Source organism: Nocardia tengchongensis (assembly GCF_054781395.1).
Genome location: NZ_BAAGUM010000006.1, coordinates 2,502,587 through 2,558,001, shown reverse-complemented (window position 1 = coordinate 2,558,001; position 55,415 = coordinate 2,502,587). Strand labels below are relative to the sequence as shown.

Sequence of the window (55,415 nt, the reverse complement as noted above, 5' to 3'; positions counted from 1 at the left end):
CCGTCGAGGGATGCCGGCGCATCTCCCGCGCCAATACCTTGATCGCCTGCCCGGACCGCCAGCGCCGCCACACCTCCTCGACCTGGGCTTCGGTCAACGGGGTTCTCTTCTCCGCCAGCGGTCTGCTCGAGGCCATCGCGCATCACATCCCATGCTCACCAGGACAATCCCAGTATTGCGCTAACCCATTGAGACCACAGGCATTACAGGGCGTTCCAGACCACCTCCAGCCCTCGGTCATTGTTCGCCGTAGAGCAGCCACATCCCGTGGCAGCGCAGCAGATCGCTGATCCTCTGCTGCGCTGCCTGAACGGCCGGGTCGTCAGGGTCGGCGCGCCCTCGGCGATCAGCGCGGCCCGCTCGTACTCGTCGAACTCCATGACCTGTTCGACGGACGCGCGCGCGAGGCGGTTCCCCACGGCCATGCGACTCGCCGCTACTGCGCCGGCGGCGCGAGGCGGTAGGGGAGGCGGGAGCGGCCGCGGTTGGACTGGTGAGTCCTGCGCAGAGGTTTTTCGGTTCCGGAACGTCAGCTGAGGGGTTAACAGGGCGTTTGACCTGCAGATATTCGACGCGATCATGGTGGAGTTCCGAAGCGGAGTACCGTCACCGTCGAAGAACAAGTAGCCCGCGGTCGAACCGCAACGCGCGCAGACTCATTGAGCCCCGCCTGGTGTTCCAGGCGGGGCTCAGTCGTGTCGCTGGCTGTCCGTGGTGCGCCTCGTGGTGCGGCGGCCACGCCACCGTCTACAACCAGACCGCCAAACCCGGCGCACACTGGCCGAATGGGGTCGCGCCGCCCATCACCTGCGAGCCTCCCCAGGCACGTAGTTAGCGAAGGTGTGGCAGCATGCGACGGTGGTCCGGAGCACACGAGGAAACCTGCCGATCGAATCTACGCTCCTGGTGGGTCGTGTGAGCCAGTTGGGGCGGGCCCGCGAGTTGCTCGGCAGCGCTCGGCTCGTGACGTTGGTGGGGCCCGGTGGGGTGGGTAAAACACGGTTGTCGAGAGAGCTGGGTAGCCGGGTGTTGCGTGCGTTCCCCGACGGAGTGTGGCTGGTGGAGTTCGCGGACCTGCGCGACGGACGGCTGGTGGCTCTCAGCGTGGTCGAAGCGCTGCATCTGCGTGATGACGCGGCGTCGCCACGCGATCAGCTTCTGACATTCCTGGCAGACAAGACGGCTCTGCTCATTGTTGACAACTGCGAGCATCTGATTCACGATGTCGCGCACTTGGTCGCCGACATCCTCGCCGCGGCGCCGCGAGTGAAGGTGCTGGCGACCAGCCGCGAGATGCTGGGGGTACCAGGCGAACAGGTGATGGTGGTGCCGCCGCTGGCCGTGGCCTCCAGCGGCGGTGGTGACAGCGAAGCGGTGCAGCTGCTGCTCGACCGAGCCGGCGCCGCCAGCGCCGCGTTCGACCCCGATCTGGCCGAGCGGGAGACGCTCGATGCGATCTGCCGCCGCGTCGACGGGATCCCACTGGCACTGGAACTCATCGCCTTGCGCACGACCCTGTTCACCCCACGCCAGATCCTGGCCCGCCTCGACGACGCCCTGGGCCTGTTAACCGCCGGAGCGCGCACCGCCGCGGTGCGCCAGCAGACCCTCGACAACGCCATCCGCTGGAGTTACGAGTTGTGCACCGCCGAGGAGGTCCGGCTGTGGGAGGTACTGTCGGTCTTCGCCGGTGGACTCGACCTCGACGCCGCAGAGGCCGTGGCCGGAGCCGCCGCCGGTGACACCGCCCGCGCCCTGGCCGGGCTGGTGAACAAATCGGTGCTCACCATGACCAACGTGGACGGGATCGCCCGGTACTCGATGCTCGAACCGTTGCGCCAGTTCGGGCGACATCAGCTGCAGGCCCGCGGCGACGCCGACGCGGTGCTGGCCGCTCACCGCCGGTACTTCGCCGATCTGGCGCGGGCCGGAATCCACGCCTACGGGACCGGCGAGGATTGGCAGTGGCTGACCGCGGTGGCCCGAGATCACGCCAATATTCGTGCCGCACTGCAGGATTCGCTGCGACACGATCGGGTGCTCGCGTTGGAGGTCGCTGCGGTGCTGCGGCCGTTCTGGGAGCACTACCGGTTCATCTCCGAAGGATTCCAGTGGCTGTCGCAGGCGCTGGCAGCCAACCCGGAACCCACGCATCTGCGTGCTCGGGGGCTGGTGGCTGCCGCGTCACTAGCGGCGCTGCTGTCCGAACACGCCGAAGCGGGCCGGCTGACGCACGAAGCTGCGCAGCTGGCCGCTGACCTCGGCGACGAGATGCCGGCGGATGTACATCTGTGTCGGGCGTTGGTCGCGGTGCTCGACCGGAACTTTCCAGCGGCGCTGCAGCTTTCGGAGCTCACCGCCGACACCGCAGCACGCGCTGGCGATTCCACACTCGAGATGGAGGGTCTGGCGCTGGGGTATGTCGCGGCGCTGGTGATCGAGGACCTGGGCGCCTCGGCGCTGGCGCGACGGCTCACCACCCTCACGATCCAGCATGGGCCCCACATGCTGGGCGGGCTGGCGTGGTGGATCGCGGGCCTGGATCACTGGCGTGGCGGTGATCCTGACGCCGCCGACGCCGATTTCGCCCGGGCGGCGCGGTTGTTTTCCAGCTTTGGCCGCTGTGTGTGGCTGGCGTCGGTGTTCGAGGGCATGTCGTGGACTGCGGCGACCCGCGGCGACCATGCTCGTGCAGCGACCCTCATCGGCGCCTCGGAATCGCTCGAGCGCAGTTCCATCCGTCTGGTCGAGGTCCTGACCGGACCCATCGGGGCCGCCACCCGCGAGCAGGTGCGGGCCGCACTCGGTGATGCGGGATTCGATGACTCTTTCGCCGCCGGGGCCGAGCTCGGTGTCGAGGCCGCGATCGAGTTCGCGCTCACCGGCTCCTCACACACCTCCCCCGCTCCCGGCGACCATCAGCGCGACAGCGTCGCGGCCGACCCCTCCTCCCATCGGAACCCCCGGTTGGCTGTGGCGGGCGATCCCGGGGTGAACCCGCTCACTCGTCGCCAGAGCGAGGTAGCGCAGCTGGTGGCGCGCGGTTACAGCAACAAGGAGATCGCCAGCGCACTGGTGCTGTCCCAGCGCACGGTGGAAACCCATGTCGAGCACATCCTGGTGCGGCTGGGCTTCACTCGGCGCACCGAGATCGCGCGATGGGTGCACACCCAACCGCAGTGAGCGCAGGCCCCACCGGCCGGCCGGACCGGTGTGCTGCCCGGATACGGCGGTAGGCCGGGGCGTGCGCTGCTGCGCTCGCCCCGGCCTACCGGATCGGCGTTTCGGACCACCACGGCGTCGTCGGCCACCTGCCGCCGGTGACCCGATGGTCAGCGGCGGCCGCCGCGGTCACGTCGGCGGCGGGTCGTCGGGGTCGTGGGGGTCCGCGACGACGAGCCTGCCGTGCGTGGCGGCGTCGTCGATACTGGCCTTCAACTGCGCGCAGGTCGCCAGTTCGGGGCGGTTGTCGGCGACCGAGCGGCACGTTCGGCGGGCGTCGCGGTTCCACTGGATGCTGGTCTGGGACCAGCTGCTCTTGCGGACCAGCACCCCTGCCCCGCATGCGGAGCACCGCATCGGAGTCATCGGTACGCTCATCAGCCGGTTGTCCGGGTAGACACCTTGGGCGTTCATGCCTGCACCTGCGCGGCGGCGCGGCGCGCGAGGTTATCCTCGACTTCCTTGCGCCAGATCTCGTTGGGTTTGGTGGTGTCGAGCTCGAATTCGAACCGGTCGGTCATCTCGGCGGTGACGTCGGTGACGTCGACGTAGAACTGCTCGTACCAGCGGCGCAACTGATAGACCGGGCCGTCCTCCTCACACAGCAGCGGGTTGTCGATGCGGGTCTTGTGCCGCCAGATCTCGATGTCCTGTTCGAATCCCAACCGCACGGTGTCGACCATCTTTTGCGCCAGCGTCGCCGCCGCCGCCGGATCGTCGCCCATACCGTCGGGGCGCTGCATGCTGATCCCGTACTGCAACACGAAACTATTGGCGTCGATCGGGTAGTGGCAATTGATCAGCACCGTCTTCGCGTCACCGTGCTCGTAGTGGTACAGAAGGTCGTCGATCATGAACGACGGCCCGTGGTAGGTGGCCACGGAAGTGTTGCCCAGCCGTCGTGGCGCGTCGATCGCCTGCTCCTGCGGGCGCAGGTCGTCGCGTCCGACCCCCTCCTGCAGCTGAACCGCGGTGTGGCCTTCGAAGATGTTCTTGAAATAGGTGGGGAAGCCGTAGTGGATGTAGAAGAAATGCGCCATGTCGACCATGTTGTCGATGACCTCACGGCAGTTGGTGTCCACGACCTGCTCATACCAGGCCCACTCGGTCCACGACGGTGTCCCGGGGCCCTCGATGTGCGGAATCGCCTGCTCGGGGATGGGCGGGTTGCTTTCGGGGTCGTTCCACACGAACAGCATCCCGTTCTGCTGCATCGTCGGCCACGCCCGCGTGCGCGCCAGCGGCGGCACCCGGCGGGCGTAGGGGATCTGTGTGCAGCGGCCATTACCGCCCCAGCGCCAGTCATGGAACGGGCAAGCGACCTGGTCACCTTTGACGGTGCCGCGTGAGAGGTCTCCGCCCATGTGTCGGCAGTAGGCGTCGAGGACGTGCACAGCACCGGCTTCGTCGGCGAAGACCACCAACTTGGTGCCGAACGCGTGTACCGAATGTGGTTGCCTGTCGGTGTATTTGGCGACCAGCCCGAGGCAATGCCAGCCACGCGCGAAACGCGTTGGTGCTGCAGCTGCTTCGATCTGGCGGATATCGGAGGACGGGGCCTGCGGCGCAGTCATGTGAACTGTTACTCCCTCGCGGTTGGGATTGCCGTCGCGGTTCCCGCGGCGGCTCGGATGCGCCGGCCTGAACCCGACCCGCCACCCACCCACGAAGGCGTGCCGGGTCCGGGCCGGGCGGGACCGGTTAGATCAGGTGGGCCTCGTGGACGGCCCGGTTGTAGGCGGGCAGCGTGGCGCGGCGCCGCAGGGTGGCGGCCAGGTCGGGAGCGGCCAGGTGCAGTCGCCCGATCGCGATGAGATCGAACTCTCCCGCGGCCACGCGGCGCTCGAGCTCGGCGATGTTGTCACAGCGCGGTGCATCGCCGTCGATACGGCTCTCCCGCAACGACTTTCCCAGCCCCACACTGCCCACGGCCATACTGGCCGCGCCGGTCAGCCGTTTGGCCCAACCCGCCAGCGACAGGTCACTGCCCGCGAACGCGGGCAGGTCGAACCGGCGCGCGCTCGCGTCGAGGACATCGACACCGGCATCGACCAGCGCCCGCAGGATCACCCCGAGCTGCTCGTGGTCCTCGGCGATGCGCGCGGTGTAGTCCTGTTGTTTGTGCTGGGAAAACCGGAACACGATCGGGAAGCGCGGCCCGACCCGCGCGCGGATCGCCGCCACGACCGCTGCCGGGAACCGCACCCGCCGCTGGAGGTCACCACCCCAGGCGTCGTCGCGGGTATTGGTCGAGTCCCACAGGAACGAGTCGAGCAGATATCCGTGCCCGCCGTGAATGGCGACCCCGTCGAAGCCCACCGCCTGGGCATTGGCCGCCGCTGTGGCGTAGGCCTCGATGACTGCGGCGATATCGTCATCGGTCATCGGTTCGGTCGGACGCCGGGCACGCTCGACGTAGTCCCGCGAATACGACGTCGTACCCGGTGCGCCCCAGGTACCGGAGGGCCGCATCGGCTTCAACGCCGGATCCACCGCGCTCATCGCCCCCCACAGCGGACCCACGTGCCACAGTTGCGGCACGATCTTGCCGCCCTCACCGTGGACGGCCTCGACAACCCGCGACCAGCCCTCCAACGCCGCGCCGCCGTGCATGCGCGGCACATCCGGGTTGTCCACAGCGGTCTCATGCTCGATCGCCACTCCCTCGGTGACCAGCAGACCGGTCCCGCCCGCAGCGCGGCGCCGATAGTAGGCGGCGATGTCGGGGCCGGGAACACCAGCAGGTGAATGCGCGCGAGTCATCGGCGCCATCACGATGCGGTTGCCGACATGCAGAGACCCGATGTCCAATGGCCGGAACAGCGGCGAGGTTTCGCCAGTCATATCTCACATCACTTCCAGATAAGCCACCCGCACGGTCCCAACCCGAGGGCAACCACGCGTTTACGCCCCCGCATCCACCGACACGAGTAGACGTCTAGATGTCGTCTGGATGCAAGCGTCGCTCCACCGCGGCCATGAGGTCAACGACGATCCCGGTCAACGGGCCCGGATACGCAGAACCCACCGGCGCCGGGCTAGGACCCCTGCAGCCGCGCCGCGGCTACCGGCGTTCGGGGTTATCGGGGTTCGGGTGAGTCCGGGCGGGGGAACTCCAGCACGAAACTTGCGCTCTCACCCCGGATCCGGCGACGGGTGTACAGGGTGGGCCGGGCATCGGGCCCACTAGAGATCCCCTCCCGCACCAGCAGCGCGCTGCCGGTGGCCACACCCAGCTGCTCGGCGTCGGCGAGGTCGGCTCCGATCGCGCTGAACTCCCGCCAATCTGCCCACAGCGGCGCGCCCAGCAGTTCCGACACCGACACCACGACATTGCCGGTTGAACCGATCGGCCGAAACTCTGGCGACGCCACCGCCTTGGGTAGCCAGTAGCTGTTGACCGACCATCCCTGGCCCTCCAGGGACGTCAGGCTGTCGATGCGCATGACATCGCCGACGCGACAGTGCAGGTGATCGCACGCGCGGCGATCGACAACGCCGCCGGGAGCATCGAGCACGGCGAACACCTCCTCGACGGCGCCGGGCCACCCCGATACCGGCAGCACCATCGCGCGCGCACCTACCGTCGACTGCTGGGTGGCGGCATCGACGCGAATCGTCGTGCGCACCACCGGGGTCCGCACGAAGGTACCCACACCACGGCGGATCTCCACCGAGCCGGCGCGATCGAGCTCGGCCATCGCCTGACGCACCGTCAGCCGATTGACACCGAACTCGGCAGCCAGCTCCGATTCGCTGGGCAACCGCACACCCGGCTCGAGCTGGCCGGAATCCATGCGGGCCTGCAACTCGCGCGCCAACTCGAAGTACATCGGCGAGCCGCCTCGTCGTCTCGACACACGCGCATCCTACGGATCCATCCGATGACCGGCGCGCATCGCATCACCTGCACCACACCCCCTGGGCGGGAAACCCCCAACGTGGAACCGACCATTACGCCACGACCCGTGCCCGGATCGATCCGGGGGTCCCGCTGTGTGAGAGACTTCCCCAAACATCTAGACATCTATCTCTCTCGCTGCGACGCTCGTCACGTTCTCGGCAGTTCATGCCGCATCACCATGACGGACCCGACCAGCACGGCTCGCCGGTTCGGCCGTCGAATCACCACGAAGGATCCACCATGGGACGCCCTCCGCAGTCGAGCATCACTACACCACACCACCACCACTGCGGGGTGCCCCTGCGCACACACCTCGTCGCTGCCGGGCTGGTCGCCGCCCTTTCGGCGTCGGCGCTGGGCTTCGGGGTCGCCAATGCCGACGACCAGCCCAGCTCCCCGCAGTCGGCCACCACACAGGCCGCCCCCGCACCCCTGGGCGCCGACGGCCGCACCGCCATCGTCACCGACGGCCAGGCCCGTGTCGAAAAGCTCGGACGCCAGATCCTGGCCACGGACATGATGCGTCAGCAGCTCGACCAGACCAAGGCCCTCTACGCGGCGAGCGCTGTCGGGCAAACCCCCACCGGCAAGGCCAGCACCGACACCGCCGCCAACGCGATCGCCGCCGCCGCAGTGCTGTACGCGCTGAGCCTCGACACCGACCGCCCCTTCCTGACCTGGGACGTGAACGCCGAACACCACTTCGCGGGATTGAACTTCCCCAACTCCGGCTTCGGCATCGAAAACCCCGACAACGTCTACCGCAACACGATGCTCGCCGGGAACTCCGCCTACCGGATCCACGGCCGCTGGCCCGCCAACCGCCCCACCCAGCTGCACTTCGAACTCCGCGACGCCCTCCCCGGCACAACCGACCTGACCTTCGAAGCCGGCAACACCATCGGCGCACTGCCCGGCGACGAGATCGTCACCAACCCCGACGGCACCTTCGACATCACCATCGACTCCACCCCCGCCGACGGCCGCCCCAACCACCTCCAGATCCCGGCCGACACCACCTCCTTCCTGGTCGTGCGCGACCTACTCAACAACTGGGCCACCGAGGACCCGGTGTATCTCGACATCAAACGCGTGTCCGGACCGCCGGTCGCACCGGAGAAGACCCTCGACCAGCAGGCCGCGGACTCCGCGCAGATCCTGGGCAAGATCGCGCCGTTCTGGCTGAAGTACTTCGACACCTTCGTCTACCACGGCACCGCCAAGAACACGGTCTTCCCGCTGAAGCAGCGCCCCGGCGGGCATGGCGTGGCCACGATCGGATGGTTCGACCTCGCCGACGACGAGGCAATGGTGATAACCCTCGACCCGGCCGGCGCGAAGTCGCTGGGCATCCAGATCACCAACCCCTTCGGCACCGCCTACGAATACCGCAACCGCACCAGCAGCTTCAACACCACACAGGCAGCCCAGAACCCCGACGGCACCTATACCTACGTCATCGCCAAGAACGACCCCGGTATCGCCAACTGGCTCGACCCGAGCGGCAACAGTTCCGGAATGGTCTCGCTGCGCTGGCAGCAGCTCGGCGCCAACCCCTCCGCCGACGGCGCCATCCGCACCACACAGGTCGTCAAACTCGGCGATCTCAAGTCCACGCTGCCTCCCACCACTTCCACGATGTCGCACAGTGAACGCGCCCAGCAGCGCGCCCACCGCGCCCAAGACTGGGACCACCGACTCAAGGGCTGAACCCCACCGCCAGCGACAAGGGACCCGAGCACGACACCCAACGTCTGCGCCGACCATCCCCCGTGTCGGCGCAGGCGCCGCCGTGTCCGCCATCCCCGACCTGCGACACCATCGGCCATCCGGACCAGCTTCGATCATCCAGGCATTTTCGAAAAATGACCGCGCGCAAGTGGACCAGTACCTCGTCGAAGCAGGCGGCATGCGGCGATTCATGGACGAGCTATCGCTCATCGGCATGAGTGCACACTCGAGTTCACTAGAGCCAGCCAGGCGATGCGGCCAGAGGGGCGGTCTAAGGGCGGTGCCGGCGGCGGTTGGATCGGGAGTTCGCGTGCAGAGGTTATTCGGCTTCGGAACGTGAGTTGAGCTCTGAACAGGGGCATTTGACGTGCAGATATTGGATGTCAAGGTGGTCGAGTTCCGCTTCGGAATAACCTCTGGTGGGAAGCAGAGCCACTGACCCTGTTCCGCTGGTCGGCATAGCCTGACCATGCATTTCGTGAACTTGGTTGAGCTCATCCGGTGATCCGGGTGGGGCTCAGTCGTTGTACTGGGTTGTGTGTTTGGCCGCTTCGCTCAGCGCGGTATGCGGCATTATCGGATGTCCCGAGCTGCGGCACGTCCGTATTGTTCAGGCGCGTGCCCAGCGGCTATCGCAGGACGTGTCCCACGGGGTTTCACTCGTCGTCGGGAGGTCATGGTTGCGCGTCGCGTGAAAGCTGTTCGCCAGCGGGAAGGTAGATCGGCTCCGGGCGGATTCCGGTCACGTAGTCGCGGAAGGCTCGCAGATACTCGCCTAGTTCCCGCTCGTCGGCGAACCTGATTCCGGTCGGGTCGAACCATTCCTGCGGTGTCGGGCGTCGCACGATCATGTAGTCCAGGGCTTCGCGCACCAGCACCCCGTAGGTCGGATCCCTGACGCACATATCACGCACCTGCGGGGCGTAATATCGCATTCTGCCGTCGCGGTGAACGTCCATCAGCGGCCACCACAGGGCATCGAAATGCGGGATTTCGTCCCACCACATGGAGCGCAGGGGCTCTTCGGTCCGCGTTCGGCGGCGTGATTGCGGAACTGATGTCGGGTAGTCGCCGGATACGCCTCTGCTGTCGATGGCGCGGATCGGTCCGGTTCTGAGGTTCACCGGCGGGTACCACACGCCGCGCCACACCGGGACTCCGAGATGGCGAGGATTCAGCGGCAGCGGCGCGGCCAGTGAGATGTCGACCGTGATTCGACGCACGGGTGGCAACGGTCTGTCGGTCACCAGATCTGCCGCCATCGACAAACAGTCCCGCACGTCGAATCCGGTCACACCGATAGCTCTTCCAAACCATGGGGCAGGGCAGTCCCGCACGTCGAATTCGATCCAGAACCGTCGCACCATCGACATATGCGCGCGCTCCTCCTCGATCTACCGCCGAGTGCGCAGCCGAGGGTGGACGGCGTCGTGCCCGTGTCTCGGTCCACCTCGACGATCGCCGGGATATCACCCGCACGATACCAACGTTCGTTCGGCAACCACCACTTGATAATCGGCATGAGCGGTCACCGCGACGGCCCCGAGATGCCCCGGGGCCGTTGATCTTCAGCTAGGCCGCGTCGGCCGCCGCGAAGCGACCCGTAAGCGGCATGACCGTGCGTTGCAGAAGGAAGGCGCACCACGCGTCAATAGCTATCCGCCCCAGAAGCCGATGATGTCCTTGCCTGCTGTCTTCGATTCACGTAGCCAGTCGATGAGGTAACCATCAAGGTCGTCAGGACCATCGGGAACGTGGCCGGCCCACTCCTCCAATTCCTCAGCGCAGGATTCCTTGCTCATGTAGCCCCACCCGTTCCGCTCAGCGGCGTTGAAGCTCGCCGCCAAGCCCGGGACGCTCGGAAAAGGGTCCTCACCCATCATGCTTGTGGCCAGATCTTCGAGGGCTTCGGGCAGATACCGGTCTCCGAACCGGAACTGCACGTCGCCGCCGTCCGCGGCCAGTGCGTCACAAATCAATTCCAGTGCCTCGATGTAGTTCTCGGCGAGCCCCTCCTCGAACGGCCCGCCCGCGAAGATCGCCCGCAGGGCGGTCTTGTTCCGCTCGACATGATTGTCCTGACCCGTGGACCTGAAGGTCACCGACAGGCGCGACCGTTTCAGGATCCTGTCCAGGAGCTTCTCGTCCTTGGATCCAACGACGGCCTCGAGTTCGGCCAAGTCGAGAAAGTAGACATGCAAGATCTGTGACACGACGCGAATCCTAGCCAGCAACAACGACAGTCAGGCCCGGTGCATGCCATCGTCAATCGTCCTCAACTCGGCAGTTGCGGACGTTTCAGACACACGAACGCTCCGAGATGATCTCGGGGCGTTCGATCTTCAGCTGGACCGTGCCGGCCGCCCCGGACCGACCCGTAAGCGGCAGGAGAGTGCGTTGGCTACAGCCCAGGTCGCACGCCCGTCCGCCAGGCTGGCACGTTATCGGAGTATGTCCATCGCGACCTCGCAGAAGGCACGATCGACCGCATCCTGGCAGAGGAACCGATCGGCTTCGGTGACCAACGCGATTGCCCGGTCCCAGACGTTGTCACCGACATACCAATCCAACTCGTGCACCGCCATGCCCTCCCACAGCAGTTCCTCGGCCCGAGTACTGGGATTATTACTGCGCACGTTCATCCACAAGCTATCCAGGCGCGACGCCGCGATCATCTCGTCGTTGAGAACACCCAGTCGGCACGACCGTGCGACCAAACCCACCACGACCCTCCAGAACTCGGGCGGCGATTGCGCCGCCAACTCCCGACCGGTTTGCTCTCTCAGTCGCCCGATCATCTCGTTCAGCGCGGGATAGTCCACAGCAGTCGATTCCCACTTCGCCAACTCGAACACCGCCGGCCACCGACCACCGAGTGCGACAACCGCTTTCGCCAGCTCCACCCAGTCAGCGGCGTCGGGCAGGAAATCGAATGGTGAACTCGCCAACGCATGCATCACCTCGACCAACCCATACCCAGCGATCCCAGCACCCTCGCGCACCACCAGCGGTGGAGTCGGCACGGGATCGGGTACCTCGGTCTTTGAGGCAGGTACGAGGTGCAGGGTAAGGAAGTCGCGGCCCCGGACCGTGGCCAGGGCCTTCAGAAACCGTTTCGGACTGTTCACCAGTAGACGCCGCTGTCCCGGCGACACCGTGAACTCGCGGGTTGGGCTGGCCACGAGCAGATCTATCGTCAGCTCGACCCGGTGCGTACCGGGCAGCACCGAAACCTCCACCGACGTGCCGCTACGCAGACGAGCCACCTCATGCCCATCCACCACCACCCCGTAAGCGCGGAAGCGGGTAGGCCAGCCCCCGGGAGTGCGGTGCACCACGATCGTCGCCCGCTCCGCCGCCAGCAACTCCGGATCAGCTGCGGAATAGATCAAAGACCGCTTGATCACTCGTGTTGCGCCGAACCTCGACAACGCATCCTTCGCCACAACAACAACCACACTTCCACACCACAACCACACCAAACCGCCACGTTCGTAGCGACTCGGCTCATTCGCCCGGCATTAGAACACGAACGCTGTCACAACGGCTACGGATATCGTCGTGACTACCTTGCAGTCTGCGAACCGCGTGCGGTCGGTCCGATCCGATAAAGCGCAATCACACGAAATTCGGCATGAGGGTGCGTTCTGCCGACGGCGGGCTCGGCCGGTCCGAGCCGCCCCGTAAGCGGCAGATGCGGACGTCCGGATCGGGGGCTTTGTATCCGCGAATTCTACTGAAGTGCGAGTGTTCGTGCAGGTGCAGTGAATTGGTGAAAGCTGTCGACGAATTCTTTCAGGGCGTGGCGATCTTCGTCATGGGGTGGGCGGTGGCCACGTTCGGCGGCCACTACGACCAGGTCCCCTGCTCGTAACCGTAGAACGTCCCAGCACGCCGGCAAGATGAGAGCGTGGACCGTGCGTCCGTGGCAGCTGATTGTGAGATAGGAACTGTATCGGCTCGCTACGGCTGCCAGTTCCTCGGCGATGTCCTCGGTGAGCGCTCCGGCCGCCCGGAATTCCTCGAAGTGCATATCGTTTCCCCATGCCTTCCTGCTCACGTCACCCTCAGCCTATGCATCGTCAGCCACTCAACGCGCCAAACTCGGCAATAGCAGATGTGCCAGAGCTAGCCGCTGCGCGGAATCTCCCGCGTCAGACGTCTGCGCGAGCGAGGGCCTCGGCTTCCATCGCGGAAATGAAATCGGCAACGTTCGAGCCATAGATGCCCCAGCTGTTCACGCCACCGAGCTCGACGAGGCGGAGTGCGCCGTCGGGGCTTTCGCCGACATCGACGGTGATCATGGTGGCGCCGTGGGTGAGTAGGCGCGCCGCCGCAGTTTCGGCGAAGGCACGTACATGGTCGGGGACGGGGAGGTACGGCTCGGTTGGGTAGGAGCTTCCGCAGGCGAAGCGGCCGTTGCGGCAGAAGCATCGGTACTCGCGGTCGAAGTTCACTACCTCGGATATGACGACGAGCTCGTCTCGGTACTGGTTGTAAGTCTGGAGCCAGTGGTTCAGGTCCTCGATTGCGTGAACGCCTGCGGGGAACAGTTTGTAGTTCGAATCGCTGCGGATGAAGACCTGGTCGCTGTCGAACATGCGGCGCAGGGGTAGGGCGGGGACCGCCGAGAATGGCGCGAGAACTGCAGTGCGGCCGAGGAGGTCGTACACGTGGCGGTAGTAGGACGAGCAGCGCAGCATCGTGTAGTTGTCGAATACCGCTTCTCTGAGCTGCCGCACGCGGCGGAGGCTGCGCATCGTTGGCATCGTCCCGTACGCGACGACCGTGCGGCCCTCTTGGATGGCGGGCCAATGCCCCGTCATCACATCACGCGGCTCGACAATCAGGGCATCGTCGAGCGCGGCCGCGACGACCGCGGAGCCGGGGAATTCCTCGTGGAGATCGATGAGCCATTGCGGTCGCATGACGCGATGCTATTCGCGGCGAGCGATACATCTCTGGCCTATCCGGCAACTTGGCAGCCGAATCCCACTGCTACTCAACAACACCGGCAGCAGCCGATAGTCAAGGGAGCAGAGCGAAGGCGGGGGTGTGGCGGGGGCGGACGACTGAGAAGTGCCGGCGGTCGGTGGTTGCTATCTGGTCGAGGTTGCGGCGTTCCGCGGTGGCGATCACCGACGCATCGGCGGTGCCGAGTGGGAGGTCTCGATATTTCGCGACAAGTTCGGCTATGCGAAGCCAGTCGGCCGGGTGTACGGGCTCGATCGTGAACAAGCCTTCGGCCAGATCGCCGAGGAAGCGGACTTCGGCTTCTGCGCCGAGGCGGGTCGCGATGAGGTAGGCGGCTTCGGTGATCACCAGGGTCGGTATCACGAGGGGGCCTCGGTGGGTCTGGAGCAATTCCAGACAGGCTTCGTGGTGCGCGTCGTCAGCGTCGACGTAGGCGTACAGCGGCCCGGCGTCGACGACCAGGGCGGTTATCGGCCCCACTCTCGGTTGAGGATCTCATCGATCCGGCCGGACACGTCGGAACGCCCGCTGCGACCCGCGGCCGCTGCCCCGAACCTTCGGCGCTCGCCGGTCGGCGCGCACAGATACTGGGCGATCGCCTCGCGAGTGAGCTCGGAGACCGTGACGCCTCGCCGTTCGGCTTCATGCCGTAGGCGCTCGTCGAGTTCGTCAGGCAGTTTCACCGTGGTCCGCTTCATGGTATGCCAGCATACCCTCAGTGTAGCGGCGCAGGCGCCGAGCGACTTCCGCTTCGCCGGAAGTCCTTGCCGGAAACCATTTTTGGCCGAATCTGGTAGCCCGCGAGTCAGAGTGGCTGATGTAGTGCGATGTGGAGGGTGGCGGCCCACTGTTGGACGATTTCCTTGCGGCGTAGGGAGTCGTCGGTGAGGACGTCGGCTAGGCCTAGGCCTCGGGCCAGGTCGAGGGTGGCTTGGACCAGGTGGTGGGTTACCGGGTCGGTGTCGTCTACGCCCAGGGCTTCGATGGCCATGCGGTGGGAGATGCGGCCGAAGCGGGCCTCCATGGGGACTATGCGTTCGCGGAGGACGGGGTCGGCGGCGGCGTGGGTCCAGACTTGGAGGGCTGCCTTGAAGATGGGGGCGGTGTAGGACTCGACGAGGCCCGCTACTACTGCTTCGGTGCGGGCTACGCCCTCGGCTACCTCGGCTACCGCCAGGGCGTCGGCTTTGACCTGGTCCATGCGGGTTTCGAACATGAACTCGAGGGCGGCGGTGATCAGGTCCTCGCGGGTGGGGAAATGGTGTTGGGCCGCGCCACGGGACACCCCGGCGCGTTCGGCGACCACGGCGACCGTGGCCGCCGCCCAGCCCATTTCGGCCAGGCATTCGATGGTCGCCTCCAGCAGCCGCTGCCGGGTGGCCCGGCTGCGGTCCTGCTTGGGTTCGTGGGGTGTCGCCATGATGGCTATTCTGCCCAGCTCGGCGGGCGACGCTGCAGGAAGGCCGTCATGCCCTCGATCACCTGGGGGGTGCCGAAGAAGCTTGCCGAACGTTTGGCCAGTTCCTCGGCCCGCAGGTCGAAGACGGCCAGCAGGTCGGCGTTGACCAGACGCTTGGCCTCGGCCAGGCCCTGCGGGGAACCCTTGCGGAGCTCGGCGCGCAGGCGGGCCACCTCGGCGGCCGGATCGTCGGCAGCCACGGTGATGAGGCCGTTGCGTTCGGCCTCGGCCGCGTCGAAGGTCTCACCGGTGGAGAAGTAGCGGGCGGCCGCGCGGCCGGACATGCGCGGCAACAGGGTCAGCGAGATCATGAACGGGGCCAGGCCGATCCGCACCTCGGTGAGGCCGAAACTGCTGTCGCGGCCCGCCACAGCCAGGTCACAGGCGCCGACGATGCCCATGCCGCCCGCACGCACATTGCCGTTCACCTGCGCCACCACCGGCTTCGGCATGGCCAGGATGGTGCGCAGCACCGAGATCATCCACTGGGTGCGGATCTCGGCGGCGGCCGCCGGGTCGGCGTCCACCGCTTCCTTCAGATCCGCGCCGGCGCAGAAGGTGTTGCCGGTGTGGGTGAGCACCACGCCGCGCACGGCGTCATCGGCGGCCGCCTGCTCCAGGCCCGCCAGCAGCTCGGTCACCAGCCGCGAGGACAGGGCGTTGCGGTTGTGCGGGGAGTCGAGGGTCAGAACCGCGAACCCGTCGCTCACCTCGTACCGCACGAACGGCGCGTCTGCGGTGTCGGTCATCGAATACTCCTGCTGCTGAGAGGCTTTCGGGTGAAAAGTTGTCGAGTGGCGGTGGCCCGCGCGCACACCGCCACTCGTCGCCTCGGTCAGTACGACCGGGGCAAACCCAGGGAATGCTGGGAGACGAAGTTGAGGATCATCTCGCGGCTGACCGGCGCCACCCGGGCAATGCGGGCGGCGGCCAGCATGCCCGCCAGACCCACGTCGGAGGTCAGGCCGGAGCCGCCGTGCGTCTGGATGGCCTGGTCCAGCGCCTTGATGCTGGCTTCGGCCGCAGCGTATTTCGCCATATTGGCGGCCTCGGCGGCGCCGAAGTCGTCACCGGCGTCGTAGAGGAACGCGGCCTTCTGCATCATCACCTTGGCCAGTTCGAGCTCGATCTTCACCTGCGCCAGCGGATGCGAGATGCCCTGGTGCGCACCGATCGGCACGCCCTTCCACACCGCGCGCTCCTTGGCGTAGGACACGGCCCGGTCGATGGCGTAGCGGCCCATGCCGATCGCCATGGCCGCGCCCATGATGCGCTCCGGGTTCAGGCCCGCGAACAGCTGCGCGATCGCCGCGTCCTCCTGGCCGACCAGGGCGGTGGCGGGCAGCCGCACATCGTCGAGGAACAGCGTGAACTGGTTGTCCGGCTCGATGATGTCCATCTCCTGCTTCGTCTTCACGAAACCGGGGGTGTCGACGGGCACGATGAACAGGGCGGGCTGCAGGTTGCCGGTCTTGGCGTTCTCGGTGCGGGCCACGATCAGCACGGCCTCGGCCTGGTCCACGCCGGAGATGAAGATCTTGCGGCCGTTGAGGATCCAGTCCTCGCCATCGCGACGGGCGGTGGTGGTGATCTTGTGCGAGTTGGAGCCCGCGTCCGGCTCGGTGATGCCGAACACCATCTTGCCGGTGCCGTCGGCCAGCTTGGTCAGCCAGTGCTGCTTCTGGTCCTCGGTGCCGTACTTGGTGATGATGGTGCCGCAGATGGCGGGCGAAACCACCATCAGCAGCAGGCCGCAGCCCTGCGCCGCCAGCTCCTCCTGCACCAGGGCGAGCTCGTAGATGCCGGCGCCACCGCCGCCGTACTCCTCGGGCAGGTTGACGCCCAGGAAGCCGAGCTTGCCGGCCTCGTCCCACAGCTCATCGAACGGCTCGCCCTTGCGCGCCTTGGGGCCGGCGTAGTCGCGGAAGTTGTACTTGGCGGCCAGCTTGGCCACCGCGTCGCGCAGCGCCTTCTGTTCGTCGGTCTCGATGAAACTCATTGCCTACTCCTGATCTTCGCTGTGGACCACAGCGAGCACGGCGCCGACTTCGACCTGCTGGCCGGCGGACACGTTCAATTCGGTGAGCACGCCCGCGGTGGGCGCGGCGATGGTGTGCTCCATCTTCATCGCCTCCAGCCACAGGATGGGCTGGCCCTTCTCGACCTTGTCGCCGACCGCCGCACCGAGACGGATCACCGCGCCCGGCATCGGGGCCAGCAGCGAGCCCTCGGCCACCTGATCGGCCGGATCCTCGAAACGCGGCAGGCGGCGCACCGCCACCGGGCCGAGCGGGGAATCCACCGCCACCAGCTCGCCGTAGCGGGCGATCTCGAAGCGGCGGCGCACCGGACCGCGATCGCCGGGCACCTGCAGAATCACCAGATCCGGTGTGGCCTCCACCAATTCGAGACCCTCGTGACCCTCGACCTCCAGGCCGGTGCGGGTCAGCCGGTAACGCACATCGTGGCGACCGGTCAGTCTCGACTCGTAGGACTTCGACTGCGCCTGCGACGGCAGGTTGCGCCAGCCGCTCGGCAGACCGCCGCCGATCCGGGCCCCACGCCGGTTGGCCGCGGCGTCGGAGAGCGCGGCCGCCACGATCGACAGCTGCTCGTCCGCCTCCGAAACCAGTGGCGCGGACAGCTTCTCGAGATCGTGCGTGGCGAAGAACGCGGTATCGGTGTCACCGGCCAGGAACGCCGGATGCCGCAGCACCCGCACCAGCAGGTCGCGGTTGGTGACCAGGCCGTGAATCTTGGCCCGCTGCAACGCGGAAGCCAGCAGATGCGCCGCCTCGTCGCGGGTCTCCGCGAAGGAGATCACCTTCGACAGCATCGGGTCGTAGTGCACGCCCACCACCGAGCCGTCCACGATGCCGGTGTCCAGGCGCACGCCCGGCTCGGTCAGCACGGTGAATTCGCCCAGGGTGCCGGGGATGTCGAGGCGGTGGACGGCGCCGGACTGCGGCTGCCAGTCGTGGGCCGGGTCCTCGGCGTAGAGACGCACCTCGATGGAGTGGCCGCGCATCTCCGGCTGCCGCGTGGGCAGCGGGCGACCGGCCGCCACCTGCAACTGGAGGCGCACCAGGTCCAGCCCGGTGACCTGCTCGGTGACCGGATGCTCCACCTGCAGACGGGTGTTCATCTCCAGGAAGAAGAAGTCGCCCTTCTCGTCGGCGAGGAATTCGACCGTGCCCGCGCCCTCGTAGCCGATCGCCTCCGAGGCCAGCCGGGCCGCCTCGAACAGGCGGGCCCGCATCCCGTCGATCTTCTCGACCAGCGGGGACGGGGCCTCTTCGACGACCTTCTGGTGCCGGCGCTGAATCGAGCACTCGCGCTCGCCGACCGCCCACACGGTGCCGTGGGTGTCGGCCATGACCTGCACCTCGATGTGGCGGCCGGTCTCCAGGTAGCGCTCGCAGAACACCGTCGGATCGCCGAAGGCGGACTGGGCTTCGCGCTGCGCGGCCTCGATCTGACCGGTCAGCTCGGACAGCTCCCGCACCACGCGCATGCCGCGACCGCCACCACCGGCGGACGCCTTGATCAGCACCGGCAGCATGTCCGCGGTGACCACGGCCGGGTCCAACTGCTTGAGGACCGGGACACCAGCGGCGTCCATCATCTTCTTGGACTCGACCTTGGAGCCCATCTGCTCGATCGCCGCGACCGGCGGGCCGATCCAGGTCAGCCCGGCGGCCTGCACGGCCTTCGCGAATTCGGCGTTCTCGGAGAGGAATCCGTAGCCGGGGTGGATCGCGTCGGCGCCGGCGGCCAGCGCGGCCTCGATGATCAGCTCACTGCGCAGGTAGGTCTCGCCGGGAGTGTTGCCGGGCAGGCGAATCGCCGCATCGGCTTCGGCAACATGCGGCGACCGCGCGTCCGCGTCCGAGTAGACGGCCGTCGTCGAGATACCCATCCGACGACATGTCGCGAACACACGCCGCGCGATCTCGCCACGATTGGCGACCAGAACGTTGGTGATTTCCATTTCTGGCCTCACATCCGGAAGACGCCGAAGCCCTCGGCGCCCTTGATCGGGGCATTGTGAATGGCGGACAAGGCCATTCCCAACACCGTGCGGGTGTCGCGGGGGTCGATGACGCCGTCGTCGTAGAGGCGACCCGACATGAACATGGGCAGCGATTCGGCCTCGATCTGCGCCTCGATCATGGCGCGCAGACCGGCGTCGGCCTCCTCGTTGAACGGGATGCCGCGCGCCTCGTTGGCCGCCCGGCCCACGATCGAGATGACGCCGGCCAGCTGCGCACCACCCATGACGGCGGATTTCGCACTGGGCCAGGCGAACACGAAGCGCGGATCGTAGGCGCGACCACACATGCCGTAGTGGCCGGCGCCGTAGGACGCGCCCATCAGCACCGAGATGTGCGGCACCTTCGAGTTCGAGACCGCGTTGATCATCATCGCGCCGTGCTTGATGATGCCCTTCTGCTCGTACTCCTTGCCGACCATGTAGCCGGTGGTGTTGTGCAGGAACAGCAGCGGCGTGTTCTTCTGATTGGCCAGCTGGATGAACTGGGTCGCCTTCTGCGACTCCTCCGAGAACAGCACGCCGCGCGCGTTGGCGAGAATCCCGACCGGGTAGCCGTGCAGCTCCGCCCAGCCGGTCACCAGGCTGGAACCGTAGAGCGGCTTGAACTCGTCGAAATCCGAGCCGTCGACCACGCGGGCGATGACCTCACGCGGATCGAACGGGATCTTCAGGTCGGTCGGCACGATGCCGAGCAGTTCCTCCGGGTCGTGCAGCGGCTCGATCACCTCGGTGACCGGGCGCGCGGCCGGACCCTGCTTCTGCCAGTTCAGGCGCTTGACGATGGAGCGGCCCAGCCGGATCGCGTCCTGCTCGTCGACGGCCAGGTAGTCGGCCAGACCCGAAGTGCGGGCGTGCATTTCCGCGCCGCCCAGCGACTCGTCGTCGGATTCCTCACCGGTGGCCATCTTCACCAGCGGCGGGCCGCCCAGGAACACCTTGGAGCGCTCCTTGATCATGACCGTGTAGTCGGACATGCCCGGGATGTACGCGCCACCTGCGGTCGAGTTACCGAAAACCAGTGCGATGGTGGGGATTCCGGCCGCCGAGAGCCGAGTCAGATCCCGGAACATGCGGCCGCCGGGGACGAAGACCTCTTTCTGCGTCGGCAGATCCGCGCCGCCGGATTCCACCAGGCCGATCACCGGCAGCCGGTTCTCCAGCGCGATGTCGTTCATGCGCAAGGTTTTCCGCAGCGTCCACGGGTTGGAGGTGCCGCCGCGCACGGTCGGATCCGGCGCGGTGATCATGCACTCGACACCCTCGACGATGCCGATGCCCGCGATGACGCTCGCACCCACATGGAAGTCGCTGCCCCAGGCGGCCAGCGGGGCCAGCTCCAGGAACGGCGAGTCCTCGTCGAGCAGCAGTTCGATGCGCTCGCGCGCGGTCAGCTTGCCGCGCTTGCGATGCCGCGCCATCTTGTCCGGGCCGCCGCCCGCGATGTTCTTCGCGTATTCGACCTCGACCTCGGCGAGCTTGGCGCTCATCGCCTCGGCGGCGGCTTGATAGTCCGCCGAATTCGGGTCCACGGATGTGCGCAGAATACTCAAGACTGGAACCCCAATCGCTTGGCCGCGAGGCTGGTCAGAATCTCATTGGTGCCGCCGCCGATGCCGAGGATGCGGACATCCCGGTAATGCCGTTCGACCTCGGACTCGCGCATGTAGCCGAGGCCGCCGAACAACTGCACGGCCTGGTGGGCAACCCATTCGGCGGTCTCCACCGCGGTGTTCTTGGCGAAGCAGACCTCGGCGATCAGATCGGTCTCGCCCTGCGCGGCGCGCTCGGCCAGCACGTGGGTGTAGACGCGGGCCACATCGATGCGACGGGCCATCTCCGACAGCGTGTTCTGCACGGCCTGCCGGCTGATCAACGGACGACCGAAGGTCTCCCGGTCCCGGGTCCACTGCAGGGTCAGGTCCAGGCAGCGCTGCGCGTGCCCGTACGCCTGCACGGCCAGACCCACCCGCTCGCTCACGAAAGCGTTTGCGATCTGGGCGAATCCGCTGTTCTCCGGGCCCACCAGGTTCGAGACCGGTACCCGCACATCGACATACGACAGCTCGGCGGTATCGGAGGCCAGCCAGCCCATCTTCTCCAGCTTGCGGCTGACCGTGAAGCCGGGCGTGCCCTTCTCCACCACCAGCAGCGACACACCTGCTGCGCCGGGGCCACCGGTGCGCACCGCGGTCACCACGTAGTCGGCGCGCACGCCGGAGGTGATGAACGTCTTGGAACCGTTCACGATGTAGTCGTCGCCGTCGCGCACCGCGCTGGTGCGCAGATGCCCGACATCGGAACCGCCGCCCGGCTCGGTGATCGCCAGCGAACCGATCTTCTCCCCCGCCAGGGTCGGCTTCACCCAGCGGTCGATGTGCTCCGGATTGCCGGAGGCGATGATGTGCGGCACCGCGATACCGCAGGTGAACAGGGAGGCGAACAGGCCGCCCGAGCCACCCGCGTAGTGCATCTCCTCGGCCACCACGGCCGCGTCGATGGCGTCACCGCCGGAACCGCCCGCGGACTCCGGGAACTGGACGCCCAGCAGGCCCAGCGCGCCCGCCTTCTTGTGCAGTTCACGCGGGATCTCGCCGTCGCGCTCCCACTGGTCCAGGTACGGCAGGACCTCGCGCTCGGCGAATCCGCGCACGGTGGAACGCAATTCGCGGCGCTCGGGGGTGTTCCAGGGACTCACGTGACTCATGGCAGCAGCTCCACAGGGATCTCGATGTGCCGGGCCCGCAGCCATTCCCCGAGCCCCTTGGCCTGCGGGTCGAAACGGGCCTGATAGGCCACGCCCTGACCGAGCAGGCCCTCGACGATGAAGTTCAACGCCCGCAGGTTCGGCAGCAGGTGCCGGGTGACGGGCAGGTCGGCGGTCTCGGGCAGCAGGCGGCGCAGCTCGTCGACGGTCAGCGTGTGCACCAGCCAGCGCCACTGCTCCTCGGTGCGCACCCAGACGCCGATATTGGCGTTGCCGCCCTTGTCGCCACTGCGGGCCAGGGCGATCGTGCCCAGCGGGACCCGCCGTGTCTCGCCCGCCGGAAGCGGCTGTGGCAGTGCCGGTTCCGCGACCACGTCCAGTTCCAGGGTCTCCCCCGCCGGTGCGATCGCCACCTCCGAGCCGTCCGCCAGCACCGCGGTGTGCGGAATCTCCTTGGCGTCCACGTATCCCGGCGTGAACACCGCGTACGGGCCGCCGTTGCCGGGCGGGGCCGTCAGCGAGAAGCCGGGGAAGCTGGCCAGCGCCAATTCCACCGCGACACTGGAGAAGGCGCGACCCACCTTGTTCGGGTCCGGGTCGCGGACCACGCAGCGCAGCAGCGCGCTGGCCTGCTCCTCGGTGTCGGCGTCGGGGCGATCCAGCCGGGCCAGCGTCCAGTCCAGCTCGGCGGGACGTACGGTCAGCCACGACTCCAGCTGCCGCTGCGCCAGTTCCGCCTTCGCCTCGATGTCGAGACCGGTGAGGATGAACTGCATCTCGTTGCGGAAGCCGCCGATGGTGTTGGTGGACACCTTGGTCTGCGGCGGCGGGGCCTCACCGGTCACGCCGCTGATCAGGACGCGGTCGGGGGCCTCCTGGCTCACCTCGATGCTGTCCAGGCGGGTGGTGACGTCCGGGCCGGCGTAGCGCGCGCTCTGGATCTCGTACATGAGCTGGGCCTTGACGGTGTCCACGGTGACCGCGCCGCCGGTGCCCTCGTGCTTGGTGATGACGATGCTGCCGTCGCGGCGCACCTCGGCGATCGGGAAGCCGGGGCGGCCCAGATCGGCGATCTCGGTGAAGAAGGCGAAATTGCCGCCGGTGGCCTGGGTGCTGCACTCGATGACGTGACCCGCCACCACCGCACCGGCCAGCGCGTCGTAATCGGTTCGGCCCCAGCCGAAGTGCGCGGCCGCGGGGCCGACCACCACCGAGGCGTCGGTGACGCGGCCGGTCACCACGATGTCCGCGCCCGCGGTCAGGCATTCGGCGATGCCCCACGCGCCGAGGTAGGCGTTCGCGGTCAGCGGCGCGCCCAGGCCCAGTTCACCGGCCCGCGCCAGCAGGTCGTCACCGGTCACATACGCGACCTTCGGTGCGAGACCGAGCTTTTCGGCGAGTTCACGCACCCGCTGCGCCAAGCCGGCCGGGTTCAGGCCGCCCGCGTTGGTGACGATCTTGACGCCGGACTCCAGGGCCAGCCCGAGGCTGTCCTCCAGTTGCCGCACAAAGGTTTTGGCGTAGCCCAGGTTCGCGTCCTTCATCCGGTCGCGGCCCAGGATCAGCATGGTGAGCTCGGCCAGATAGTCGCCGGTGAGCACGTCGAGCTGCCCGCCCTCGAGCATCTCGCGCATGGCGCTCATGCGATCGCCGTAGAACCCGGAACAGTTGCCGATCCGGATCAGATCCGGAGTGTCGGCGAGCTGACTCATCGAGGGCCTCCCTGTGCACCAGAGTCCAGCGCAGCCTCGGCGCTGCGGTCGGTTACAGGGTCACATCAGCGGCAGAAAAAATCAAGCCCGCGTGCTTGTTATTTGCGAAAACGCCCGGTCAGCACCGGTACGCTGGGCGCCGGCAACCGTCAGGCAGACTGAGCGGGTGTCCACAGACGTCACCACGATCATCCTGCTCGCCCTCGCCGGATTCCTCTTCGGCGGCGCGTACTCGCTGTTCAAGACCTCGCGCCCACTGGCCGTCGCACTCGCCGTCTGTGGCGTGCTCGCGGCCGTGGGCGCGATCCTCTACATGATCAAGTAACTCTCGGACTTCTTCACTCGGCTTCGAGGCGGAAGATGCGCAGGTCCTCGGGGACACCACTGAGCGGGGCGGCAAAGAAGCTGCGGCGGTAGGGCTTCACGCCCAGGCCGAGTTCCTCGAGCGTCTCCGGGTTCAGTGCGTCCAGGGTCACGCCCGAGAGCATGGTGTTGCCGTTGCCGCCGGCCTCCATGACGCGGGCGGCGATATTGACGTCGATGCCGAGCCAGTCGCCGCCGATCTCGCGCGGGCTGCCGGTGTGCAGGCCCAGGCGCATCTGCGGGCGGTAGCCGTCCACCGACACCGTGGACAGGTTCTCCTTGGCGGCGATCGCGGCCCGCACGGCCCGATCCGCGGACGGGAAGACGGCCATCACGCCGTCACCCATGCGTTTGACTACCTGGCCGCCCCGATCCACGATCGGCGGCTCGATGGCCTTGGCGACCCGGCGCAGCAGGTCGAGGGTGACCTCGTCGCCCGCGGCCAGCGACCAACTGGAGAAGGCCACCAGATCGGTGAACATGATGGTGATCTCGTCGGTGCCGCGGCCCTTGCCGACCCGCTCCAGCATGGCCTGCCACACCTGCAGCGCGCCCAGCCCCAATTCGCGTGCGGCGCTGGGCGAATCGCCGACCAGCTTGTCCGCCGCGCGGGCCACCGCACGCACACTGCCCGGTCCCGAGACCGAGAGTGGATCGCCGAAACCCGGGTCGCCGGGCAGATTCTCGCGCGCCTTGCGGATCGCGCCGATGATGTCGCCGCGCTGATTGGCGGCATTGACCAGGGCCGAGAGCTGGCCCGGGAAGCGGCCGCGGCGACGCGGCCGACCGTCGAGGTCGTCGGATTCGTCGGACAATTCCGTGTCCGGGTCCTCGGAGAGTTCTGCGGGGATCAAGGGGATGACCAGGTCCGGGTCGATGCGCGGTTGGTCTCGCCCCCGGTTCCCGCCCGTGTCTCGCGAACGGCTGCGATCGGTTCCCAGTCCGTCCGTGCGGTTCGCGTCGTTCGCGCGGTCTCCGCCGTCGGAGGGTCGTTCGCTCACGCCCAGAGCGTATCCCAGCGCTCCGTCATGGGATGGATTAATGATGGCCACCGGACACCTCCCGATCGGTGCTAGCGGCCACAACATTGGGCCCGCCGAAGGTTGGAGTGTTTTGGTTGCTGATCCGATGCTACCGACCTTCGAGCACAACGCGCCACATCGCCACGGAGGTAATAAAACGTTAACTGGCCCACACTTCGGCCGGGCTATGAACCACCACGCCGAATGACATCGGCCCGATACGGAATCCGTATCGGGCCGATGCGCGCCGCCGTGCCGGGCAGTGGCCGGCGGCTCCCCGGGCAGGGTCTATGTCACTCGGAACACGAGCTAGGCGTCACGTTTGTTCACCACGAACAGCGCGGCTCCGAATACCACGGCCACGAAGGCCGCGAAGTAGATGAGACCACCCCAAGGGCCCCAATGCCAATACTCGGATTTCTCGTCCACCGTCCCCAGGAACAGGCCCGCGTTCTGGAAGGGCAGCAGCACCTGGATCTGGTGGCCGATCTTGCCGAACGCGCCGACCATCGGCTCCAGGATCACCGGCCACACGATCAGCAGCGACAGCGCGCCCGCCGACTGCCGGATCAGCGTGCCCACGCCGACCGCCAGGAACACGATCAGCACGATGAAGACCGGAACGGCGTAGAAGACGCGCAGGTCGCCATTGGTGAGGCTGAGATGGGTGCCCGCGTCGTGGGTGACCATGGCCTTGAAGATGAAGAACCCGAGGAAGGTCAGCACCAGACTCAGCAAACCCATGGCAACCGCAATGAGACCGGCTTTGGTGAGCAGGACCGTGGTCCGGTTCGGGATCGCGAGGAAGGTCGCCTTGATGGTGCCGAACCGGTACTCACTGGTGACGGCCAGCGCCGCCAAGATCATCACCATCAGGTAGCCGAAACCCGGCATACCCTGCGCCAGACCCGTGATACCCAGGCCCGCGATCGAGTTCTCCGCGTACGGCGCATCGGCGGGCTGCATCTTGCCCTCCGCCAGCTGATCCTGGAAGACCCGCCACGACGCGTTCAGCGCCAGACTGAACAGGGCCGCGATACCCAGGCCGAACACCACCAGCAGGACCGTGCACCACACCGGGGACTTGGTCGAGGTGAGCTTGATTCGTTCCGCAGCGAGCACTCCCATCAGAGCCCACCTCCCATCACCTGATCGAAGCCTTCGCCGTGGTACTGCACCGCACCACCGGTCATCCGCATGAACGCCTCCTCCAGCGACGCGCGCTGCGGCGACAGCTCGTAGAGCGTGATGTCATTGGCGCCGGCCAGCTTTCCGACCGCGTCACTGCTCACCCCCGCCACCATCAACGCCGGACCGTCGGCCTCCGCACCGTCCTCCCGGACCGTCATGCCGTTCGAGGTGAGCAGGCTGCGCAACTGATCCAGCTGCGGACTGCGCACGCGCACAGACTGTTCCGACGCCTTCTCGATGAAATCCTTGGTAGTGGTATCGGAGATCAGCCGACCCCGGCCGATCACGACCAGATGCTCCGCGGTCTGCGCCATCTCCGACAGCAGATGACTCGACACCAGCACGGTGCGGCCCTCCGCGGCCAGCCGCTGCATGAACCGGCGAATCCACAGGATGCCCTCGGGATCCAGGCCGTTCACCGGCTCGTCGAACAACAGCACCTGCGGATCGCCGAGCAGCGCCCCGGCCAGGCCGAGCCGCTGCGACATGCCGAGCGAGAAGCCGCCCGCGCTCTTCCCGGCCACCTCCGACAGGCCGACCAGGCGCAACACCTCCTCCACCCGGGACTCCGGAATGTCATTGGAGGCGGCCATCCACCGCAGATGCGAACGCGCGGAACGATTGGGGTGCACCCACTTCGCGTCCAGCAGCGCGCCGACGGTGTCGAGGGGACGTTTCAGGTCGTGGTACGGCTTGCCGTCGATGAGCGCGGTCCCGGAAGTCGGGGCGTCCAGCCCCAGGATCATGCGCATCGTGGTCGACTTGCCCGCCCCGTTCGGGCCGAGAAAGCCGGTCACCTGCCCCGGGCGGACCGTGAACGACAGATCCGACACCGCGACGGTCTGGCCGTAATGTTTGGTCAGGCCTCTCAGTTCGATCATGGTGACCAGTCTTCCCCATGTGTGGAGCGCGCACTATCGCCATTTGGTCGCGCGTCGCTCATCCTCGGGGATGACTACGGCCGAACCGGTCTCCGGGTTCAGCCGCCGGGCATCAGAATCCGGGCGAGGAGGCCTGCGCCCAGAACCGCTTCGGAATTCGACCGGCCTGCCGGGCCAGCCAGCCGCCCTCCACCGCGCGCGCCATGGCGGCCGCCATCAGCGCGGGCTGCCGGGCGCGGGTCACCGCGGTCGCCAAAAGGACAGCGGAGCAGCCCAGTTCCATGGCCAGGGCGGCATCGCTGGCGGTGCCGATCCCCGCGTCCAGGATGACCGGCACACCCGCGGCGGCCACGATCATCTCGATATTGTGCGGATTTCCGATGCCCAGACCGGTGCCGATCGGCGAACCCAGCGGCATCACCGCGGCGCAGCCGACATCCTCGAGCCGTTTGGCCAGCACCGGGTCATCGGTGGTGTACGGCAGCACCGTGAAGCCGTCGTCCACCAATTGCTCTGCGGCGGCGACCAATTCGATGGCGTCCGGGAGCAGGGTGCGCTCGTCGGCGATGACTTCCAGCTTCACCCAATCGGTTTCGAGCGCCTCGCGACCCAGCTGCGCGGTGAGCACGGCCTCGGCGGCGGTCCGGCAGCCCGCGGTATTCGGCAGCGGGGCGATCTCCAGGCGCTTGAGCAGATCCAGCACGCCGGTGCCGCCCGCGGCGTCCACCCGGCGCATGGCGACCGTGGTCAGCTCGGTGCCCGAAGCCAGCAGGGCCTCCTCCAGCACGGCCAGGTTCTCCGCGCCGCCGGTGCCCATGATGAGCCGCGAACCGAACTCGCGGCCCGCGATGACCAGGGGTTCGACGAGGCTAGCCACCCTGCACCGCCGTCAGCACCTCGATCTCCCAGCCGCGGCCCACCGGCTCGTCCCAGCGGGACTTCGGGAAGACCGCGCCGTCGATGGCCAGCGCCACGCCCTGACACGGCAGGTTCAGGCGCTCCAGCAGCTGGCGGACGGTGAGCTCCTCGGGGAACACGTGGTCCTCACCATTGACGGTGACGCCGACCGGGATTGCGGTCATCGAACTCCTCCTGAGATGAAACGGCGCGGGTCCGCGGACCGCGCTTCGGGCAGCTCGCGGTCGGCGAGCAGGGCCAGCACGGCGTCCGCCGTGACCGGGGTGTCGAGAATGCCGTTGCGGCCGTGGCCCGCGGCCACGATCACCTTGTCGTCCAGGTAACCGATCAACGGCAGATTGTCCGGCGACCCGGGGCGCGACCCCGCGACGGCCTCGGCGAACTCGTACTCGCCCAGGCCCGGCAGCACCGCCTCGGCATCGGTGATCAGGTCACGGACACCGGCGACGGTGACGGCGTTGTCGAACCCGACTTCGTATTGTGTTGCACCCAGAACTATCCCGTCACCCCTGGGCACAAGATATATGGGGCGGCCGTGCACGCGAGCCCGGATCACCCGGGTCGGCGCGGTCGGCGCGCTCGGGCGGCGACGCAGCCGCAGGATCTCGCCCTTCACCGGACGCACCGGCAGGCCGGGCCACACCTGGGCGGTGGCGGCGCCGGTGGCCAGCACGATCCGATCGTGCGGCAGCTCGGCGGGGGCCTCGACCCGCTCGGCGCGGAACTCGACCCCGGCCTGGCGGCAGGCGGACTGCAGCGCGTTCACCAAAGCGCGATTGTCGACGGCGGGCTCGGCGGCGGCCAGCAGCCCGGCGCGCACGCCGCGGCCCAGACTCGGTTCGGCCGCACGGACTCCCGCCCGGTCCAGCAGGCTCAGTTCGTGGCCTCGGGCATTCACCCAATCGGCGATGGTGCGCAGGTCAGCGGCATCGGCGGCATCCAGGGCGACGGTCAGGGTGGCGTCGGCGACGAAGACATCGACGCCGGTGACCGCCTTCAGCTCGGCGGCGAAAACCGGCCAGCGGGTGAGCGAAGCGGCCCCGAACTCGAGCGCCGCGTCCTCCCCCGGCCACCCCTCCGACAGCGGCGCGAGCATCCCGCCCGCGACCCACGAGGAACCGGTACCCGAGGCCGGGTCGAAGAGGGTGACGGTCCAGCCCGCACCGGCTGCCCGCCAGGCCACCGACAGTCCGATCACACCGCCGCCGACGACGGCCAGAGTCCGCATGTGAATCCACCTAACTCGTCCCCGCATCCCGGGGACCTGCATATATACGATGCGAAACAACAGCCGCGAGGAATCTGCCGCGGGCCGCCACACCGGGCGCTTTCCCTCGGGTCGTTTCGACCTGACAACCGTAGCGCGACTACCGTCGACCCTGTGCAACCCTCCCACCCGAACCGGCCCGCCACCCCCAGGGAACGCCTCGCCACCGCGCGGCTCTACCTGTGCACCGACGCGCGCCGGGACAAGGGCGATCTGGCGCAGTTCGCCGACGCGGCCCTGGCCGGCGGCGTCGACATCATCCAGCTGCGCGACAAGGGTTCGCGCGGGGAGCAGCAGTTCGGCCCGCTCGAGGCCAAGGCCGAGCTGGGCGTACTGGCCGAACTGAAGGCCGTCGCCCGCCGCCACAACGCGCTGGTCGCCTGCAACGACCGCGCCGACATCGCGCTCGCCGCCGGCGTCGACGTCCTGCACCTGGGCCAGGGCGACCTGCCACCCTGGTACGCCCGCCAGATCCTCGGCCCCGACGTCGTCCTCGGCCGCTCCACCAACAACCGCGCCCAAGCCGGCCTGGCCGCCGTCGACGAACACATCGACTACTTCTGCACCGGCCCCGTCTACGCCACCCCGACCAAACCCGGCCGGACCCCCGCCGGCCTCGAACTGGTCCGCTCCACCGCCGGCTCCCACCCCCACCGCCCCTGGTTCGCCATCGGCGGCATCGACGAAGCCCATCTCCCCGAGGTCCTCGACGCGGGCGCGACCCGAATCGTCGTGGTGCGCGCCATCACCGAAGCCGACGACCCCACCGCCGCCGCCCGCGCCATCAAGCAGCGAATCCTGGAGAACGACCGGTAGTACGGATCCGTCGTGCCATTGGAACTGGCGGCATTTCAAAGATCCGGATATCACCTAAGTTCGGCTGCGATGGTGATCAGCCCGATTGCCGCATCCTTCGGAGGTTGCCAATGCTCGCAAGTTCTGTGGTACGCAATGGATTCGGCGCGGTACTGCTGACCGCCACCGCGGTCGGCAGTGTCATCACGGCCGCGCCCGCGCAGGCGTCGGTCACCCGCATCTGGATCCAGCAGGTCAGCGACGCCCAATCCAACCTCGCCGCGGACGTTGACAGCACCGCCCCCGTGTACTTCTACGACAACGGCAAACTCATGCCGGGCAGCCCCGCCACCCCCGTCACCATCGACGGCAAGCACTACTGGGCCAGCATCCCCCTCTTCGCGAGCGGCGTCCACAGCGTCACCGTCAAACAGGGCGACACCCAGCTCTCCGCCACCTTCCTCTCCACCGGCAGCGGCGAACCGAAACAGATCGGCAGCGGCAGCGCCGGCTGACGCGCCGCGACATTCTGCCGCCGGGGAGCGGCGGCGGCGGTCAGGACGCTCACTGGACGGCGGATTTCAGTTCCGCCCAAGTCTTTCCGGCCACCATGAAGTGATCGTCGGGCATTTCGTCGAGCATTACCCAGACGTGGGCGGGGTCGTAGCGGAGGTTCTCGGCGACTACCCGGCTCACTTCCCGCATGGTGCGGGCGAGGGCCTCGGGCGTCTGCCCACGCACTGTCTTGATCGTGACCATCGGCATGTGAATCCTCCACCTCGTCCTGGGTCTCAAACTGAGATGCAGCTTGCCCATGCTGAGTCTCAAAGTCAAACCCTGCTACCGTGGGGGCATGTCGGATAGGCCGGGGCTGCGGATTCCGCTCGACAAGTGCGGGCTGGCACGCACCGCCGCGCTACTCGGCGACCGGTGGACGTTGCTCGTGCTGCGGGAAGCGCACTACGGCATCACGCGATTCGACGATATGCGGGCCGACCTCGACATACCGCGGAACGCGTTGAGCATGCGACTGAAGACGCTCGTCAACACGGGACTGCTGACAAAGAGCTCCTACCGAGAACCCGGCGCGCGGACACGCGACGAATATGTACTCACCGCCATGGGTCGCGAACTCCTTCCCGCCCTGATCGCACTGATGCAGTGGGGCGACCGGCATCTGAGCGACGAGGACGGGCCGTTGGAATTCCGCCATGCCGGGTGCGACGGCATCGTCACCGCCCAATTGACCTGCGAGTGCGGGCAATCGGTGCAACCCACGGAGCTGACACCGCGGGTCCGATAGCCGGCCCTCAGCGTACCGGGTCCAGGCGGACCGGGATTCCGTTCAGGTTCGACATGCCTGCCAGGCGTTCGACGTCGGCGAGATCGGTGGACATCAGGTCGTTGACGTTCGCGCCGCCAGCGGCGTTCGCGCGCTGCCAGCCACCCCGGTGACCCCAACCGTGGGGAACGGCGATCGTGCCCGCGATCAGGTCGTCGGTGAGGCGGGCGGTTACTTCGATGGAGCCGTGGGTGGAGGTGACGCGGCAGCGGTCGCCGTCGGAAATGCCAGCCACCGCTGCGTCTTTGGGGTTGATGCGGGCGGCGTGTTCGCGGTTGCCGCGCATCAGGGGCTCGACGTTGTGCATCCAGGAGTTGTGGGATTTGAGTTCTCGGAGGCCGATCACCCGGAGGGGGTAGGTGGGGTCGGCGGGGCGGGCGGTGAGGGTGCGGAGTTCGGTGATGATCTCGTCGGGGGCCAGGTTCACTCGGTTGCCCTTGTGGCGGACCACGTTTCGGAGGACTCCGGTGGCGATGGCGTCGGAGAGGACGATGCCGTGGGGGTGGCGGCGGAGCTTGGACAGGCTGATGCCGTTGCGGCGCAGGCCGAAACGGTCACCGTAGGGGCCGGTGCGGAGAGCCAGGTCGGCGAGCAGGGTGGGGGTGGGGCGGGCCGAGGCGAGGGCGGGGACGCGGCGGCGCAGGGCGCTCAGCAGGCGGCCGGCGGGTCGGGCGGGGCCTACGGCGAAGGGCTGCACGCCGATTCGGGTCGCGATGGCGTCGATGATCTGCCACTCCTCGCGGGCCTCGCCGTAGGGTTCGACGACCCGCTCGGTGTACTGGGTGTACGGGGTCGGGGACAGCGCCGTGAACGGGAGCGGGATGTCGTCTCGCTCCAGGAACGTGGTCGCCGGGAGGATGTAGTCGGCGATTCGGTTGGTGTCGTTGACATAGAGGTCGATGGAGACGAACAGGTCGAGTTCGGGAAGGGCGGCGGCGAGTTCGCGGCCGTTGGGGACCGAGGAGACGGGGTTTCCGGCGGAGGTGAACAGGGCGCGCAGGCGGCCCGGGCCGGGGGTGGTGATCTCCTTGGCCATGATCGCGGCCGGGAAGGTGCCGAGCACATCGGGGAAGCCGCCGACGCGGGAGTGGTTGCGGGCGTAGCCGGCGAAGCCCAGGCGGGCGCTCAGTTCGGAGACGGCGACCAGTTCCTTGCCGAAGACGCTGCCGCCCGGCTTGTCGAGATTGCCGGTGACCAGGGCCAGCGCGTCGACGAGGAAGGCCACCAGGGTGGCGTGGCGGCCCAGGCAGGTCCCGGTGCGGCCGTACACGGCGGCGGAATCGGCGCGGGCCAGATCGCGCGCCAGGGTGCGAACCAGATCGGGGTCGAGGCCGGTGATCTCGGCGGTCACCTCGGGGGTGAAACGAGCTACCGCGGAACGTAGTTCGCGGACGCCGGACGCCTGGCGGCGCAACGCCTGCGCGTCCTGGAGGTCCTCCTCGAAGATGACCTGGAGCAACGCCGCCAGCAGCCAAGCGTCGCCGTCCGGCCGGATGCCGACGTGCTCGAACAGTTTGGCCGTCTCCGTGTTTCGCGGATCGACCACCACCACCCGGCCGCCGCGCTTGGTGATCCCGGTGAGCTTGTCGCGCACCCGCGGCACGCTCATCGCGCTGCCGTGCGAGACGAGCGGATTCGCGCCCAGCATCAGCAGGAAGTCGGTGCGGTCCAGATCGGGGACCGGCACCGAGGTCGCGGAACCGTAGAGCAGATCGCTGGCGACGAAGCGGTTGTTGATGTCCTGCGAGCCCGCCGAATAGACGTGCTTCAGCCCGGCGGCCAGCTGGAAACCCACCATCCATAGGGTGTGGGAATAGGAGAACGAGGACGGGTTGCCGAAATACCATCCGAGGCTTTCGATTCCGTGCTCGGCGATCAGCTCGCGCAGCCGCTCCCCGATCTCGTCGAGGGCGGTGTCCCAGGACACCCGCTCCAACTCACCGGATGCCGTGCGGCGCAAGGGATACAGCACACGGTCGGGATCGTTCTGGATCTCGGTGAACGCGATGCCCTTCGGGCAGGCGTTGCCGCGGGAGAGCGGATGGTCCTTGTCGGCGCGCAGCCGCACCAGCTTCCCGTCCTCGACGGTGGCGATCAGGCCGCAGAGCGGCTCACAGATCCGGCAGTACGTGGGGACCTCGCGCGTGCTCACGCCCTCAAGACAACACCTGATCCAGAGTGAGGAACAACACATTTCCGGCCAAATCGGTCTGTTCCGGGCCGGCCGCGGGGGCGCCGATCCGGGCGGTGCGGCCGGTGCCGTCGCCCGAGGAATGCAGCCACAGGAATCCGTGCTCGGCCAGATCCAGGGTGCGCGGCAACGCGGCCGCCACCGCGTCGGTGTCGCCGAGGCCGGCCAGGCTGACGAGGGTGGGCGTGGCACGCAGCGTCGGCCAGGCCGCGGCGAAACCGGGGTGCAGCGGCCGATCCTCGACCTCGTCCTCGGGCACCCACACCAGATCCTGGCTCTCCATATTGCCGCGGGTGCGCAACCGGTCCGCGGCATCGGCGATGACCGTGGTGTAGGTCCAGCCGCTGGGCGCGGTCGCGGTCACCCGGGAACCCCGCACGCGGATCGAACCGGACGGGATGCCCGCCTCCTCCTCGGCCTCGCGGACGGCGGCATGGACAGTGGTCTCGTGCGAGTCACGGGCACCGCCGGGCAGCGCCCACGTGCCACCCTGATGCGTCCAGGCAGCGCGGTGATGCAGCAGCACCGCGGACCCGCCACCGGCCAGCGGGGCGCGCAGCAACAATCCAGCAGCCCCGAATCGACCCCACTGGCGAGTGCCATCCGGGCTTTCCGCCCACCCGTCCCCGTCACCACGCATCTTCGCAATCCCATCGTCCGACCGCGCCGAGAACCACCGCGGGGATTCCCGCGTCACGGCGGCGGTACGTCCACAATAAGCTCATCCGGCAGTAACAAGTCGGTCGTTCGATTTCGGTCAGTGGGAGGTGAGGATGGCTCGAGCCGAGGAACTGAGGCTGAACGAGCTTTCCCCGCGCGCAGCCGCGGCAGCGTGGCGCGAACGGTTCGCTACCACTGAACTGCGCGCCTTCGCCGAATCGTCACCGGCCAAGCTGATCGCCATCGGGCTGATCCTGCTCAGCCTGTGCGCGTCGGCGGGCATCGTCACCGCCATGGCGGTGACCGACCGGCAACACGCGCTGGACGTGCTGCTCGACGAGTCCGAGCCGGACGCCTATTCCGCGCAGCGGCTCTACACCTCGCTGTCGGTGGCCGACGCCTCCGCCGGAACCGCCTTCATCTCCGGCGGACTGGAACTCAAGCCGGTGCGCGACCGCTACAACCAGGCCGTCGGCCAGGCCGCCGCGGAATTGGTGGTGCAGTCCACCGGCGGCGACGCCGACGTCGACGCCCAGCTGCGCACGGGCATCGCGACCGGGCTGCCGGTGTACACCGGCATCATCGAGACCGCCCGCACCAACAATCGCGGCGGGCAGCCCGTCGGCGCGGCCTATCTGAGCGAGGCCTCCAACCTCATGCAGAAGACCGTGCTGCCGATGGCGCAGGAACTGCAGGAGCATCGGGCCGACGCCATCACCGCCACCCAGCGCAATCACGTGCGGCCGCCGTGGCCGGCCATCCTGCTGCCGCTGCTGGCGGTGGCGGCGTTGATCGGGGCGCAGCTGTTCCTGTTCCGACGCTGGCACCGGGTGCTCAACTTCGGGTTGCTGCTGGCCAGCGTGACCATGGTGGTGCTGCTGTCCTGGACGGTCGTCGCGGGCTTCATCTCCGCGGTCGACACCACCCATGCCCGCGACCAGGGCAGCGGGCCGACCGCCGCCCTCACCGAGAGCCGCATCCTGGCCCAGCAGGCCCGCACCGCGGAAACCCTCAAACTGGTGCGCCGCGACACCAGCGCCGACTACGACCGCACCTACGACCAGGCCATCGAGAAACTCCGGAACATCCTGTCCGGCTACGCATCCGACGCGCCGGGCGCCGCCGACGTGAAGACCGCGTCCGCCGCGCTGGACCGTTGGCGGGCCGCCCATCAGCGGATGAACGACGCGCTGTCCAAGGGTGACTTCATCGGTGCGGCCGCCGTGGCCACCGGGCCGGGGGTGGTCGAGGCCACCGCCCAGACCGACGACCTGGATCGGGCGCTCGGCGACGGCATCGCCGACACCCGAAACCAGTTGCGCGCCGACACGTCTCACGCCGCGCGCACCCTGGATCTGCTCGGGCCCGGTGCGCTGGTGCTGAGCACCGCCGCGGCCGTACTGATCGCGTGCGGGCTCTGGCCGCGACTGCGGGAGTACCGATGACCAGCAGACCGGTTCGTTCCCTCGCCGTGGCGGCCCTCGCCGCCACCGTGGCCTGCACCGCCGCCGCCTGCGGCGACAACAGTCCCCCGCCGCCCGCGCCCTCCACCCGGGTACCCAGCTACGTCGAACCGCCCCTGCCCTCGGGAGCCGTTGCGGCACAGACACAGGCCGCGCCGCCACCCGAGGTGACCGACTGCGGCGACCCCACCGCCAGCCTGCGGCCCAACGGAACCCGGAACGGGCCCACCGTCGACGCCATCCGAGCGCGAGGACGACTACTGGTCGGACTCGACCCGGGCAGCAACCTGTTCAGCTTCCGCGACCCCACCAGCGGCGCGCTCGCCGGCTTCGACGTCGAGATCGCCCGCGAACTCGCCCGGGACCTGCTCGGCGACCCCGGCGCGATCGAATACCGCATCCTCGGCTCCGCCGACCGCGAGAAGGCGCTGCAGGAACACACCGTCGACGTGGTGGTCAAGACGATGACCATCAATTGCGCACGGCGGCAACGGGTCACCTTCTCCACCTCCTACCTGCAGGCGCATCAGCGGGTGCTGGCCGTCCGCAATTCCGGCATCAACGGGCTCAACGACCTGGCCGGCAAGCGGCTGTGCGTGGTCACCGGCACCACCTCCCTGGACCTGATCCGGCGCGCCCAGCCCGCCGCCTCCATCCTCACCGTGCCCAGCTGGGCCGACTGCCTGGTGGTGCTGCAGCAGCGGCAGGTCGACGCGGTCAGCACCGACGACACCGTGCTGGCCGGACTGGCCCAGCAGGATCCGGCCATCGAGGTGGTCGGCCCCAACCTGAGCACCGAGCAATACGGCATCGGCATCTCCCAGGGCTCCGACGATCTGGTGCGCTTCGTCAACGGCACGCTGGAACGCATTCGCTCCGACGGCACCTGGAACCGGCTCTACCGCCGCTGGCTCAGCGCCGAACTCGGCGACGCCGCCATTCCGCCGCCCCCGAGGTATCAGGACTGACGATGAGCACTCCGTCCGATCCCGACCACACCGACGGCGACGCCGGCGGCCCGCCGACCCAGGCGACCGCCGTCGGACCGCACTGGCCGGCGCGCACCGAGGTCACCACCCGCTCCGCACCCGAGGCGGCCGAATCCGGCGGCGGCGCCGCCGAACCCGCCGCCACCCAGGCCACCCAGCGCACCGAGATGACCGCCCGGACGGCCCCCGACTTCACCGACGACGAGCCGGAAAGCGCGGCGGCGCCGGAGCTTCCGGTCTCCGAAGGCGAACCGCGCACCCCCACCCGGCCCTCCCAGCGCACCGCGCGCATGGCCCGCCCGCGCCCGGTGGTGCGGCGGCTGGGCGCCGGTCTGGTGCCGATCCCCACGGTGGCGCCGGTCGACCCGGAAGCGGCGGTGCTCGAGGATCCCGTGGTCGCCGAGGGCCGGCGATTCTGCTGGCGCTGCGGCAAACCGGTCGGGCGGGCCACCCCGGTGCTGCCCTCCACCACCGCGGGCGACTGCCAGACCTGCGGCGCGCCTTACGATTTCCGGCCCTCCCTGTATCCGGGCGATCGGGTGGCGGGCCAGTACGAGATCCAGGGCTGTATCGCGCACGGCGGGCTGGGCTGGATCTACCTGGCCATCGACCGCAATGTCAGCGACCGCTGGGTGGTGCTCAAGGGCCTGCTCCACGCCGGTGACGCCGAGGCGCAGGCGGTGGCGCTGGCCGAGCGGCAGTTCCTCGCCGAGGTGGTGCACCCGAGCATCGTGAAGATCCACAATTTCGTGGAGTATCCGGGCTCGGGCGGGACGCCGATCGGCTACATCGTCATGGAGTACGTGGGCGGGCACTCGCTGCGCCAGCAGCTCGACCATTACGCGCCCGCCCGCATGCCGGTCGCCGAGGCCATCGCGTATCTGCTGGAAATTCTGCCCGCCCTGGACTACCTGCATTCGGTGGGCCTGGCCTACAACGACCTCAAACCCGACAACATCATGATCACCACCGACCGGGTGGAACTCATCGACCTGGGCGCGGTCAGCCAGTTCGAGGCCTACGGAAACCTGTACGGCACCAGGGGATTCCAGGCCCCCGAGATCGCGCATACCGGACCCACCGTGGCGTCGGACATCTACACCGTCGGCCGCACCCTGGCGGTGCTCACCCTGCACCTGCCGATGGAACGCGGCGCCTACGTGGACGGCATCCCCGACCCGAAGGACGAGCCGATCCTGGCCCGGCACCAGTTCCTCTACCGGCTGCTGCTGCGCGCCACCGACCCCGACCCCGACCGCCGCTTCCCGTCCGCGCGCGTGCTGGCCGCCCAGCTCACCGGCGTACTACGGGAGATCCTGGCCGTCGAGACCGGCAACGAACATCCGCAGCTGTCCACCCTGTTCAGCCCGCCGCGCACCAGCTTCGGCACCGGCGAACTCATCGCGCAGACCGACGGCGTCATCGACGGCGTCGCCCGCGACACCCTGCTGCAGCCCGGCGACGTGGTGGCCGCGCTGCCGGTGCCCATCATCGATCCCGGCGACCCGTCCGCGCCGCTGCTGGCCGGCGCCGCGCACCCCGAACCCCGGCACTCGCTCGAGGAACTGCGGCACGCCCGCCAGCGCGGGGCCGCCGAACCCGGCGGCGCGCCCGAGACCCTCGAGGTGGAGGTCACCCTCGCCGAGGCTCGCGCGCACCTGGATCTGAACGAGCCCGCGGCCGCCCGCATGCTGCTGGCCCGGCTCACCGACGAACCGCTGCCGCCCGCCCCCGACTGGCGCATCGACTGGTACCTGGGCCTGGCCGAACTGCTGGAACTGGAATACGAGCGCGCCTTCGCCCGCTTCGACGCCGTCCTGGAGGCGCTGCCCGGCGAGATCGCGCCCAAGCTGGCGCTCGCCGCCACCGCGGAACTCATTCTCCAGCACTGGGATTCACCCGACCCGGAGGAATGGCGGGCCTACGCCGAGAACTACTACGCCACCGTGTGGCGCACCGACCGCGGCGTGGTCAGCGCCGCGTTCGGCCTGGCCCGCCAGCTCGCGGCAGCCGGGAACATCACGGCCGCGGTACACGCCCTCGACCAGGTGCCGCCCGCCTCACGGCATTACGCGGAAGCCCGGATGACGGCCATCCTCATGCTGCTCACCTGTGCCCCGGCCGCGGACCTCGACGAGTCGACGCTGCAGGTGGCGGCGGCGCGAGTGCAGGACCTGCCGCCGGGCGAGGGGCGCGCGGCACAGCTGCGGATCCTGTCGCTGGGTATCGCGCTGGGCTGGGTGCAGGCCGGGAACCAGCCGAAGTCGACCCGTTCCACGCTGTTCGGGTCGCCGTTCACCGAACGGGATCTGCGGCGCGGCATCGAGACCGGACTGCGCGGGCTGGCCCGCTCGGCGCCCGAACGCAACCACCGCTACGCGCTGGTCGACCTGGCCAACGCGGTGCGCGCCAAGTCTTGGTTCTGACAAGCCTTTCCGGAAGAACCGGAGGAGTCCCGTGTCGCCCGCGGCGGTCTCGAGGGCAGCCTGAGACCACGCGACCGGCGAGGGAATTTCGGCCGACACCGCGGTTGTGCGTGGTGCGACACGGGTTCCGGTGGACCGGCGGGAACCTGGTCCGGGAACCACTATGCCGATCGCATCATGATGTTTTCGTGAGGAAGGTTCAGCCGACCAGATCCGCGGCCGCGCGGGCGATGGCGAGCTCCTCGTTGGTGGGGACCACCAGCACCGCGATCTCGGAGTCGTCGGACGAGATGCGCCGGGCCGTGCGAGCTTTGGCGGTATTGCGGTCGGGGTCGACGCGAATGCCGTAGCGCTCCAGACCCGCCAGTGCCTCCGCGCGCACCCGCGCGTCGTTCTCGCCGACCCCGGCGGTGAAGGTGATGGCGTCCACCCGGCCCAGCTCGATCAGGTACGCGCCGATGTAGCGCCGCAACCGGTGAATGTAGACGTCGAACGCCAATTTCGCGGTGGGATGGCCGGTTTCGATGAGCCGACCCAGTTCGCGGAAGTCATTGACCCCGGACAGCCCCTTGATGCCGGAATAGCGGTTGAGCAGGGCGTCCACATCGTCGACATCCATGCCCGCGGTCCGGATCAGGTGGAAGATGATGCCAGGATCCAGATCCCCCGACCGGGTGCCCATGACCAGGCCCTCCAGCGGTGTCAGGCCCATGGAGGTGTCCACCGCCCGCCCCGCCCGAATCGCCGACGCGGACGCGCCGTTGCCCAGGTGCAGCACGATCTGGTTCAGCTCGGCCCGATCCTTGGCGAGGAACGCGGCCGCCTGACCGGACACGTAGTCGTGCGAGGTGCCGTGGAAGCCGTACTTGCGAACCCCGTGCGCCGCCGCGGTTTCCGCGTCGATGGCGTAGGTCTTGGCGGCGGCGGGCAGATTGTGGAAGAAGGCGGTGTCGAACACCGCGACCTGCGGGACCGTGGGCAGCAGCGCCCGCGCCGACTCGATGCCGATGACATTCGGCGGATTGTGCAGCGGGGCCAGCGCAGACAGGTCGGTGATGGCCTGCACCACGTCGTCGGTGATCAGGGTCGGCTCGTAGAACACCTCGCCGCCGTGCACCACCCGATGCCCGACCGCACCCAGATCGGCGTCCGCCAGATCCTGGCCGCTCGCGATGAACAGGTCGAACGCCACGTGCAGGCCCTGCGCGTGATCGGCGATGGAACCCCGGTACTCGAAGGTCTTCTCACCGGTGGTGTGCTCGACGGTCACCACGTCCGGCTCCACCGCCTCACCGATGCGCTGCACCACGCCCTGCGCGCACACGTCGGCGGTCGCCGGATCGAGCAGCTGGTACTTGATCGACGAGGAACCGGAATTGATGACCAGGACCTTCATTTACGCCTCCTGCTGGGCCTGAATCGCGGTGATGGCGACGGTGTTCACGATGTCGGCGACCAGCGCGCCCCGCGACAGATCGTTGACCGGCTTGTTCAAACCCTGCAGCACCGGGCCGATCGCGACCGCGCCCGCACTGCGCTGCACGGCCTTGTAGGTGTTGTTGCCGGTATTGAGGTCCGGGAAGATGAAGACCGTCGCCTGGCCCGCCACCGCGGAATTCGGCAGCTTGGTCGCGGCCACCGCCGGCTCGATCGCGGCGTCGTACTGAATCGGGCCCTCCACCAGCAACTCCGGCGCGCGGTCGTGCACGAACTTGGTGGCGTCACGCACCTTGTCCACATCCGCGCCGGTCCCCGATTCGCCCGTGGAGTAGGACAGCATGGCCACCCGCGGGTCGATGCCGAACTGGGCGGCGGTGCGCGCCGAGGAGATGGCGATATCGGCCAGCTGATCCGAGGTCGGGTCCGGCACCACCGCGCAGTCGCCGTACACCAGCACCCGGTCCGCCAGGCACATCAGGAACACGCTCGACACCGTGGACACGCCCGGCTCGGTCTTGATGATCTCGAACGACGGGCGGATGGTGTGCGCGGTGGTGTGCGCCGCACCCGACACCATGCCGTCGGCGACCCCCATGTGCACCATCATGGTGCCGAAATACGAGATGTCGCCGATGTATTCGCGAGCGCGGTCCACCGTCATGCCCTTGTGGGCGCGCAGGCGGGCGTACTCCTCGGCGAATTCGTCACGCAGCGGGCAGGTCTGGGGGTCGAGCACCTCGGCGGCGTCGATGTCGACACCCAGTTCGGCGGCGCGGCCGCGCACCGTGGTCTCGTCACCGAGAATGGTGAGATCGGCGATCTTGCGTTGCAGGACCCGGCCGGCGGCGCGCAGGATGCGGTCGTCGTCGCCCTCGGGCAGCACGATGCGCTTGCGGTCGTTGCGGGCGCGCTCGATGAGCTGGTACTCGAACATCTGCGGGGTGACGATGTTCGGGATGGGAACCTCGATCTGCCGCAACAACTCTCGCGGATCGACCCGTTCCTCCATGACCGCCAGCGCGGTGTCCACCTTGCGCATGCTGGACAGCGACACCCGGCCCCGGGTCAGCGCGGTGGCCTTGGCGGTCTCGTAGGTACCGAGATCGGTGGACAGGATGGGCAGCCGGGGCTTGAGACCGGCCATCAGCCGGGCGATGGCGGGCTGGGGCCGGATGCCGCCGTTCATGATGATGCCCGCCAGCGACGGAAAACCCTCCGCCTCATGGGCGTTCACCAGGGCGAGCAGCACGTCGGAGCGGTCACCCGGCGCGATCACGGCCACGCCGTCGGTGAGCCGTTCCAGAATGTTCTCGGCGGTCATGCCGCCGACCATCACGTGCAGCGCCTCCCGGTGCATGAGTTCCGGTTCGCCGCTGTAGATCTCGCCGCCGATGGCCTCGCGCAGCTCCTCCATGGTGGGGGCCTGCAGCAGCGGCACCTCCGGCAGCGTCCAGGACGGCACCGCGCAGACCTTCGCCAGGGCGGCGGCGTCGGCCTCCAGCTGATCGGGCTCGCAACGGTTGGCGACCACCGCCACCAGCTTGGCGTGCTCGGCCACCAGCTCGCTGCGGCACAGCTCCACCAGCTGACCCAATTCGTCGGGGGTGCGGCCGATTCCGCGCACCACCAGCAGGACCGGCGCACCGAGGTTCACCGCGATGCGGGCATTGAAGCGCAGCTCGCTGGGGCTGGCCACGTCCGTGTAATCGGAGCCGAGGATGAGCACGGCGTCGCACTGTTTGGCGACCGCGTGGTACCGCATCACGATCTCGCTGATCGCCGCGTCCGGATCCTCGTGCACCTGCTCGTAGGTGACCCCGTTGGCCTGGTCGTAGTCGACGTCGGCGGTGGAGTATTCGAGCAGCAGCTCGAGAATGTAGTCCCGTCCGGTCGCGGACCGGGTGATCGGCCGGAACACGCCCACCCGCGGGGTGGTGGCGGCCAAGGCCTGGAGCACGCCGAGCGCGACCGTGGACTTGCCGGTGTCGCCCTCGGGGGACGCGATGTACACACTGGAGACCGGTGTGGCAGCCATGGCCGAAAGCCTACCGACCGTTATGCGACGTTTTCCGCAGGGACGGACATCACCTCGGATGCCCGTCCCCGATGGAGACCCTCCTCACATCCAGTCAACGGCCGCCACCCAGTGTTCGGGGCGCGTCTCGTTCTGGACTGAGTGGAGCGGGGGAGCGTAGCGGAGGAGCGGAGGGAGGGAAGAACGAGACCTCCAGCGCCCCGAACCGCCCCGTAGCGAAGCGGAGGGGCAATCAAACACTGAGCGCGCGCAGGCGGGGAGCCAGATCGCGCTGGAACAGGTCCAGGAAACGACGCTGGTCGTGACCCGGGGCGTGGAAGACCAGGTGGTTCAGGCCCGCGTCCAGGTACGGCTTGATCTGCTCGACGGCCTGGTCCGGGTCACTGGCCACGATCCAGCGCTTGGCGATCTGCTCGATCGGCAGCGCGTCGGCGGCCGCCTCCATCTCCATCGGATCGGTGATCGAGTGCTTCTGCTCCGCGGTCAGCGACAGCGGCGCCCAGAAACGCGTGTTCTCCAGCGCCAGAACCGGATCGGTGTCGTAGGAGATCTTGATCTCGATCATCCGGTCGATGTCCTCGACCGCGCGCCCCGCCTTGGCCGCGCCCTCCGCGACCGCCGGCATCAGCTTCTCGGTGTAGAGATCCATGCCCTTGCCCGAGGTGCAGATGAAACCGTCACCCGCGCGACCGGCGTACCGGGCCACCAGCGGACCACCCGCGGCGATGTACACCGGGATGCCGCCCTTGGGGACGTCGTAGATGGAGGCGCCGACGGTCTTGTAGTACTCGCCGTCGAAGTCCACCCGCTCGCCGGTCCACAGCGCGCGCATCAGATCCACCGACTCGCGCAGGCGCGCGAAACGCTCCTTGAACTCCGGCCACTCACCCTGGAAACCGGTGGCGATCTCGTTGAGCGCCTCACCCGAACCCACACCCAGCATGATGCGATCCGGGTACAGGCAGCCCAGCGTCGCGAACGCCTGCGCGACGACCGCCGGGTTGTAGCGGAAGGTCGGGGTCAGCACCGAGGTGCCGAGCTGAATGCGGCTGGTGCGCTCGCCCACCGCCGCCAGGAAGGCCAGCGAGAACGGGGCGTGCCCGCCATTGTGCCGCCACGGCTGGAAATGATCGGAGACCGTGGCGCTGTCGAGGCCGTGCTCCTCCGCCGCCACCGCCAGCTCCACCAGCTCGCGCGGGCCGAACTGTTCCGCGGATGCCTTGTAACCGAGCTTGAGGTCCTTCACCTGGGCACTCCTGTCGCGATGCTGCGCTCGAGCCCCGGGCGGCGCGAACGGCTTACTTCGCACCCTAGTCAGCGGCCGAAGCCGGTGCGGCAGCGGTCACACCGCAGGAATATATGAGCTTTCGATCCGCCGATAGCGGAGAATGTGCACGTGACCAACTCGAGCCAAGAACCGATCCTCTCCTACCTCACTGACATGGACGGCGTCCTGGTGCACGAGAACCACCTGGTGCCCGGAGCCGACGAGTTCCTCGCCGAACTGCGCGACAACAACATTCCGTTCCTGGTGCTCACCAACAACAGCATCTACACCGCGCGCGACCTGCAGGCCCGGCTCCAGCACACCGGCCTCGACATCCCCGTCGAATCCATCTGGACCTCCGCCCTGGCCACCGCGACCTTCCTCAAGGACCAGCGGCCCGACGGCACCGCCTACGTGGTCGGCGAATCCGGGCTCACCACCGCGCTGCACGAAATCGGTTACGTCCTCACCGATTCCAACCCCGACTACGTGGTGCTCGGCGAAACCCGCACCTACTCCTTCGAGGCCATCACCACCGCCATCCGCCTGATCGCGGCCGGGGCGCGCTTCATCGCCACCAACCCCGACGCCACCGGCCCGTCCCGCGAGGGCATCCTGCCCGCCACCGGCTCGGTCGCCGCCCTCATCACCCAGGCCACCGGCAAGAAGCCGTACTACGTGGGCAAACCCAACCCGCTGATGATGCGCTCGGCGCTGCGCCGCCTGGGCGCGCACTCGCAGTCCACCGTCATGATCGGCGACCGGATGGACACCGACGTCATCTCAGGTCTGGAAGCCGGCATGCGGACCATCCTGGTCACCACCGGCATCTCGACTCCCGCTCTGGTCGAACAGTTCCCGTACCGGCCGACCGCCGTGCTGCCGTCGGTCGCGTCCCTGGTCGGCAAGACCAAGGACCCGTTCGCGCTCTAATCCGCCGTCGCGTCGCCCTCGAGCGCTTCGAGGGCGGCCGACAGCGTCGTCAGCGCGTCCACCACCCGCGCCAGTTCCGCGGTACCGAGTTGCGCGACAAGACGTTCCGCCATCGCCGCGTGCTGCGGGTCGATCGCGCGGACCGCGTCGTGACCGGCCTCGGTGATGGCCACCAGCTTGGCGCGGCGATGCGCCGGATTCGGCCGGTACTCGACGAAACCCTTGCCCGCCAGCACATCCGCGATGCGCTGCACGCTCTGCCGGGTGATGCCCATCTCGCGGGCGATGCCCGCGACCGGCAGCGGCTCGTGCAGGATCGCGCCCAGCACCTGCCACCACGCCACGGTGATCCCGGACGGCTTGGCCAATTCCTCGGCGATGGTGAGGAATTGGCCGTTCAGCTTGAACGAGGTGACCGCCGCGACCCCGAACAGCTGCTGCGCGGTGCGCGTCATCGCACCGCTGCCGCGCGCTGCTGCTCGTACTCGAAGAGCGCGTAGAAGCCCGCCGGGTCATTGTTTCCGTAGAGCTTGTCCCAGGCTTCGAGGACGTGCGGTTCGTAGACGCCGAGGCGCTCCAGGATGGCGCGGGCGAAGTCGACCGGGCGGGTGCCGGTCGCGGTGATCAGGTCGCCGTCGGCCACCGCCGGTACGTCGACGAAATGCTCGGCGCCCGAATATCCCGAGTAGGCAAGGTATTCGGCGGCATTGCTGGTGTGCGGCCGCTCGTCGAGCAGGCCCTCCCGCGCCAGCGCGAAGGTCGCACCGCAGATCGCGGCCACCGGCACCCCGGCAGCCAGGAATTCGCGGGCCGTGCGGGCGAAGGCCGTCACCGCGGACGGATCCCGCTCGGTGTCCAGGCCCGGCAGGATCAGCATGGCGCTGTCGGCGGGCTTCAGCTCGTCGAGGGTGAGATCGGGCAGCACGCGCATGCCGCCCATCGAGGTGACCGGTTCGGCGCTGATGGCGACCGTCTTGACCTGCCAGGTGCCCGGTTCGCGGTGCCAGAGTTCGCGGTTGATGTGCGCGGTCGCGTGGCCGACCTCCCAGTCCGAGAAGGTGTCGTACACGGCCATGTGGACTGTTTTCATCATGACAGCATGCTGTCATGTTTGACAGCATGCTGTCAATAACTCTGGACGCGCAGAATGACGAAAGGGCCGGAACCCAGCGGGTTCCGGCCCTTTCGGCGAGATCGGCGGATCAGCTCAGCGCGTGATCGAGATCGTTGATCAGGTCCTCGACATCCTCCAGGCCGATGGAGATGCGCAGCACCCCATCGGTAAGGCCCACGGCCGCACGGCCTTCCGGGCCCATGGCCCGGTGGGTCGTGGTCGCCGGGTGGGTGATCAGGGTCTTCGCGTCACCGAGGTTGTTCGAGATGTCGATGATCCGCAGCCGGTTCAGCACCTCGAACGCGCGCTTCTTGGCCTCGTTCTCCGGAGCCTTCAGCTCGAAGGTGATCACCGTGCCGCCACCCGACATCTGCCGCTTGGCCAGCTCGTACTGCGGATGCGAGGACAGGAACGGGTACTTCACCCACGCCACCGCCGGATGCGCCTCCAGGAACTCGGCGACCTTCAGGGCGGAATCCACCGACTGGCGCAGGCGCAGCGGCATGGTCTCCAGACCCTTCAGCAGGGTCCAGGCGTTGAACGGGCTCATCGCCGGACCCGTGTGCCGCATCAGGTTCTTCACCGGGCCGTCGATGTAGTCCTTCGGACCCAGGATCGCGCCACCGAGCACCCGGCCCTGGCCGTCGATGTGCTTGGTGCCCGAATACACGGTGATGTCCGCGCCCAGATCGAAACCGCGCTGCAGCAGCGGGGTGGCGAAGACGTTGTCCAGCACCACCTTCGCGCCCGCCGCGTGCGCCAGATCGGACACCGCGCGCACATCGGTCAGGGTCTGCATCGGATTGGACGGCGTCTCGAAGAAGACGGCCTGGGTGGGCACCGACAGCGCCTGCTCCCACTGGTCCAGATCCTCACCGTCGACGAAGACGGTCTCCACACCCCAGCGCGGCAGGATCTCGTTGGCCACCACGAAGCAGGAACCGAACAGGCTGCGCGCCGCGACCAGGCGGTCACCGGCGCCGAGCAGCGCACCCAGCGCGGTGAACACCGCGGACATGCCCGAGGCGGTGGCGAAACAGGCCTCCGCGCCGTCGATCAGGCGCAGCCGCTCCTCGAACATGGCGACCGTCGGGTTGCCGTAGCGCGAGTAGACGAAATGCTGGATATCGCCGGTGAACGAAGCCTCCGCGGCCTCGGCGCTCTCGTAGACGAAACCCGAATTGAGGAACAGCGCCTCGGAGGTCTCGTCGAACCCGGAACGCCGGGTGCCGCCGCGCACCGCCTGGGTGGCGGGGCCGACACCCTCGGGGAGCGGTTTGTCGAAAGAGCCGCCGGTGATCATGACTGCCTCCCAGTGGTCCGGCCGGACACGAAACTCATGGCTGCCGCCCGAGCAGAGCTCATGACTGACGCCAGGGCAGACCGTCGGCGCGCCAACCGGTGCTGCCGCGATGCCCCTGACCGTCGAGCGCACCCTCGAAACCGTCGACCACGTTGTAGGACGGGGTGATGCCGAGGGTGGTGGCGGCGGTGGCCGCGCCGATGGAGCGCTGGCCGGAACGGCAGATGAAGATGACGGGGGCGTCCGAGTCCGCGGCCCGGTCGGCCAGCGACTGCCGCAGCTGGTCGGTGAACCGCGCATTCGGGGTGCCGACGGCGCTGACCCACTCGATCAGGGCGGTCGGGCGGCCGATACCGCTGGTGTCGGGCACGCCGACGAACCGCCACTCGGCCTCGGTGCGCACGTCCACCAGGACCGCATCCGGATTGTCGCGCAACAACTCCCACGCCGCCTTCGGCGTGATGTCACCGGCGTAGCTCACTTGTACCTCCTGAAAATCCGCACTTGCCGCACCGCTCTCCGATGCGAGGCCAGGTCGTCACCCGGAGCACCCCACCGCGGAGGAGGGTTGCCGACCAGCGAGCCGGGGCTTGGCGCTGGCACTCATGACCTGGAAGAAGACTGCCGAAAAAACGGGCCCCCTGTCAAACCCCCGCGGGCCATTCGGCCGTTGTCACGAATTACAGACCAACCAGCGGGAATTCTCTTTCGAGAAGTGCCAGGGCGTAGTGCTCGGGGCGCCCGCGACGGTGAAAGAGACCTGCGCGGTGGCCTTGTCACCGTCGATAGCCGCATCGGTCAGCTTGCTGAAGGCAATGGTGCCGCCGCTCTCCACCGCGGCCCGCAACGGTGAGAGCTTCTCGTCGAAACCCTTGCAGGACAGGGTCGGATCGTATTTGCCGGTGTCATTGCGGGACATGATGAAGTTGGTCGCCGACAGCGCCAGCCGATCGGATTCTGTGACATTCTTCTCAACCGGCGAGATCAGCGTCGCGATCACGATGCCCAGGATCACGAAGGCGATGATGCCCGCCGCCACCAGGAACGGCCACATGCTGCGGGTCTCGTTCTGGTCGATCGGGACCGGGGTCTCCTCGACGTCGCTCATGGGTAAATCATGCCTGGTCGCCGACGCGCCCCCGCACCCTGCTGGCAAAGACCGCGGTGCGCCCTCGATAGAATCAGCAGAATTTCCGCCCCAGCGCGGGAATAGCAAGACTACGCAGCAACGCTGCAGCGTCGGGGGCCAACGAAGGTCGCCGAGGTCAGGGCGTCAACTTAGCCTAAGCTAAGAACGACGGCTGAGTTTTGACGGCAAGTTAGTTTCGACCCAAAGAGGGTGCGCGGAAGAATGACCGAACAGAGTGCAGCGACCCGCCCGCTACGCATTGCGATCGTGGGCGCAGGACCGGCCGGCATCTACGCCGCCGACGCGTTGATGAAGTCCGACGCGGACGTGAGCATCGATCTCTACGAGCGCATGCCCGCGCCCTTCGGCCTGATCCGCTACGGCGTCGCGCCCGACCACCCGCGCATCAAGGGCATCATCACCGCGCTGCACAAGGTGCTCGACAAGCCGCAGGTCCGCCTGCTCGGCAATATCGACTACGGCGTCGACATCACCCTCGAGGACCTGCAGCAGTTCTACGACGCGGTCATCTTCTCCACCGGTGCCAACGCCGACCGCGCCCTGGGCGTGCCCGGCATCGACCTGGACGGCTCCTACGGCGCCGCGGACTTCGTGTCCTGGTACGACGGCCACCCCGACGTCGCCCGCACCTGGCCGCTGGACGCGGAGAAGGTCGCCGTGCTCGGCGTCGGCAACGTCGCCCTCGACGTGGCGCGCGTGCTCGCCAAGACCGGCGACGAACTGCTGCCCACCGAGATCCCGCCGAACGTCCACGAGGGCCTCCTGGCCAACAAGGCCCTGGAAGTGCACGTGTTCGGCCGCCGCGGTCCCGCGCAGGCCAAGTTCACCCCGCTCGAGCTGCGCGAGCTCGACCACTCGCCGACCATCGAGGTCATCGTCGACCCCGAGGACATCGACTACGACGAGGGCTCCGAGGCCGCGCGCCGGCACTCCAAGCAGGTCGACATGATCTGCAACACCCTCGAGCAGTGGGCCATCCGCGACGTCGGCAACCGCCCGCACAAGCTGTTCCTGCACTTCTTCGAGAACCCGGCCGAGATCCTCGGCGAGAACGGCAAGGTCGTCGGCCTGCGCACCGAGCGCACCCAGCTCGACGGCACCGGAAACTGCAAGGGCACCGGCGAGTTCAAGGACTGGGACATCCAGGCCGTGTATCGCGCGGTCGGCTACCTGTCGCAGAACATCCCGGCCCTGCCCTTCGACGACCAGGCCGGCACCGTGCCCAACGAGGCCGGTCGCGTGATCATCGACGAGGACGCCGACGGCGCGGCTCGCTACATGCCCGCTACCTACGTCACCGGCTGGATCAAGCGCGGCCCGGTCGGCCTCATCGGCCACACCAAGGGCGACGCCAACGAGACCATCGCCTGCCTGCTCGACGACGCCGCGAACTTCGCCCCGGCCGCCAAGCCGGAGCTGGAGGCCGTGACCGAGTTCCTCGAGGGCAAGGGCATCCCGTTCACCACCTGGGCCGGCTGGTACCGCCTCGACGCGCACGAGCGCGCCCTCGGCGAGCCGCAGGGCCGCGAGCGGGTCAAGGTCGTCGAGCGCGACGAGATGCTGGCCGCCTCCGAGCCCGACAAGGCCTGACCGGTCTTCGGCTCGAGGTTCTGACCAGCATGAATCCGCCTGGCGGACAAGGTTGTCCACACTTGTCACCGTTCTGAGGCATGCTGATCACGTGTTCGATGCCCATCTCCACATCTTCGATCCGCGGTTCCCGCTGGTCGAGAACGAGGGCTACCTGCCCGACCCGTACACCATCGCCGACTATCGCAAGCGCATGTCCCGCTTCGATATCGACGGTGGCGCGGTGGTCAGCGGGTCGTTCCAGGGCACCGATCAGAGCTATCTGCTGGCCGCCCTCGCCGAACTCGGCGAGGGCTGGGTCGGCGTCACCAATCTGCACGTCGACGCCACCGACACGGAGATCCTCGAGCTGAGCCGCGCCGGGGTGCGGGCCATCCGGTTCAACCTCAAGCGCGCCGGCGGCGACATCGTCGGACTGACCATGCTGGCGCTGCGCGCCTACGAAGTGGCCGGCTGGCACGTGGAGCTCTACATCGACGGCTCCATGCTGGGCTCGCTGGAACCGGTCATCATGAAACTGCCCAAGCTGTCCATCGACCACCTGGGCATGTCCGACGACTGCCTGCCCTACCTGCTCAACCTGGTCGACCGCGGCGCCAAGGTGAAGGCCTCCGGATTCGGGCGGGTCGCGATGAATGTGGGTGCGGCCCTGCGCAAGATCCACACCGTCAACCCCGAGGCCCTGATGTTCGGCACCGACCTGCCGGGCACCCGGGCCGGACGGCCCTTCCGCGACGGCGACATCTCGCTGCTCGCCGACTCGGTGGGCTCGGATCTGCACAAGGTGCTGGAGGACAACGCGCGCGCCTTCTACGGCCTGCCCGCCAAGGAACGCGGCTTCGAGAACCCGGCCCCGTCCGGGGAGCCGCCGACGCTGCGGCTGCCGCGGTCGGAACTGCCCGCTCCCCCGCATCCGGCCACGCTGCCGCTGCCCAGAATCGATCGCTAGGCCGCGCCCTCGGGTCGCGGGAACGTTCGCGTTATTGTCATAGCGTCAACACCGGCGAGTGGGCCGGTGCGCAGCATTCGACGACGAACCGAGGTAGGGCGTGAGCACTCCATCCACCGCCAAGCAGGGCCCGCTCGCGGGCATCCGGGTTGTTGAACTGGCCGGCATCGGCCCCGGTCCGCACGCGGCACTGCTGCTCGCCGACCTCGGCGCCGACGTGGTCCGGGTCCAGCGGCCCGGCATGCTGCCCGGATTCATGGAACGCCCCCAGTGGCGCGGCCGCACCATCGTCGAGGCGAACCTGAAGGACCCCGCCGACATCGAGAAGGTGCTCGGGCTCATCGAGAAGGCCGACGTGCTGCTCGAGGGCTTCCGCCCCGGCGTCACCGAGCGCATGGGACTGGGCCCCGACGCCGCGCTGGAGCGCAACCCGCGCCTGGTCTACGGCCGCATGACCGGCTGGGGCCAGTACGGCCCGATGGCCGACCGCGCCGGCCACGACATCAACTACATCTCGCTCACCGGTGTGCTCAACGCCATCGGCCGCAAGGGCGAACGGCCGGTCCCGCCGCTGAACATGGTCGGCGACTTCGGCGGCGGCTCCATGTTCCTGGTCTTCGGCATCCTGGCCGCCCTGGTGGAACGTCAGAACTCCGGCCAGGGCCAGGTCATCGACGCCGCTATGATCGACGGCGCGCTCGCGCTCTCGCACATGATCTGGGGCATGAAGGGCGTGGGCCTGTGGTCCGATGAGCGCGGCACCAACCTGCTCGACACCGGCATGGCCTTCTACGACACCTACGAGACCTCCGACGGCAAGTACATGGCCGTCGGCTGCATCGAGCCGCAGTTCTACGCGGAACTGCTCGCGGGTCTGGAGATCTCGCCCGAGGGCCTGCCCAACCAGCTCGACCCCAACGGCCAGGACCAGCTGCGCAAGCTGTTCACCGAGAAGTTCAAGACCAAGACCCGCGACGAGTGGTGGGCGATCTTCGAGCACACCGACGCCTGCACCACCCCGGTACTGACTTTCACCGAGGCCGAACAGAATCCGCACATCCAGGCCCGCACCGGGCTGGTCGAGATCGACGGCGTCGTGCAGCACGCGCCCGCGCCGCGCTTCTCCCGCACGCCGGCCGCGGTGCCGACCCCGCCGCCGAACGAGGGCACCCCGATCGAGAACGTCTGGGCCGACTAGCCTTTCGCTGACGGCCGAACGCCCCCTGTGACGATCTTGGATTCAAGATCCCACAGGGGGCGTTGACTTTTCCGATGCGGCAGATTTGTCGCTGGTGCGGGGTGACTACCCGGAATTACGGGGCGACGAGCTGGATGTCGAGCTCGATGGCGATCTTGTCGCTCAGCATGGCGTTGGGCATGCCCGGCGCGACGTCGAACTCGCTGCGCTTGATGGTGCCCGCAGCGGTGAAGCCGGCGTGCTCCTTGTTGTCCTGCGGGAAGACCTGCACGCCGCCCCACTCGACCGCGAGGGTGACGGGCTTGGTGATGCCGCCGATGGTGGCCTCACCGGTGACCTCGAACTCCTCGGCCAGGGCGACCGGCTCCGGCACGCGGAAGGTCAGGTGCGGGCGGTTGGCGACATCCAGGATGTCGGCGCTGCGGACGTGGCCGTCACGCATCTCGTTGCCGGTGTCGAAGGAGTCGAAGTAGATGGTGGCCTCGATGGCGGCTTCGCCGGCCTCGTTGACCACGAAGCCGGTCTCGAAGCGGTTGAAACGGCCGCGGACCTTGGAGATACCCAGGTGCTTCACGGTGAAGTTGACCGAGGAGTGGGCGGCGTCCAGGGTCCAGGAGCCGGCGGCGAGGGTGGTCTGCTCGGAAGTAGTCATGTCACCTACCCTAAGTGGACTCCGGTCCGCTTATCCACACCGTGGTTATCCGGGGACTGGCAGGGCTGGGATAACGGAACCCGGACCAGGCAGTATGGAAGGGTGTCCCGTTCCGAATTCGCCGAGTTCCTGATCGCCCGACGCGCCCGCCTGCAGCCCGAGGACGTCGGCCTGCCCAGCGGCCGCCGCCGGCGCACACCCGGCCTGCGCCGCGAAGAGGTGGCCGCGCTCGCCGGAGTCAGCGCAGACTACCTGGCCCGGCTCGAACAGGGACGCGACACCAACCCCTCCACCGCCGTCCTCGCCGCCCTCGCGGAAGCGTTGCGGCTCAACGACGTCGAGAAACACCACTTCGGCAAGCTGGCCCTGGGCCTGGAACAGAAAGCCTCCTGCCCCGCCGCCGGACAGGCCCGCGAACAGGTCTCCGACACCCTCCGGGCGGTCATCGACGCCCTGCAGCCGACCCCCGCCTTCGTGCTCGGCCGCTGGCTGAACCTGCTGGCCTGGAACCCCTCCTTCCGCGACTTCGCCGAACCCCTCGGCGTCTTCGACACCGAGGCGCACAACAACTTCGCCGTCTACGTCTTCGAGCACCCGGCCGCCCAGAAAACCATCCTGAACTGGTCCGATGCCGGCGACATGGCCGCCTCCGCACTGCGCGCCGCCGTCACCCGATTCCCCGACGACCCCGCACTCGCGAACACCATCGAACAACTCGGCCGGAACCCCGAATTCGAGCGGCGCTGGCGGGAACACCGGCTCACCGACTTCCGGTCGGTGGTGCTGCGCCTGCAACACCCGCTGCGCGGCGACGTCGAGGTCGAAGTGGAGACCCTGGATCCGGCCGCCGACCAGACCGTCATGATCTGGCTGGTCGACCGCCGCCACGCCCGGACCCCCGGATTACGGCTGGTCAACGAATAAAAACCGCAGGTTCGCGGGCCTTCGTTCGCACTGCCGAGGGCCCTCCGGCGAACTACAGTTGAAGCTATGGCTCGGAATTGGCCGATGGTCGAACGGGAGAACGAGCTCGAAGCAATCCGGTCGGCGCTCTCCGGCGACGACTTCGTCGGGGCGGTACTCACCGGCGACGCGGGGGTCGGCAAGACCACGCTGGCACGCTTGGCCACCGCCAACGGCGGCAACGTCCGATGGGTGGCCGGCACCGAATCCGCCCGCAGCATTCCACTCGGCGTCTTCGCGCACATGGTGGGGGTGTACACCGCCCACGACCCGGTGACCTTCATGGCCGCCGCCCGCGAAGCCCTGCTCGCCGACGGGCACACCGTCATCGGCGTCGACGACGCCCACCTGCTCGACCAGCTCTCCGCCACCCTGCTGCTGCAACTGGCCATCGACAAGGCCGCCCGCATCGTCGCCACCGTCCGCAGCGGCGTCCAGGTGCCCGACGCGGTCACCTCGCTGTGGAAGGACGGGCACCTGCTGCGCATCGACCTGCGCCCGTTCACCCAGCGGCAGAGCGTGGAACTGGTCGAATCCATGCTCGGCGGACATCTCGAGGGCTTCACCGCCAACCTGATGTGGGAATCCTCCGGCGGCAACGCGCTGTTCCTGCGCCACCTCGTCGACGGCGCGCTCGAGGCGGGCACCCTGCGGCAGGTCAACGGGGTGTGGCAGCTGCGCGGACGGGCCGCGGTCACCTCGGAACTGGCCGCGCTACTGGAGGATCGGGTCGAGCAGCTGCCCGAATCGGTGCTGCGGGTCCTGGAACTGCTCACCTTCTGCGAACCCATCGACCTGGACGTGTTGTCGGAGATCGCGGGCGAGGAAGCCGTCGAATCGGCCGAAACCCGCGGGCTCATCAGGATTGTCGAGAACGGCCACCAGCTGCTGGTGCGGTACAACCATCCGCTCTTCGGCGAGGTGATCCGGCGGCGGCTGGGCATCGCGTCGGCGCGACGGCTGCGCGGCCGGCTGTACTCCTCGCTCAAGGACCGGCCCATCAACTCCGCGTCCGAGCGCATCCGGCTCGCCGAATTGGCTTTGGACAGCGACAAATCCGCGGACCTGGAGCTGTTTCAGGCCGCCGCGGCCGACGCCATCGGACTGGCGAATCTGCCACTGGGAGAACGCTTCGCGCGCGCCGCCGTGGAACGGCGCGGCGGCGTCGAAGCCGCCGATCTGCTCGCCCGGGCGCTGCTGTGGCAGGGGCATCGCATCGAAGCCGAGCGCACCCTGGCCGGATTCGACCCCGACCAGATGAACGAGGTCCAGCTGGCCCGCTGGGGCAGCACCCGGGTCTCGAACCTGCTGTGGTCCATGGGCGACGCCGACCGCGCCGACGAGGTGCTGGAATCGGTCCGCAGCCGGGTCAGTCACCCGAAAATCATTGCGGCACTGGATGGTCTGGCCTCCGCGTGCGCGGTGAACGAGAATCGGATCGAAGAGGCGTTCACCCTCGCCGAATCGGTGATGTCGACGCCCGAAGCGCCGCCCTGGGCGGTGTACTGGGCCGCGTTCGGCGGCGGGCTCGCCCTGGCGCTGATGGGGCGCGG

The 55,415-nt window shown here is 68.2% G+C and carries 51 protein-coding genes and 1 riboswitch (1 of these 52 cut by a window edge); of the genes, 15 read left to right on the top strand and 36 right to left on the bottom strand.

The window, feature by feature from the left end:
- Positions 1–203: 203 nt before the first annotated feature.
- Positions 204–425 (bottom strand): hypothetical protein, encoded by a 222-nt coding sequence (locus ACYVKL_RS22785; protein WP_379165685.1) that lies wholly within the window; start codon positions 423–425, stop codon positions 204–206.
- 415 nt (positions 426–840) lie between these two features.
- On the opposite strand from ACYVKL_RS22785, the gene ACYVKL_RS22780 reads away from it, so the two are divergent.
- The gene (locus tag ACYVKL_RS22780; protein ID WP_379165684.1) at positions 841–3,183 is read left to right on the top strand and encodes an ATP-binding protein; all 2,343 of its coding nucleotides are present in this window, start codon (positions 841–843) and stop codon (positions 3,181–3,183) included.
- A 168-nt stretch (positions 3,184–3,351) separates the two neighbouring features.
- Here ACYVKL_RS22780 and ACYVKL_RS22775 read toward each other — a convergent pair whose 3' ends face one another.
- From ACYVKL_RS22775 to ACYVKL_RS22760, 4 genes are all read right to left on the bottom strand, one after another.
- Entirely contained in the window at positions 3,352–3,636 is a 285-nt protein-coding gene (locus tag ACYVKL_RS22775; protein WP_379165683.1) for a hypothetical protein, read from the bottom strand.
- Positions 3,633–4,796: a 3-ketosteroid-9-alpha-monooxygenase, oxygenase component gene (locus tag ACYVKL_RS22770; RefSeq protein ID WP_379165682.1), complete on the bottom strand. Its 1,164-nt coding sequence runs from the start codon at positions 4,794–4,796 to the stop codon at positions 3,633–3,635. Before ACYVKL_RS22770 ends, ACYVKL_RS22775 begins: the two co-directional genes overlap by 4 nt.
- 127 nt (positions 4,797–4,923) lie before the next feature.
- Positions 4,924–6,066: an oxidoreductase gene (locus ACYVKL_RS22765; protein ID WP_379165681.1), complete on the bottom strand. Its 1,143-nt coding sequence runs from the start codon at positions 6,064–6,066 to the stop codon at positions 4,924–4,926.
- 236 nt (positions 6,067–6,302) lie between these two features.
- Positions 6,303–7,082: a GntR family transcriptional regulator gene (locus tag ACYVKL_RS22760; protein WP_379165679.1), complete on the bottom strand. Its 780-nt coding sequence runs from the start codon at positions 7,080–7,082 to the stop codon at positions 6,303–6,305.
- A gap of 284 nt (positions 7,083–7,366) precedes the next feature.
- Between ACYVKL_RS22760 and ACYVKL_RS22755 the strand changes: the two genes are divergently transcribed.
- Positions 7,367–8,836, top strand: a complete 1,470-nt coding sequence (locus tag ACYVKL_RS22755; protein WP_379165678.1) for a hypothetical protein — start codon at positions 7,367–7,369, stop codon at positions 8,834–8,836.
- A gap of 695 nt (positions 8,837–9,531) precedes the next feature.
- Here the strand turns inward: ACYVKL_RS22755 and ACYVKL_RS22750 are convergent.
- The 13 genes from ACYVKL_RS22750 to ACYVKL_RS22690 form a co-directional block, all read right to left on the bottom strand.
- A complete protein-coding gene (locus ACYVKL_RS22750; protein WP_379165677.1) occupies positions 9,532–10,080 on the bottom strand; it encodes a hypothetical protein in 549 nt (182 codons plus the stop codon).
- Positions 10,081–10,512: 432 nt separating this feature from the next.
- Positions 10,513–11,070: a DUF7691 family protein gene (locus ACYVKL_RS22745; RefSeq protein WP_379165675.1), complete on the bottom strand. Its 558-nt coding sequence runs from the start codon at positions 11,068–11,070 to the stop codon at positions 10,513–10,515.
- 228 nt (positions 11,071–11,298) lie between these two features.
- Positions 11,299–12,303 carry a hypothetical protein gene (locus ACYVKL_RS22740; protein ID WP_379165673.1) on the bottom strand — a complete coding sequence of 335 codons (1,005 nt, stop codon included), beginning with the start codon at positions 12,301–12,303 and terminating at the stop codon, positions 11,299–11,301.
- 708 nt (positions 12,304–13,011) lie between these two features.
- On the bottom strand, positions 13,012–13,785 hold the full coding sequence (locus tag ACYVKL_RS22735) for an ATP-grasp domain-containing protein (RefSeq protein WP_379165672.1): 774 nt from the start codon (positions 13,783–13,785) through the stop codon (positions 13,012–13,014).
- A gap of 100 nt (positions 13,786–13,885) precedes the next feature.
- Entirely contained in the window at positions 13,886–14,311 is a 426-nt protein-coding gene (locus tag ACYVKL_RS22730) for a type II toxin-antitoxin system VapC family toxin (RefSeq protein WP_379165671.1), read from the bottom strand.
- Positions 14,299–14,529 carry a ribbon-helix-helix domain-containing protein gene (locus tag ACYVKL_RS22725; protein WP_379165670.1) on the bottom strand — a complete coding sequence of 77 codons (231 nt, stop codon included), beginning with the start codon at positions 14,527–14,529 and terminating at the stop codon, positions 14,299–14,301. Before ACYVKL_RS22725 ends, ACYVKL_RS22730 begins: the two co-directional genes overlap by 13 nt.
- Before the next feature lie 107 nt (positions 14,530–14,636).
- Positions 14,637–15,251 carry a TetR/AcrR family transcriptional regulator gene (locus ACYVKL_RS22720; RefSeq protein WP_379165669.1) on the bottom strand — a complete coding sequence of 205 codons (615 nt, stop codon included), beginning with the start codon at positions 15,249–15,251 and terminating at the stop codon, positions 14,637–14,639.
- Positions 15,252–15,256: 5 nt separating this feature from the next.
- The gene (locus ACYVKL_RS22715) at positions 15,257–16,039 is read right to left on the bottom strand and encodes an enoyl-CoA hydratase family protein (RefSeq protein WP_379165668.1); all 783 of its coding nucleotides are present in this window, start codon (positions 16,037–16,039) and stop codon (positions 15,257–15,259) included.
- A gap of 86 nt (positions 16,040–16,125) precedes the next feature.
- Positions 16,126–17,289 carry an acyl-CoA dehydrogenase family protein gene (locus ACYVKL_RS22710; RefSeq protein WP_379165666.1) on the bottom strand — a complete coding sequence of 388 codons (1,164 nt, stop codon included), beginning with the start codon at positions 17,287–17,289 and terminating at the stop codon, positions 16,126–16,128.
- Between the two features lie 3 nt (positions 17,290–17,292).
- Positions 17,293–19,281, bottom strand: coding sequence for an acetyl/propionyl/methylcrotonyl-CoA carboxylase subunit alpha (locus ACYVKL_RS22705; RefSeq protein ID WP_379165665.1), 1,989 nt, complete (start codon positions 19,279–19,281; stop codon positions 17,293–17,295).
- A gap of 8 nt (positions 19,282–19,289) precedes the next feature.
- Complete coding sequence (locus ACYVKL_RS22700; RefSeq protein ID WP_213558389.1) at positions 19,290–20,894, bottom strand: acyl-CoA carboxylase subunit beta; 1,605 nt, start codon at positions 20,892–20,894, stop codon at positions 19,290–19,292.
- On the bottom strand, positions 20,891–22,048 hold the full coding sequence (locus ACYVKL_RS22695) for an acyl-CoA dehydrogenase family protein (protein ID WP_379165663.1): 1,158 nt from the start codon (positions 22,046–22,048) through the stop codon (positions 20,891–20,893). The genes ACYVKL_RS22700 and ACYVKL_RS22695 overlap by 4 nt, the downstream gene beginning before the upstream one ends.
- Entirely contained in the window at positions 22,045–23,760 is a 1,716-nt protein-coding gene (locus ACYVKL_RS22690) for an acyclic terpene utilization AtuA family protein (RefSeq protein ID WP_379165662.1), read from the bottom strand. Before ACYVKL_RS22690 ends, ACYVKL_RS22695 begins: the two co-directional genes overlap by 4 nt.
- A 166-nt stretch (positions 23,761–23,926) precedes the next feature.
- Between ACYVKL_RS22690 and ACYVKL_RS22685 the strand changes: the two genes are divergently transcribed.
- Entirely contained in the window at positions 23,927–24,085 is a 159-nt protein-coding gene (locus ACYVKL_RS22685) for a hypothetical protein (protein WP_379165661.1), read from the top strand.
- A 13-nt stretch (positions 24,086–24,098) separates the two neighbouring features.
- Here the strand turns inward: ACYVKL_RS22685 and ACYVKL_RS22680 are convergent, their stop codons facing one another.
- The 6 genes from ACYVKL_RS22680 to thiO all read right to left on the bottom strand — a co-directional run bounded on the left by ACYVKL_RS22680 (position 24,099) and on the right by thiO (position 29,363).
- On the bottom strand, positions 24,099–24,866 hold the full coding sequence (locus tag ACYVKL_RS22680; protein WP_246598565.1) for an adenylate/guanylate cyclase domain-containing protein: 768 nt from the start codon (positions 24,864–24,866) through the stop codon (positions 24,099–24,101).
- Positions 24,867–25,454: 588 nt separating this feature from the next.
- On the bottom strand, positions 25,455–26,273 hold the full coding sequence (locus tag ACYVKL_RS22675) for an ABC transporter permease (RefSeq protein WP_379165660.1): 819 nt from the start codon (positions 26,271–26,273) through the stop codon (positions 25,455–25,457).
- Positions 26,273–27,217, bottom strand: coding sequence for an ABC transporter ATP-binding protein (locus tag ACYVKL_RS22670; protein WP_379165659.1), 945 nt, complete (start codon positions 27,215–27,217; stop codon positions 26,273–26,275). Before ACYVKL_RS22670 ends, ACYVKL_RS22675 begins: the two co-directional genes overlap by 1 nt.
- Before the next feature lie 112 nt (positions 27,218–27,329).
- Complete coding sequence (gene thiG / locus ACYVKL_RS22665; RefSeq protein WP_213558394.1) at positions 27,330–28,094, bottom strand: thiazole synthase; 765 nt, start codon at positions 28,092–28,094, stop codon at positions 27,330–27,332.
- Positions 28,087–28,299, bottom strand: a complete 213-nt coding sequence (gene thiS / locus ACYVKL_RS22660) for a sulfur carrier protein ThiS (protein ID WP_213558395.1) — start codon at positions 28,297–28,299, stop codon at positions 28,087–28,089. The genes thiG and thiS overlap by 8 nt, the downstream gene beginning before the upstream one ends.
- A complete protein-coding gene (gene thiO, locus ACYVKL_RS22655) occupies positions 28,296–29,363 on the bottom strand; it encodes a glycine oxidase ThiO (protein ID WP_379165658.1) in 1,068 nt (355 codons plus the stop codon). The genes thiS and thiO overlap by 4 nt, the downstream gene beginning before the upstream one ends.
- Before the next feature lie 153 nt (positions 29,364–29,516).
- On the opposite strand from thiO, the gene thiE reads away from it, so the two are divergent.
- Together thiE and ACYVKL_RS22645 are read left to right on the top strand one after the other, a co-directional pair.
- Entirely contained in the window at positions 29,517–30,218 is a 702-nt protein-coding gene (gene thiE, locus ACYVKL_RS22650; RefSeq protein WP_379165657.1) for a thiamine phosphate synthase, read from the top strand.
- 110 nt (positions 30,219–30,328) lie between these two features.
- Complete coding sequence (locus tag ACYVKL_RS22645) at positions 30,329–30,712, top strand: hypothetical protein (RefSeq protein WP_379165655.1); 384 nt, start codon at positions 30,329–30,331, stop codon at positions 30,710–30,712.
- Between the two features lie 49 nt (positions 30,713–30,761).
- Here the strand turns inward: ACYVKL_RS22645 and ACYVKL_RS22640 are convergent, their stop codons facing one another.
- Complete coding sequence (locus ACYVKL_RS22640; RefSeq protein ID WP_379165654.1) at positions 30,762–30,962, bottom strand: tautomerase family protein; 201 nt, start codon at positions 30,960–30,962, stop codon at positions 30,762–30,764.
- Between the two features lie 88 nt (positions 30,963–31,050).
- On the opposite strand from ACYVKL_RS22640, the gene ACYVKL_RS22635 reads away from it, so the two are divergent.
- Positions 31,051–31,500: a winged helix-turn-helix transcriptional regulator gene (locus ACYVKL_RS22635; protein ID WP_379165653.1), complete on the top strand. Its 450-nt coding sequence runs from the start codon at positions 31,051–31,053 to the stop codon at positions 31,498–31,500.
- A gap of 7 nt (positions 31,501–31,507) precedes the next feature.
- Here ACYVKL_RS22635 and ACYVKL_RS22630 read toward each other — a convergent pair whose 3' ends face one another.
- Together ACYVKL_RS22630 and ACYVKL_RS22625 are read right to left on the bottom strand one after the other, a co-directional pair.
- Entirely contained in the window at positions 31,508–33,691 is a 2,184-nt protein-coding gene (locus ACYVKL_RS22630) for a molybdopterin-containing oxidoreductase family protein (protein WP_379165652.1), read from the bottom strand.
- A gap of 4 nt (positions 33,692–33,695) precedes the next feature.
- Positions 33,696–34,370, bottom strand: coding sequence for an NUDIX domain-containing protein (locus ACYVKL_RS22625; protein ID WP_379165651.1), 675 nt, complete (start codon positions 34,368–34,370; stop codon positions 33,696–33,698).
- A gap of 133 nt (positions 34,371–34,503) precedes the next feature.
- Between ACYVKL_RS22625 and ACYVKL_RS22620 the strand changes: the two genes are divergently transcribed.
- Genes ACYVKL_RS22620 through ACYVKL_RS22610 form a run of 3 tightly spaced genes read left to right on the top strand, consistent with a single transcriptional unit; the run spans position 34,504 to position 39,268 of the window.
- On the top strand, positions 34,504–35,835 hold the full coding sequence (locus ACYVKL_RS22620) for a hypothetical protein (RefSeq protein ID WP_379165650.1): 1,332 nt from the start codon (positions 34,504–34,506) through the stop codon (positions 35,833–35,835).
- Positions 35,832–36,821: a glutamate ABC transporter substrate-binding protein gene (locus ACYVKL_RS22615; protein ID WP_379165649.1), complete on the top strand. Its 990-nt coding sequence runs from the start codon at positions 35,832–35,834 to the stop codon at positions 36,819–36,821. The genes ACYVKL_RS22620 and ACYVKL_RS22615 overlap by 4 nt, the downstream gene beginning before the upstream one ends.
- 2 nt (positions 36,822–36,823) lie before the next feature.
- On the top strand, positions 36,824–39,268 hold the full coding sequence (locus tag ACYVKL_RS22610) for a serine/threonine-protein kinase (RefSeq protein ID WP_379165648.1): 2,445 nt from the start codon (positions 36,824–36,826) through the stop codon (positions 39,266–39,268).
- 199 nt (positions 39,269–39,467) lie between these two features.
- Here the strand turns inward: ACYVKL_RS22610 and ACYVKL_RS22605 are convergent, their stop codons facing one another.
- From ACYVKL_RS22605 to fgd, 3 genes are all read right to left on the bottom strand, one after another.
- Positions 39,468–40,664, bottom strand: coding sequence for an acetate kinase (locus tag ACYVKL_RS22605; protein ID WP_379165646.1), 1,197 nt, complete (start codon positions 40,662–40,664; stop codon positions 39,468–39,470).
- Positions 40,665–42,743: a phosphate acetyltransferase gene (gene pta, locus ACYVKL_RS22600; RefSeq protein WP_357189148.1), complete on the bottom strand. Its 2,079-nt coding sequence runs from the start codon at positions 42,741–42,743 to the stop codon at positions 40,665–40,667.
- A gap of 232 nt (positions 42,744–42,975) precedes the next feature.
- A complete protein-coding gene (gene fgd / locus ACYVKL_RS22595; RefSeq protein WP_379165645.1) occupies positions 42,976–43,989 on the bottom strand; it encodes a glucose-6-phosphate dehydrogenase (coenzyme-F420) in 1,014 nt (337 codons plus the stop codon).
- 195 nt (positions 43,990–44,184) lie between these two features.
- On the opposite strand from fgd, the gene ACYVKL_RS22590 reads away from it, so the two are divergent.
- Positions 44,185–44,943, top strand: coding sequence for an HAD-IIA family hydrolase (locus ACYVKL_RS22590; RefSeq protein ID WP_379165833.1), 759 nt, complete (start codon positions 44,185–44,187; stop codon positions 44,941–44,943).
- On the opposite strand, the gene ACYVKL_RS22585 is transcribed toward ACYVKL_RS22590, so the two are convergent.
- From ACYVKL_RS22585 to ACYVKL_RS22565, 5 genes are all read right to left on the bottom strand, one after another.
- Positions 44,940–45,398: a MarR family winged helix-turn-helix transcriptional regulator gene (locus ACYVKL_RS22585; RefSeq protein WP_379165643.1), complete on the bottom strand. Its 459-nt coding sequence runs from the start codon at positions 45,396–45,398 to the stop codon at positions 44,940–44,942. The genes ACYVKL_RS22590 and ACYVKL_RS22585 overlap by 4 nt on opposite strands.
- Positions 45,395–46,036: a type 1 glutamine amidotransferase family protein gene (locus ACYVKL_RS22580; protein ID WP_379165642.1), complete on the bottom strand. Its 642-nt coding sequence runs from the start codon at positions 46,034–46,036 to the stop codon at positions 45,395–45,397. The genes ACYVKL_RS22585 and ACYVKL_RS22580 overlap by 4 nt, the downstream gene beginning before the upstream one ends.
- A gap of 109 nt (positions 46,037–46,145) precedes the next feature.
- Positions 46,146–47,360, bottom strand: coding sequence for an O-succinylhomoserine sulfhydrylase (locus ACYVKL_RS22575; RefSeq protein ID WP_379165640.1), 1,215 nt, complete (start codon positions 47,358–47,360; stop codon positions 46,146–46,148).
- Positions 47,361–47,418: 58 nt separating this feature from the next.
- The gene (locus tag ACYVKL_RS22570; protein ID WP_379165639.1) at positions 47,419–47,841 is read right to left on the bottom strand and encodes a rhodanese-like domain-containing protein; all 423 of its coding nucleotides are present in this window, start codon (positions 47,839–47,841) and stop codon (positions 47,419–47,421) included.
- Between the two features lie 14 nt (positions 47,842–47,855).
- Positions 47,856–47,971, bottom strand: a riboswitch (SAM riboswitch).
- A gap of 62 nt (positions 47,972–48,033) precedes the next feature.
- A complete protein-coding gene (locus ACYVKL_RS22565; RefSeq protein WP_379165638.1) occupies positions 48,034–48,468 on the bottom strand; it encodes an Rv0361 family membrane protein in 435 nt (144 codons plus the stop codon).
- Between the two features lie 243 nt (positions 48,469–48,711).
- Between ACYVKL_RS22565 and ACYVKL_RS22560 the strand changes: the two genes are divergently transcribed.
- The 3 genes from ACYVKL_RS22560 (at position 48,712) to ACYVKL_RS22550 (ending at position 52,247) form a co-directional block, all read left to right on the top strand.
- Positions 48,712–50,100, top strand: coding sequence for an FAD-dependent oxidoreductase (locus ACYVKL_RS22560; RefSeq protein WP_379165637.1), 1,389 nt, complete (start codon positions 48,712–48,714; stop codon positions 50,098–50,100).
- 91 nt (positions 50,101–50,191) lie between these two features.
- Complete coding sequence (locus ACYVKL_RS22555) at positions 50,192–51,049, top strand: amidohydrolase family protein (protein ID WP_379165636.1); 858 nt, start codon at positions 50,192–50,194, stop codon at positions 51,047–51,049.
- A gap of 100 nt (positions 51,050–51,149) precedes the next feature.
- The gene (locus ACYVKL_RS22550; protein ID WP_379165635.1) at positions 51,150–52,247 is read left to right on the top strand and encodes a CaiB/BaiF CoA transferase family protein; all 1,098 of its coding nucleotides are present in this window, start codon (positions 51,150–51,152) and stop codon (positions 52,245–52,247) included.
- Positions 52,248–52,362: 115 nt separating this feature from the next.
- On the opposite strand, the gene ACYVKL_RS22545 is transcribed toward ACYVKL_RS22550, so the two are convergent.
- Entirely contained in the window at positions 52,363–52,899 is a 537-nt protein-coding gene (locus ACYVKL_RS22545; RefSeq protein ID WP_213558414.1) for a YceI family protein, read from the bottom strand.
- Positions 52,900–53,001: 102 nt separating this feature from the next.
- Between ACYVKL_RS22545 and ACYVKL_RS22540 the strand changes: the two genes are divergently transcribed.
- Positions 53,002–53,823: an MmyB family transcriptional regulator gene (locus ACYVKL_RS22540; protein WP_379165634.1), complete on the top strand. Its 822-nt coding sequence runs from the start codon at positions 53,002–53,004 to the stop codon at positions 53,821–53,823.
- A 66-nt stretch (positions 53,824–53,889) separates the two neighbouring features.
- Positions 53,890–55,415: the 5' portion of a helix-turn-helix transcriptional regulator gene (locus ACYVKL_RS22535; protein ID WP_379165633.1), read on the top strand. Its footprint extends 1,087 nt past the window's final position; only the first 1,526 of its 2,613 coding nucleotides appear in the window; its start codon is at positions 53,890–53,892; its stop codon lies beyond the right edge, outside the window.

Bases quoted from the DNA above. Each gene is read 5' to 3' on its own strand.
- ACYVKL_RS22785 (WP_379165685.1), bottom strand. From the start codon at position 425: ATGGCCGTGGGGAACCGCCTCGCGCGCGCGTCCGTCGAACAGGTCATG.
- ACYVKL_RS22775 (WP_379165683.1), bottom strand. From the start codon at position 3,636: ATGAACGCCCAAGGTGTCTACCCGGACAACCGGCTGATGAGCGTACCG.
- ACYVKL_RS22770 (WP_379165682.1), bottom strand. From the start codon at position 4,796: ATGACTGCGCCGCAGGCCCCGTCCTCCGATATCCGCCAGATCGAAGCA.
- ACYVKL_RS22765 (WP_379165681.1), bottom strand. From the start codon at position 6,066: ATGACTGGCGAAACCTCGCCGCTGTTCCGGCCATTGGACATCGGGTCT.
- ACYVKL_RS22755 (WP_379165678.1), top strand. From the start codon at position 7,367: ATGGGACGCCCTCCGCAGTCGAGCATCACTACACCACACCACCACCAC.
- ACYVKL_RS22735 (WP_379165672.1), bottom strand. From the start codon at position 13,785: ATGCGACCGCAATGGCTCATCGATCTCCACGAGGAATTCCCCGGCTCC.
- ACYVKL_RS22725 (WP_379165670.1), bottom strand. From the start codon at position 14,529: ATGAAGCGGACCACGGTGAAACTGCCTGACGAACTCGACGAGCGCCTA.
- ACYVKL_RS22720 (WP_379165669.1), bottom strand. From the start codon at position 15,251: ATGGCGACACCCCACGAACCCAAGCAGGACCGCAGCCGGGCCACCCGG.
- ACYVKL_RS22715 (WP_379165668.1), bottom strand. From the start codon at position 16,039: ATGACCGACACCGCAGACGCGCCGTTCGTGCGGTACGAGGTGAGCGAC.
- ACYVKL_RS22710 (WP_379165666.1), bottom strand. From the start codon at position 17,289: ATGAGTTTCATCGAGACCGACGAACAGAAGGCGCTGCGCGACGCGGTG.
- ACYVKL_RS22705 (WP_379165665.1), bottom strand. From the start codon at position 19,281: ATGGAAATCACCAACGTTCTGGTCGCCAATCGTGGCGAGATCGCGCGG.
- ACYVKL_RS22695 (WP_379165663.1), bottom strand. From the start codon at position 22,048: ATGAGTCACGTGAGTCCCTGGAACACCCCCGAGCGCCGCGAATTGCGT.
- ACYVKL_RS22690 (WP_379165662.1), bottom strand. From the start codon at position 23,760: ATGAGTCAGCTCGCCGACACTCCGGATCTGATCCGGATCGGCAACTGT.
- ACYVKL_RS22675 (WP_379165660.1), bottom strand. From the start codon at position 26,273: ATGGGAGTGCTCGCTGCGGAACGAATCAAGCTCACCTCGACCAAGTCC.
- ACYVKL_RS22670 (WP_379165659.1), bottom strand. From the start codon at position 27,217: ATGATCGAACTGAGAGGCCTGACCAAACATTACGGCCAGACCGTCGCG.
- thiS (WP_213558395.1), bottom strand. From the start codon at position 28,299: ATGACCGCAATCCCGGTCGGCGTCACCGTCAATGGTGAGGACCACGTG.
- thiO (WP_379165658.1), bottom strand. From the start codon at position 29,363: ATGCGGACTCTGGCCGTCGTCGGCGGCGGTGTGATCGGACTGTCGGTG.
- ACYVKL_RS22645 (WP_379165655.1), top strand. From the start codon at position 30,329: ATGCTCGCAAGTTCTGTGGTACGCAATGGATTCGGCGCGGTACTGCTG.
- ACYVKL_RS22640 (WP_379165654.1), bottom strand. From the start codon at position 30,962: ATGCCGATGGTCACGATCAAGACAGTGCGTGGGCAGACGCCCGAGGCC.
- ACYVKL_RS22635 (WP_379165653.1), top strand. From the start codon at position 31,051: ATGTCGGATAGGCCGGGGCTGCGGATTCCGCTCGACAAGTGCGGGCTG.
- ACYVKL_RS22625 (WP_379165651.1), bottom strand. From the start codon at position 34,370: ATGCGTGGTGACGGGGACGGGTGGGCGGAAAGCCCGGATGGCACTCGC.
- ACYVKL_RS22620 (WP_379165650.1), top strand. From the start codon at position 34,504: ATGGCTCGAGCCGAGGAACTGAGGCTGAACGAGCTTTCCCCGCGCGCA.
- ACYVKL_RS22615 (WP_379165649.1), top strand. From the start codon at position 35,832: ATGACCAGCAGACCGGTTCGTTCCCTCGCCGTGGCGGCCCTCGCCGCC.
- ACYVKL_RS22610 (WP_379165648.1), top strand. From the start codon at position 36,824: ATGAGCACTCCGTCCGATCCCGACCACACCGACGGCGACGCCGGCGGC.
- ACYVKL_RS22605 (WP_379165646.1), bottom strand. From the start codon at position 40,664: ATGAAGGTCCTGGTCATCAATTCCGGTTCCTCGTCGATCAAGTACCAG.
- pta (WP_357189148.1), bottom strand. From the start codon at position 42,743: ATGGCTGCCACACCGGTCTCCAGTGTGTACATCGCGTCCCCCGAGGGC.
- ACYVKL_RS22590 (WP_379165833.1), top strand. From the start codon at position 44,185: ATGGACGGCGTCCTGGTGCACGAGAACCACCTGGTGCCCGGAGCCGAC.
- ACYVKL_RS22585 (WP_379165643.1), bottom strand. From the start codon at position 45,398: ATGACGCGCACCGCGCAGCAGCTGTTCGGGGTCGCGGCGGTCACCTCG.
- ACYVKL_RS22580 (WP_379165642.1), bottom strand. From the start codon at position 46,036: ATGATGAAAACAGTCCACATGGCCGTGTACGACACCTTCTCGGACTGG.
- ACYVKL_RS22575 (WP_379165640.1), bottom strand. From the start codon at position 47,360: ATGATCACCGGCGGCTCTTTCGACAAACCGCTCCCCGAGGGTGTCGGC.
- ACYVKL_RS22565 (WP_379165638.1), bottom strand. From the start codon at position 48,468: ATGAGCGACGTCGAGGAGACCCCGGTCCCGATCGACCAGAACGAGACC.
- ACYVKL_RS22560 (WP_379165637.1), top strand. From the start codon at position 48,712: ATGACCGAACAGAGTGCAGCGACCCGCCCGCTACGCATTGCGATCGTG.
- ACYVKL_RS22545 (WP_213558414.1), bottom strand. From the start codon at position 52,899: ATGACTACTTCCGAGCAGACCACCCTCGCCGCCGGCTCCTGGACCCTG.